Genomic DNA, 57671 nt, shown 5'->3' on the forward strand with positions numbered 1-57671 from the left:
CTGCAGGTCATCGGCTCGTAAGGGGAACCGGTCATGAGCACTGAGATCACCGAGATGTCCGTGCGCGACGCGTACCGGATCGTGCCGGCGGCGCTGTCCGATCGGCGGGGCAGCTTCTTCGAGGCGTGGCGGCTCAGCGACCTCGAAGCCCGCATCGGGCACGCGTTCGGCGTCGCGCAGGTCAACTACTCGACGTCGAAGCGGAACACGTTGCGCGGCATCCACGGTACGACCGTGCCGCCGGGACAGGCGAAGCTCGTCACGTGCGTGCGCGGCGCCGCGTTGGACGTCGTGGTCGACCTGCGGGTCGGTTCGCCGACGTTCGGGCAGTTCGACACGACGCTGCAGGAGGCCGGTTCCGGCATCGGCGTGTACCTCGCGGACGGACTGGGCCACGCCTTCCTCGCGCTGACCGACGACACCTGCATGAACTACCTGTGCTCGCAGGAGTACGTGCCCGGCACGATGATCGACATCCAGGCGCTCGACCCCGACCTCGGCATCCCGTGGCCGCTCGACGGGCCGCCGATCATGTCGGACAAGGACGCCGCGGCGCCCACCCTGGCGCGAGCGGTGGAACTCGGGGTCCTGCCGTCGTTCCAGGCGGTGACGGCGTGAGCGGGCCCGTGCGGTTCGGCGTGCTCGGCTGCGCGGACATCGCGTGGCGGCGCACGATGCCGGCGATCGAGTCCGCGCCCGGTGCGGAGCTGGTCGCGGTGGCGAGCCGGGACGCGGCCAAGGCGAAGGTGTTCGCCACCCGGTTCGGCTGCGCGGCGGTGGCCGGGTACGAGTCGTTGCTGGCACGGGAAGACGTCGACGCGGTCTACGTGCCGCTGCCCGCCGTGCTGCACGCCCCGTGGGTCGAACGGGCGCTGCTCGCGGGCAAGCACGTGCTCGTGGAGAAGCCGCTCAGCACGTCCGCCGCGGCGACCGGGGCGCTGCTGCGGCTGGCGCGCGACCGCGGGCTCCAGCTGATGGAGAACTTCATGTTCCTGCACCACTCGCAGCACCGCCGCGTCGCCGCGCTGCTCGCGTCCGGTGCGATCGGCGAGCTGCGGTCGTTCTCCAGCGACTTCACCATTCCGCCCAAGCCGGCCCACGACATCCGGTATCAGCGCGACGTCGGCGGCGGGGCCCTGCTGGACTTCGGCGTGTATCCGGTTCGTGCCGCTCTTCACTATTTGGGTGATAGCGAGCTCGATGTCGTCGGCGCCCTTTTGCACGAGGAACCGGAACTCGACGTCATGCTCAGCGGCGATGTGCTGCTCACCACTTCCAAAGGCGTCAGCGCTCATCTGCGATTCGGTATGCGGCACTCGTACCGCACCGGTGTCGAATTCGTCGGCAGCACCGGGCGAATGACTCTCGACCGCGCGTTCACACCGCCCGACGAGCATCGGCCGACCGTGCGGATCGAGCGTCAGGACCAGCGGGAAGAGCTGGTGTTCGACGCCGACCGGCAGTTCGTGAACGCGGTGCGCGCTTTCACCGACGCGGTCAACGGTGAGGCCGGGCTCAATGCGTGGAACGACCTCTCATTGCGCCAGGCGCGACTGGTGGACCAGGTCCTCGAGAAGGCCGTGGTCGTTCACCTTTCAAACAACGATGTCCTTGTCGATGACATCAGCCACCACTAGGGTCGTCATGAGGAAAAGCTTGGGGGAGCACCGTGCAATTCTTGCTGTTGGGGGATTTGGAAGTATTCGCGAACGGTGAGGGAACCCTCCTGCTCGCGCCCAAGTTGCGCGCAATACTTACGTTGCTGCTCGTGGCCGGCGGCAGGACCGTGCCCATTCACGCGTTCGTGGACGAACTGTGGGCCAGCCGCCCGCCCGCCACCGTGATGGCGACCATGCAGACGTACATCTACCAGCTGCGGAAGATCTTCAACGCCGACACGGGCCTCACCGGGGCCGCGATCACGACGACGTCGTCGGGCTACGCCCTGGAGATCTCCCCCGACCAGGTGGACGTGCACGTCTTCGAACGCAGGCTGGCGGAGGGCCGGACCGCGCTGGCAGCCGGCGCGTACCGGTCGGCGGCCGAGCACCTGGACGCCGCGCTGGCGGTGTGGCGGTCCTCGCCGCTCGCGAACGTGCCGAAGGGGCCGTACCTGGAGGCGTACGCGACCCGGTTGACGGAAGCCCGGGCACAGGCCGTGGAACTGCGGATCGAGGCGTACCTGCAGATGGGCCGGCACCGCGAGGTGGTGGCGGAGCTGAAGTCGTTGGCCGTCGAGAACCCGTTGCACGAGGGGTTCCAGACGAAGCTGATGACGGCGCTGCACCGGTGCGGGCGCAGGCACGAGGCTCTCGAGGTGTACGCCAGGCTGCGGCGCACGATCTCCACGGAGCTGGGCCTCGAACCGTCCGCCGCGGCACAGGAAGTGCACCGCGCGCTGCTCACCGGCGAGTCGGAGCCCGCACCACCGATGGCCGCCGCACCCGTGGCGTGGCAACCGGCGCAGCTCCCACCGGACACCGCCGACTTCGCGGGCCGGCTCGCCGCCGTCGCCCAGGTCAGGGCCGAGCTCGACGGGCACGGCCCCCGGACGGCGCCGCGGATCGTCGTCCTCACCGGCATGCCGGGCGTCGGCAAGACGGTGCTGGCCGTGCACACCGCGCACCTGCTCCGGCAGCGCTACCCCGACGGCCAGTTCTTCGCGAACCTCGGCAGGACCGCGGACGCCGGCGCCGTGCTGGAGTCGTTCCTGCACGGCATCGGCCTGACCGGCGACCAGGTGCCGGCCGACCTCGACGGCCGCAGCAGGCTGTTCCGCAGCTGGTGCGCGGACCGCGAGGTGCTGGTGGTGCTCGACGACGTGAGTTCCGCCCGCCAGGTCCGGGACCTCCTGCCGGGCGGCAACCGCTGCGGCGTCCTGCTGAGCAGCCGTGCGCCTTTGTACGGGCTGAGCGGCGCACGAACCGTCGAGCTCGGCCCCATGCCGGCGGAGGACGCGTTGGCGTTGCTGGAGACGATGACGGGCAGGCGCCTGGTCGGCGACGACCGCATCACCGCGCACCGCATCGTCGACCTCTGCGACCGCATCCCCGCGGCGGTGCGCGTGATCGGCGACAAGCTCGCCCTGTCCACCAGGCTCTCCCTGGACTCCGTCTTCCTGCAGCTGTCCACGCCGGAAGGCAAGCTCGCTCTGCTGGAGTCGAGCGGTTTCGACCTGCCGGCCACGCTCGGCGAGGCCTACTGGGCGCTCGACAGCTCCGTTCGGCACGCGCTGAACCTGTTGAGCACGAGGGCAAAGCCGTGCTTCAGCCGTGACGACGCCGCCGAACTGCTCTCGCTGTGCCCGGCCTACACCGAGGTGACCCTCAGCTCGTTGCTCGACGCCGGTTTCCTGCTGACCCACGAACGGGGCTTCCGCCTGCCCGGTCTCGTCCGCCTCATCGTGCACAACGAGTCCGGAATGGACGTACCGGCCCAGCGCGGCGCCCCCGAACCCTCAGGAGTGTGAAATGCCCAGCCTGACCGGAAAAACCGCACTGGTGACCGGCGCCTCACGCGGAATCGGCCGCGCGATCGCCCAGCGCCTGGCAGCCGAAGGCGCGCTCGTGGCGGTCCACTACGGCACGAACGACGCCGCAGCGAAGGAAACCACGGACAGCATCGAACGCGCAGGCGGCCGGGCAGTCGCGATCCGAGCCGACTTCGAGACCCCGGACGCCGTGGACGTCCTGTTCCAGGGCCTGGCGACACATCTCCCCGGCCCGCTGGACATCGTGGTGAACAACGCCGCGATTGGTCACTCCGGCTCGCTGGAAAGCGCCACCGAGGCAGACTTCGACCGCGTCTTCGCGGTGAACGTCCGTGCCCCGTTCTTCCTCCTCCAGCGGGCAGTCCCGCACATGCCCGACGGCGGCCGAGTCATCAACATCAGCTCGTCGGTGACCAGGATCGCCGTGTCGCACGAGCTCGTCTACGGCATGACCAAGGGCGCGCTGGACATCATGGGCCGCACCTTGGCCTACACCCTCGGCAGGCGCGGCATCACCGTCAACTCGGTCGCCGCCGGCGTCACGGACACCGACATGATCGCGATGCTGAAGGCGATCCCCGAAGCCGTGGCGGGGATCAACGCCGCGACGGCGCTGGGCAGGATCGGCGAGCCCGCGGACATCGCCGGCATCGTGGCGTTCCTGGCCTCCGACGACGCCCGCTGGGTGACGGGACACCTGGTGGACGCGACCGGCGGCATGAGCCTGGGCCTGCCCATCTAGGCTCGTGCCGCGACAGCTCCGGCGGCAGCGTCAGCATTTATTCCTTCGTCGTAACCAACGACACGGGACGATCTTTCGTGGCGATAGCCGCGGTGACAGCACTGGTCACCGCCACGATCCCCACCGATCCCATTGCGACAATTGCCAAAAGCGTCCAGGGGATGAACACCACGGTGGTGCCGATCGCCTTGTGCACGGCGCCGCCGATACCCACGAGGCCCGCTCCGGCGACCACGCACCCGAGCACGAGACCGATGACCGCCACCCCGATGGCCTCGACCACGGCCACGCGCACCACCTGGGGCTGGGTCATCCCGGTCACCCTGGAGACGGCGAACTCGCGCCGGCGTTCGGACCCGGCGATGACCACCGAGTTCACGACGGCCATCAGCGCGTACAGCCCGGCGAGGCCCATCAGCACGGTCAGGATCTTGACGTTGCCGTCCTGGGCGTTCTCCGCGCGCGCGATCGCCCACTGCGACACCGTCTGGACCTGGCTGAAGCCCGCCTTCTCGATCCGCTCCGCGACGGCGTCCGGATCCTGCCCCTGCGCGACCTGGACGACGGTCTCGGTCGGCGCGCCCGCCCACACCTGCCTGGGCAGGGCCTGCCGCGGCACCAGGAAGCTGTCCCCCATCTCGAGCGTCTCCGGGTAGCCGCCGACCACGGTCAGCTGCAACGGTTGCCCGCCCGCTTCAGCCGGGAGCACCTGGCCGGGCGCGATCCGGTCGGCGTTGCGGGCGGGGCCGGTGAACACTGTGTTGCCGGCGAGCGCCGCCAGGTCGCCCCGAGCCGGTGGCAAGGTGTGCGTGCGCGCGTAGTCGGCCGCGTCCACCGCGACGATCCCCGAGTAGAAGTTCCGCTTGATCACCCGCTTGTTCTGCGTCTTCTCCGTGGTGATCGTGATGTCCACGGCGTTCTGCCGCGAGGCGACGGCCACGCCCTCGATACCGGCCAGCCGTTCCGCCTCCTCGCCCGTCGAGCTCACCACGAGGTGGGCGTTCACGGACCGCTTCGCCTCCTCGCCACCCGCGGCGGAGAGCGAGCCGAAGGTGCCCGCCAGTCCCAGCAGCAGCGCGACCAGCACGATCAACGGGGACGCCGTGGCGGCACTGCGCCGCACCCCGTCCCGCAGGTTGGCCTGCGCCAGGCCGACCAGGGTGCTGCCGGGCACGAGCACCCCGAAGAGCCACGCCGTGAACGGCACCACCAGCGGGCTCAGCATGCTCATGGCGACCGCGCCGAACATGGAGATGCCGAGCGCCGCCATCATCGCGCCGATCAGGTTGGCGCCCTGCGCCCACATCACCATGGAGATGGTGCAGAAAGCGAAGGAGAGACCGAAGAACCACCGCGAGACGGTCATCACCTCGGCGGCCTTGCCCGTCTCCCGCAACGCTTCCAGCGGCAGGATCTTCGCCGCCCGCAGCGAGGCGGTGAACACCCCGGCCAGTGCGACGCAGACGCCGATGATCCCCGAGACCACCACGGCCCACAGCGCCCACGGAGCGGTGAACCCCTCCGGCAACAGGCCGATCTCGACGAGCAGCCGGGTCTGCGCGTACTTCGCGATCAGTCCGAACGGCACCCCCAGCGCGGACCCGACCACGCCGAGCAGCAGGGACTCCGACAGCAGCAGCGCCCGCAGCTGGGTGCGGCTGCCGCCGGTGAGTCGCAGCAGGGCGAGGTCGCGGCGGCGCTGGGCGACGGTGAAGCTGAACGTGGAGCTCACGATGAAGACCGCGAGGAACATGGCGAGGAACGCGGTCATGCCCATGACCGTCGCGGCGGCCACGAACCCCTCGCGGATCTTGTCCTCTGCCTGGCGGGACGTCCCCGGCGGGATCTGCGGTTCGCCGGTGGCCGCCAGCACCAGCATCGAGGCCTGCACCAGAGCGACACCGACACCAACGCTGAGGATGGCTCCGATGAAGAGCTCCCACCGTTCGCGGAACGTGCTGAACGACATCTGGAACATGGCTCAGCTCTCCAGCCGGGCGAGCCGCTCGGCGACGTCGTGGATGGTCGGCATGTCCACCCGGTCCACGATCTGACCGTCGGCCAGGAAGACCACCGTGTCGGCGCTCGCCGCGACCGCCGGGTCGTGGGTCACCATGACGATGCTCTGGCCCACGGTCCGCACCATGTTGCGCAGCAGCTCGAGGACCATCTTCGCGGAGTGGGAGTCCAGCGCGCCGGTCGGTTCGTCGGCGAACAGCACGGCGGGGCGGGAGATCATCGCGCGAGCGATCGCGACACGCTGCTGCTGACCACCGGAGAGCTCACGCGGCTTGTGCGTCGCCCGGTCGGCGAGCCCGACGCTGGCCAGCGTCTGGCGGACGTCGCTCTTGGACACGCGCACGCCGGCGAGCTTCGAGGGGAACGCGACGTTCTGCTCCGCCGTCAGCGAGCTGATCAGGTTGAAGCTCTGGAACACGAACCCGATCGTCCGCCGGCGCAGCTCGGTGAGCTGGCTGTCCTGCGCCCTGGTGATGTCGCGGCCCGCGAGCAGGACGCGTCCGCTGGTGACCTGGTCCAGGCCGGCGGCGCAGTGCAGCAGGGTGGACTTGCCGGAACCGGACGGGCCCATGATGGCGGTCCAGGTCCCTGCCGGGCAGCTCAGGCTGACGTTGTCGAGCGCGGCGACGCCGGTGTTCTTCGCTCCGTAGTACCGCGTCGCCTGCTGCAACTCCACGGCCGAGCAACCGACGTTCGGCACCCCCTGCCGGTGACCGGCGGCGAGGTGCTGATTCCAAGACATGTGCAAACCCCCGTCTGCGGTGAAAAGACAACCGCTTGCACGGAAACTCAACCGCACCGCGCAGGCCGAGTCACTGGCCTTAACATCCGAGTCGGAGGTAGTGAAACCTCTACCTCCCACCGGCCCAACGCCGAAGTCGATGTTGACTACGGTGAGCGTTGTGCCGGGACGCAACGCACGCACGATCTGGGAGTCGATGGGCCTTCGCGGCTTCCTCCTGACCAGCTGGCCGTGGCGCGGCCTGTCGTACGTGCTGAGCACGCCGATCGTGTCGGCGCTGGTCAGCGTTCCGGTCACGGTGCTGTGCCTGCCCTGGCTGTACCTGGTCTTCCGGTTCATCGGGCCGCAGCCGATCGCGCTGGGCGAGGTGGTGCTGGTCGCGCTGGGCGGCCTCGCGCTGGTCGTGGCGGGCAGTCCGCTGGTGGCCCTGCCCGTGGCGCAGGTGGAACGGTTGCGGCTGCGGCTGATCCGGGCGGACCCGGTGTCCTGGCCGCACGCCACCACCAGGGGCCGCGGCTGGATCGGCTGGCTGCACCGCCGGTACACCGAGCCGGGGACCTGGCGGGAGGTCGTCTACCTGCTCGTGGTGTCCCTCGCGGTGCTGCCGTGCGCCGTGGTCTTCCTGACCCTGCTGATGGTCGGCTCGCTGGTCATCAGCCCGCTGGTGGTCGAGCCGGACGCTCCCCTCGCGCTCGGCCTCGGGCGGGTGAGCACGGTGTCCGAGGCGTTGCCGTACGCGTTGCTGGGACTGGGCTTGTTGCCGGTGGCGCTGTACCTGATCTCCGGGCTGGCCGGTCTGCACGGGGCGCTGGCCAGGAGGCTGCTCTCCGGCGCTTCCGACGACGAGCTGCGCAGCGAGCTGGTGGAGATCTCCCAGTCCCGCGAACGCCTCGTCAACGCCTTCGAGGCGGAACGGCGCCGGATCGAGCGGGACCTGCACGACGGCGCACAGCAACGCCTGGTGAGCCTGATCCTCCAGCTGGGCCTGGCGAAGGTGGAGATGCCACCGGACGCCCCCGGCACCGAGTCCGTCGCCAACGCCCACGAACAGGCCAAGCTGCTGCTGACCGAACTGCGCGAGTTCATCCACGGCATCCACCCGCAGGCGTTGTCGGACCTGGGCCTGCCGGCCGCGTTGCAGGAGCTGGCCGACCGCTCGGCGACCCCGGTGAAGGTCGACTGCACCCTCCCCGAACGCCCGCCCAGCGCGGTGGAGAGCGCGGGCTACTTCGTCGTCGCCGAAGCGCTGAGCAACTCGAGCAAACACAGCGGTGCCACCGAGATCCAGGTGTCCGCGAAGATCAAACGCAACGTCCTGACAGTGGAGATCATCGACAACGGCCGCGGCGGCGCCGACTCCGGCCGCGGCACCGGCCTCACCGGCCTGGCCGACCGCGCCGCGGCCATCGGCGGCACCCTGTCCCTGTCCAGCCCGATCGGCGGGCCCACCACCGTGCGAGCGGAGTTCCCATGCAGCCCCAAGTGATCCGCACCGTCCTGGCCGAGGACGGCGCACTGCTGCGGGAAGGACTCTCCGCGCTGCTCGACCGGTTCGGCTTCCAGGTGGTGGCAGCCGTGGGCGACGCGGAAGCCCTCATCGCGGCCGTCGCCGAACACGACCCCGACCTGGTCGTCACCGACATCCGCATGCCACCGGGCTTCTCCGACGAGGGCCTGCGTGCCACGGTCCGCCTGCGCCAGGACCGCCCGGACCTGCGAGTGGTGGCACTGAGCCAGTTCGTGGAAACCGGCTACGCCTCGGCCCTGCTGGACTCGGGCGGCGGAGTGGGCGTCGGCTACCTGCTCAAGGACCGGATCGGCGACGTCCGCGAGTTCATCTCCGTCCTGCACCGCGTGGCGGCCGGCGAAACGGTCGTCGACCCGCAGGTGGTCCGCAAACTGCTGAAGCGCAGCAGCACCCCGCTCGCCACCCTGTCGAACCGGGAGCTGGAGGTCCTCGCCCTGGTAGCGGAGGGCTACTCCAACGCGGCCATCGCCGAGAAGCTCGTCGTCTCCGAGGCCGCGGTGAACAAACACGTCGGCAACATCTTCACCAAGCTCGGCTTCACGCCCGGCGACGACCGCAACCGCCGGGTGCTCGCGACCCTCACCTACCTGCGCGACGGGGCTCAGCTGAACCGCCCGTGACCAAGCCCGCCGTCGTTCATCAGGACTCGTGGAGGTCCGTCTCGCTCAGGACCGGACTGCTGTCGTAGGTGCGTCCCAGGCGGGCCGCCGACCCGAACAGCGTCAGCTTCGGGTTGCGGATGGGTGATTTCGCGATGGTGTGGCGCTTTTTCGCGACAGCGCACTGGCCTTCGCAGGCGTGCTGATGCATCGTCTCGTCCGCGTCAGCACGCAGCGCGCTTGATGAGATCGGCCGTCGCCGCGGGCTGCGACATCATCGCGACGTGGGAGGCGCCGACCTCGACTGTGCGCGCACCGGCCCGCTGCGCGCCGGACGGCTCCCCCAGCGCGCACGTCGACCGGCCGCTGCCCGGCCCACATCAGGCCGGTGGTCGCCCTGGGCACATCGCCGGCGAACACGTCGCGGAACACTTCTCTCTTGATGTAGGCGTCAACGCTCGCACCGTTGGGGCGGCTTCTGCTTGTCGTCGGGCCTGGGATGTGCCTGCGCCGCAGGCATTTCAGTGTGGAACCGAGTACTTGACGAACAGTGAACGAAGCCGGTGAGTCGGCTCTGCAGCAATTCCGTCTCCGTCAAGTGCGTCGTGTCAGGTGAACGCCCGACATGCGAGCGCGACCGGCCGGTTTAACGTCATCTTCGTGAACGGACTGGGGTTTCCAGGACCAGAGGGGGTCCGGTCACTGCCCGTCCGGTTGAAGAGGGGGATACACGCATGTCCAGAATCGGGCGAATTCTCGCCAAGTCCTTTGCCGCCACCGTGGTGGCGGGAACGGCGATGGCCGGCCTGCTCGTCGCGCCCGCCCAGGCGGCGGAGGCGGACGCGTCGAGCGAGGTCGGCATCACATCGTCTGATGACGGCGCCTGCAAGACCAAGAAGACGGTCGGAAACGCGAGGCACAAGGGAGACGTATTCCACTCCTACGCCAAGACCACCGTGTTCAAGCACAACCACGTCGGCATCTACTACACGACGAAGACGATCGTCGAAGCGCCCGGCTCGGGTTCCAAGAGCAGGTCCGTCACGGCGTCCACGCTGAAGAAGTGCGGCCCCATCTACAAGATGTTCGTCGACACCAAGCAGTCCAACCGCGACAAGGCCGCCAACCACGCCTACGACAAGTTCCGCGGCCTGGCGTACGACACGAACTTCTACGACAACAAGGACAACAGCAACGGGAAGCTGAACTGCTCCGAGCTGGTCTGGAAGGCGTACAAGCACGGCGCCAACATCGACTTGGACGGCGACGGCGGGGAAGGCGTTTACCCCGACAACATCAAGGATGACAGCAGCACCGTGGTCTACCAGACCATCTCGTAACGACATTCGCGCAGCGGTGCGGCCTGCCGAGGGGTGCAGGCCGCACCGCCCACCGCTGGAAGGGATTCGGCCCGGTGCGCCAAGCCCGACTCATTGCGCTCGCTGTCTGTGCAACCCTGGCTGTGACGGCCTGCACGTCGTGGAAAGGCGGAGCAGCAGTGCACATCGCCGATCCCGATGTGGTGCAACTCGGCGAAGCCGCCATCGCGTTCTACCTCAGCCCGGACACCTCCGTCGACAAACCGAAGGAAAAGCAGCCCGCCTACCTGGTCCTGGTGCAGGCGGACGGCAGCACCCGGCTGGTCAAGACCAGCGGTATGGCCGAGCCGCACATCGCGTGGTCGGACGCCGGACTGTTCTTCAGCGACGACACCCGCGACTACGTCCTCGGCAAGGACGGTCTGGCCCGCTTCGAGAACAAGAAGGCAGGGCATCAGCAGTCGGCCTTCGCGCTGCCGGACGACAAGGGTTTCGTCGCGGTCTACAACGACGGCTTCTCCAAGTCCGGCTACACCAACCAGGTCGCCGTCACCACCTCGACCGGCTCCCAGCTCTACCAGGTCGAAGGAAACTACTTCATGAACGCGCTGTGCGGCGGTGTCCTCAATGGAATCGCCACCGACAGCGGCGCTCACTTCGCGGACTCCGCCGAGATTCCCGGCATGCGCTCGAAGGTCGAGCCCGGTGCCCAGCCGGAGCTGCTCTCCCAGCTGTACCCGGCAACCGAAGGACGCGAGAAAGTCCTTGCCTGGCGCGGAGTCTTCGACGCGGGAGACCACAACCGGCACGTGCCGTGCCACGACGGTGTCATCGCGTTCCTCTCCGACTACGCCGACGCCGACGGCAAGCCCCACATGACCGTCGTGTCGTGGGACATCAGCAACGGCAAGTACACCGAGCAACCCCTCGCCGACGGCCAGGGACGCCCCATCACCGAGAAGCTGATCGACCCCGAGACGTTCTCCCAGAAGTCCTACGACGCACGGGCACTCCGCGGTGGCCACCTCGAATGGCTCGCCGCCGACGGCCGGATCATGAGCACCGAAGTCGCCTCCGGGATCACCGAGCCGCGGTTCGACACCGGGTTCGTCTCGGGCAGCAACTCGTCCAGCCAGGCGATCTTCACGGACCGGTCGATCCACCTGATCCAGGAGAAGTTCGACGGCATGACTCCCGTCAGGATCAAGAAGTTCGACCGTGCCACCGGCAACCTGGTCACCGAGATCGCCGTGCCCGGCCTGGCGGAGCAGCTCGGCATCGAGCTCAACGTGCGGGGCACGGCCGTTCCTCCCACCGCCTGACCCCGCTACCTCCGCAAGGGCGCGGTCTCGTTCAGCTCGGCCAGCGTGATGACGCCGTCGTCCAGCGCTCGGGTGATGAGCTCGCTCTTGGTGCTCGCGGCACGTCCGACGCTCGCGTACTTCACCCGGACCCTGGCGATGTAGGTGTCGACGGTCTTCGCGGTGATGTGGAGCTTCGCGGCGACGAGTTCCTTGGAGGACGAGGCGAACCACGCCCGCAGCACCTCGGTCTCGCGCGGTGACAGGCGCGGCCGGTCCGGGGTGTCGTCCGCGGCGAGCGCGCCGGACAGCGACGGCGCGGTGTAGCCCCGGCCCTCCGCGGCAGCCCTGACCGCGGGGACGAGGTGCTCGGGCCCTTCGCGCTTGGTCAGGTACGCCAACGCGCCGAGGTCGATGCACTTGATCGCCGTGGCGTTGTCGGCGTGCTGCGAGTACACCACCACACGCCGTCCGCTGTCGACGAGTCTGCGCAGCTCACCGAAGTCCGGTTTGCCCGGCACCAGTTCCAGGTCGAAGATCACCACGTCCGCGTCCGCACCCCGGCCGGTCCACACGCCGGCGAGCCGGTCGCCCGCGTCGAGCAGATCGATCGGCGGATCGGCCTGCTCGCACCAGTACCGCACGCCCGCCGCGATCGCCGCGTGGTCGTCCACGATCACGGCCCTGATCAACTCGGCTGCCACTGGGCCTCCATCCACACCGTTCCGCCACTGTCGAAGACTTCAATCCGCACGTCCGGTGTGGCCGGCAACGGCACCGCGGGTTCGGCGCAGTCCGCGACCACGCTGACCGACACCGCATCGGCGCTGCCGACCACGGTGACCCGCGCCCACGAGCCCGCCGTGGCGAGCGCGGTGAGCGCGGCATTGGTCAGGTCCCGCCGCACGGCCACCGGTGGCGTCGGCCACTGGCCACGCGCGTCCAGCTCGACCTCGACCCCCTTGCGGTCCGCGATCTCCGCGCAGTGGCGCAGCTCGTGCAGCAACGGGTTGCCGACCAAGTCCGTCTCGGCGAACAACCGGCGCATCCGGGCGGCCTCGATGGCGCACCTGCGTTGCACCGCCGGATCCGACGGCTCGAGCACCCCGTCGGCGAGGCCGGTCAGCAGCGGCACGGCCGTGCCGCTCAACTCGGCGAACCGCTGAGTGCGGCGTCGATGCGCGGCCGACGCGGCAGCCTCCGCGGTGCGCGCCAGTTCGAGCTCACGGGCTGCCCTGGCCGCCTCGGCCGCGATCCCGCCCAGCACGGTCGCCACCACCGCCATGAGCAGCGGCAACCCGAACACCGTCACCGAGCCCGTGGTGAACCGCACCAGCGCCGCCCGGTTCACCTCGTGGAACACCAACAGGTTCGCCAGCGCGAGCAGTTCGTGCGTCACCAGGAAAGCCAGGAAAGTCCTGAATGGACGGTCGAGCAGAACCACGGCGCCGGCCCAGTTCGCCGCTCCGAACAACCAGTCCACAGTGGTCGACGTCATGCCGTCCGGCAACGTCAGGTAGGACAGCGCGGACGCCCCGAGCACCACGGCGATGGCGAGCCGGCGCCCGTTGCGCCAAGGTCGCCGCCGCACGACGAGCACCGCCTCGGTGGCCAGCACCGCGGTCAGTGCCGCGAAGGCAGCGAACTGGGCCGCCGGGTGGTCGTGGGATTTCAGGCCCTGCACCAGGTGGATCAGGCCGAGCACGTCCACCGTCAGCACGGCGAGGATCAACGTGGCGATCCGCAGACCGCGCTGCAGCTGCGCCCTCGTCTCGTCGTCACTCATCGGACCGCCACTCGAGCCGCACCACTGTGCCCGCCCCCTCGGCCGAGATGACCGCGGCCTTGCCGCCGACCCGTTCCATCCGGCCGTGCACGGACTCACGCAGCCCGCGCCGAGCGATCGACGCACCCTCGGCGACCGCGAACCCCTTGCCGTCATCGGAGATCTCGACCCGCAACGCGCTCAGGTCGCCCTGCACCCGAACCCGCGCCCGGTCCGTCCCGGCGTGGCGGCGCACGTTGTTGAGCGCTTCTCCGACCGCACCGCTGATAGCGCCCGCCACGTCGAACGGCAACGGCAACGTCCGCGGCGCATCGAACTCGACCATCAGATGGCCGGCATCAAGACCAGCGCGCAACAGGTCGACGAGATCGGCCTGTTCCGGCCTGCCCCCACCGGCGGAGGACCGCAGCCGGGCCAGATCGCGGCGGGCCTGCGGCGCCAGCCAGCTCGCCCCCGCCGGCACCTGCCCGGTGCCGACCATCAGCAACGTGGTGGCCGCCGTGTCGTGCAAGGAGTTCGCGAGCTCACGCTCCTCCGCACGCACGGCCGCCACCACAGCTGCCTCGCGCCGTGCCCGTTCAGCCTCGGCACCCATGCGGTCGGCTCGTTCCGCCGCGCGCACGACGACCGTCCAAGCCGCCCTGGACATGCCGGCCATCACCAACACCCACACCAGCGACGAGGTCGGGTTCTGCCCGGCCGCGGCGAAGATGACGAGCATCGAGCCACCGGTGACCAGCGCCGCGACCATGCCGGCCAGCGGGGCCGTGTACCACTGCCAGGTCACCGAAGCGAACGTGACGAGCAGCCGAAGCCACGCGGTGTTGCCGTCCTCCACCACGCCGGTCCAGAAGGAGCTGAGGCACAAACCCAGCAGCACAGCGACATCCAGCGCGACCGGCACCGTGGTCGTCCGCCGCAACCACCCCTGCGCACACGTCCAGATCACCGCGACGGCAACGGCCAGCGCCGTGGCCCCGAACTTGCCGGCCGAGGCTTGCAGCAGAGCGACCGCCCCGATCGGCGGCAACGTCGCAACGCGAACGGCAACGGCGTAGCGGCGGCCGAACCCGTCCAGCAACCGCACAGCTTCGCCAGCCATCCGCCCCCACCGCTCTCAACACGGCCTGCGCCGCGTCGATGACGTTACCGGTCAAGACGCGGCCGGCGCTGGCAGTTGCGAGCAATCCCTCTCCACCGGGCTACTGCTGGCCGTCGGCGATGACGTCCCAGTGCTCGATGATCTTTCCGTCGACCACGCGGAAGATGTCCGCGACGACGTGGTCGGAGCTGAAGACCCACACCAGGTCACCGTCGGCGAGGGTGTGGCCGAACTGGGTGCGACTGCTGGTGACGGTTCCGCTGGGCGGGGTGACGCCCTGCTGCTGCATGAACTGCTTGAGCGGCTCTGTCCCGTTCGCCGCCACCGGGTTGTGCTGGTAGTACCTCGGATCCCAGCTCGTGTCGATCACGGCAGCGTCGCCGTCGGAGAGCTTCCGATAAGCCTCGACCGCGAACTGGTGGTTCTTCTCCTCCTGCTCCTCGGACAGCGTCGGCGCCCCGTTCGGGTACCGGTACTGGTCGCTGAACAGGGAGTTGCCGCTGGCCGTGGTAGCCGGCACGGTCTGCGCGATGCTCCAGTGCTCGACCAGCTTGCCGTTGCCGACGCGGTAAAGGTCGATCTTGGCCTCGCCGGTCGCCTCATCCGCCGGGGTGGCCGAGGCGTGCCAGTGCACCGCCACCAGGTCACGGTCGGCAGCCGCGCGCTTGACGGTCGCCACCGCGCCAGGGATCTTCGCCTTGAGGTCCTGGAACTGCTTGACCTGACCGTCAGCTCCGCCCGGCACCGACTTGTCGTGCTGCACGTAGTCCGCACCGACGAGTTCCTTCACCACGTCGGTCTTGTTCTGGTTGAACGCCTCCGAGTACAGGCGCAGGACGAGCGTCTTGTTCTGCTCCTCAGCCGCTGACGACGAGCCGGCCGCAGGGGCGGTGCCAGACGCGCCGCTGCACGCGGTCGCGAAGAAAGCCGCGGCAGCAAGCCAGGGCAGCGTCTTCCGGTATCCCACTCGGGTCTCCACTCGTCTCATCACACCGGGGGTACGGCGGCCGTCCGTGCCGCTGTCGCCCGGTACGTTGAGTGATTAACGCCTTAACCACAAGGCGCCGCAGAGCCTGTTGAGATGGACCGGAAGAGCACACCTTCTGGACGCACGCGGACAACGTCCACAACGGACTGAGTCCGCGAAGCCCCCGCCTGAGCGAGGGCTTCGTTCTTGGTCGAACGGGTTCGGCGCCGGCTATCCCTGCACCACCGGGTAGATCTCGTCGGCGACGAGTCCGTGCGCCTCGCGGTGCACTCTGTGCGCCGCCTCCGCGTCCGGGGCCTCCACCAAGCAGAACACCTTGCCCGCCTGGTCGTCGACCCAGTAGTTGAGGTAGCGCACGCCGTGCTGCTCCTGGGTGCGCAGGTCGGCCTCGTGGGCTTCCGCCACGTCCTTCGCGGTGGCGCCGTCGGGCAGCTCGTTGTGAACGTCCATGAACAGCATCAGGTCCTCCTCATCGGACGGTGTGCGGGGAGGCTAGGCCGCGCCGCGTTCCCCGAGCGTTCCCACGCCGGCCGACGTAAGGTCTGCCCATGCCTGCCACCTGCCAGGTGCGCGTGCTCGGCGGGTTCAGCGTCATCGTGGACGGCCGACCCGTCCCCACCCATGCCTGGCGCAGCCGCCGAGCCGCCGACGTGGTGAAGCTCCTCGCGATCGAGACCGGGCACCGGCTGCACCGCGAACAGGTCATGGAACTCCTGTGGCCGGACCTGCCCGCCGAGGCCGCGGGCGCGAACCTGCGCAAAGCCGTGCACTACGCCCGCCGCGCACTCGGCGGCCCCGAGGCGATCGGGGTCGACGGCCACGTGCTGGTGCTGTGGCCGGACGGGTGCCTGGACTGCGACCTCACCCGGTTCGACCAGGCTGCGGACGCCGCACTGACCTCAGGCGATCCGCAGGCGTGCGCCGAGGCGGCCGCGACGTACAGCGGCGACGTGCTGCCGGACGACCGCTACGAGTGGTGGGCGGAAGAACGACGAACCAGGGCGAGGACCCACTACGTAGCGTTGCTGCGCGCCGCCGGTGACTGGACCCGCCTGCTGGAGCTCGATGAGACCGACGAGGAAGCACACCGCGCGATGATGCGGCGCCACCTGGCGGCCGGCCGGCGTCGCGAGGCGCTGCGCCAGTTCGAACAACTCCGCGAGGCGCTGCGCGAACGCATCGGCGTCGGACCGGACGCCAAAACGGTCGCGCTCTACCAAGCGGCCCTGGCGGAGGGCGCGGAGCCGCCGTCGGTGGCGCAAACAGTGGCGGTGACCCTGGCCAACGGGCTGGTCGCCTGGGGCCGGCGCAACGTCGAGGAGGCCGAGCGCCTGGCCAAAAGCGCCCGTGCGCTGGCCCTGGACGCGAACCTCGGCCACGAGCTCGGCGAGGCGTCCACGTTGCTGGCACTCGTTGCCTACGCACGAGGCACGTGGCACGAACAGTTCCGACAGGAGTTCGCCGACTCGGTCCGGCGGTCCGCGCAACTGGAGGGCGCCGTCTTCGACGCCCACCTGTGCTTCCAGGAGTTCTACCTGTACGGACCGGAGGGCCACGAGGGCGCGGAGTCGTTCGCCCGCGACCTGCTCGGCATCGCGATCGAGGCGGACTCGACGGCCGGCCGGGCACTGGCGGGACTGTTGCTGGGCGAGTTCGCGCTGCTGTCAGGCCACCTGGACGAAGCAGCCGCACACCTGAGCCAGTCACTCACAGACGCACAGCAGGCAGGCTGCCTCTCCGCGCAGAGCATCGCGCTCGAACGCGCCGCGGAAGTGCGCATCCGGCAGGGCGACCGAACCGAAGCCGTCGCCCTGCTCGACCGCGCCATGCCACTCGCCCGCGCGTCGGGCATCCGTTCCCACCTGGTCATCCGAATCCACGGCCTGCGCGTGCTGGCCGCCAGCGGCCTGGTCGAAGCACTGGGCGCGGTCCGCGAAGGCGAGCGCCTGCTCGCCGAAGCGACACACGTGTGCGATCCGTGCTCAATGGGTTTCCTGATCGAGGCGGCCCGCGCCTGCGCCCGCGCGAACCACCTGGGCCGGGCCCGACTGCACCTGGCCGAGGCAGAACGGATCAGCGGCCTGTGGCAAGGCGGCCCGTGGTCAGCCGCGCTGTGGGAGATCCGAGCCGAACTGCGGCGCGCAACCGGCCAAACCGCGCAAGCGGCCGCACTGTTCCTCGAAGCGGCCGACCAGTACTCGACCCTGCACCGTCCGATCGAGGAGGACCGCTGCCGAGCCGCCGCCGTCACGTTCGGCTGACCGCAGCGAGTTCAGGCGGATCTCGCCGGCGAGTGAAACGGTGTGGCCGCACCCCCGCGCGGCCACACCTCTTTCAGAGCCGCACGAGGCGGGACACCCGCACGGGCTCGGGTTCCTCGGCGGGCAGTTCCTCCGGCAACCACGCGCGCAACGCCCGCCCGAACTTCAGCAGCGTCCGCCAGCTGTCCCACAACGCCAGCAGCAGGCCGGCCAGCACCACCGACGCCGCGACCGCGAGCACGCCGTCGTCCTTGAGCAGCACCACGACCGCGACGGCCGCCCACAGCTCCACGACCGTGTACACGATCATGAGCAGGACCTGCTCCGTGTGCTTGCGACGGGCCCGCAGCACCTGTACGCGGGAGTCGGGGTCGGGCAGTGACCGGCGCATCGTGACCACTCCTGAACTCGGTGAACTCGTGTCACCGAGCAAACCGCCGACGCGCGGAGAAGTCTGCGTCATATGCCGCACAGGGCGCGCAATTCGTCTTCGTGAAGAATTTTTATGTCGTTCCGCCGGGTGACGATTATTTTCTCGTCACGCAGCACTTTCAACGTTCTGACCAGTGTCTCACGAGAGATTCCCACAATGCCCGCGAGTTCGCGCTGGCTGAGCGGCACGGTCGCGATCATGTCGTCCTCCTCGCGGTGTGCGAGGTTGAGCAGGACCGCGCCCACCCGGTACAGCGCCGGGCCGGTGCGGAGGTCCTGCTGGTCGCTCGTGGCGCGTTGGCGCGAGACCACGACGCACAGCAAAGCCCACGCGATGGATGGGCGCGCGTGGCACAGATCCTTCAGCGCCTGGCCTTTGATCATCAAGCCGTACACGCGGTCCACGGCGATCAGAGCGGCCGCGCGAGCACCGCCGTCGATCGCCGAGAACTCCCCGACGATCTCCCCGGGGCCGCGCACGGCGAGCACGCTCTCCTCACCCGTGATGGCAGTCCTGGTCACCCGGACTCGACCCTGCCGCACCACGAGCACGTTCCGCGACCGGTCACCCTGGTGACATATCACCTTTTTGGGCGCAAAATCCACCTTGGTCGCCACACTTCGCAACGCTGCGCGATCAGATTCATCGAGCATCCCCCAAAAAGAGCGGCCCTTCCCCATGGTTTCCATGATTGCGGCAAGTGCACCCGCCTGCCCTGACCCGATTGATCTAAATTCGAGCGGGAATAGGACACCACTCGATCACGTCCGGAATAATAGACCGCCACCGGTACGGTTGGGAGCCCTCGTGGAACAGACACCACGCGCCGAGCCACGGGCTGTCCTGGCCGTGGACGTGGAGAAGTTCAGCGATCCCAGCCGCACGAACCACCACCGGGAGATCGCGCAGGACGGTCTGTACGAAGCGCTGCACACGGCGTTCCACGAGAGCAACATCGGCGAAGGCAGCTGGTACGAGGAAGACCGCGGCGACGGAGCCCTGTTCCTGTTCACACCGGACGTGCCCAAGCAGGTGCTGTCCGAGTTCCTCCTCCGTCGGATGGGCGCGAACCTGCTGCGCTACAACGCCACGGTCACGCTGGAGGCACGCATCCGCCTGCGGGTCGCACTGCACTTCGGTGAGGTCACGGTCAACGACAAGGGCGTGGTGGGCGACTGCGTGAACCACACGTTCCGGCTGCTCGACGCCCAGCCGCTCAGGACAGCGCTCGCCGGGTCGTCCAGTCTGCTGGCCGTGATCGTCTCCAAGACGTTCTACGAGGACGTGCTGCGACACGATCCGGCCGCCGAGCCGATGGCGTACCGGCAGGTCGAGGTCAAGGTCAAGGAGACGAGCACCGAGGCGTGGATGCGCCTATCGCCCGAGTCGATGCACGCCGAACCTCGCCCTGCGGCACCGGTCGCCCCCGTCGCGGAGCTCCGCGAGCACACCCTCGTGGGCAACGGTGACCAGATCGGCCTGCTCGCCGAGCTGATCACCCGGATGCCGCTGATGGCTGGACTGGACGCCCGCCGGCTGTGCCTGGAGTTCGTGAACACCTCGCTGGCACCGGACCCGCTCGTGGTCACCGAGTTCACCGACGCCCGGCGGCACGTCTTCGCGATCGTCCTCGCCTGCGTGCACCGCCCCCGCGCCCTCCGCTCGTTGCTCCGGGCGCTGCGCCACCTGGAGCCGGAGGCCACCGAGCTGGAGCAGATCGCCGACGTCGTGAGCGGCATGGCTCCGCTGGAGCTGTTCTCCGACGACGACCGCAGGACGATCACGGAGCTGCTGCGCGGCACCGACTTCCCGCAGCTCTCCGAGTGCTACCGCGCGGCCGCGGGTGACCAGGCGGCGCCGTTGCCGTCCGGTCGCCAGGACCCGGTCGACGTGCTCGCCCGGCTGGAACACGTGAACGCCCGGCCCGACGGTCTTCCGCCGGCGTTGGCGTTGCTGGAACACCTCGCGCTGCACGCGGGCGACGTGCTTTCCCAGCGGTTGTGGCAGTTCTCGGAGCGGCAGGCGGCGGAGATGGGGTTGCACGCCGAGCTGGCCGTGTTGCGGGGGACGATCTCCGCGGTCGCCACCGAGGCGGTCGCGCCCACCGAGGCGTCGCTGGTGCTGCGCGTGCAGCCGCACGGTGTGCTGCCCGACCAGTACCTCCTCTCGGAGTGGCGGCAGACGCGGGCGCACTGGTCACCGCAGCGCGGCGGCGACTATTCCGGCAGTCTCGCCGAGCTGCGCGTGCGCGCCGGTGAGCTGGTCGCGGGAGCAGAGGGGTGGGCGGAGAACGCGAGTTCCATCTCCATCGAGTTCATCCTGCCGAAGGACCTGCTCAACCTACCCGTCGATCAGTGGCTCGCCCCGTCCGACGAGGTCGCCATGCCAATCGGCATCGACTACCCGGTCTGGCTGCGGTCACTGGAACGCAGCAGGGACAAGGAGAAACATCGGCGCTGGCGGCGGCGATACGCACAACTGCAGGCCTACCTCCAGGCAGGGGACAGCCCCATCGACGACGCAGTGCACCGCAGCCAGCTCGACGGACCACGACATCGGCATCTGCAGAAACTCGCCGCGAAGCTCGCGCTCGCCGAAAACGTCGTGCTGCTCGTGCTCGCCGATCCCCCTTCCTGTCCCGACAGCCTCGGGCGGCAGGAGGTCGCCATCGCGTTCAAGACCGGTGTCCCGGTGCTGCTCTGGCACCGGGAGGACTGCGCGAGCAAGGCGTTCCAGACCGCCGTCGAAGACCTCCTGGCCGACGGCGGTCTCGGCAAGCTGCTGGAGAACGTGAAGAAGCTGCGCGGCCAGGCGTTGATCTCCGACGACTGCGACACGCACCCCGGCTCCCACCTCAGCATCCTCGTCGACGACCCCAACCGTCAGGTCGAGCCTCTGCCGCAGGAGGTGACGGCGCCGTGAACTCCACTGCGGCCTGGCACGTCTACACCGGTACCGGACAGCCGCGCACCGATGTCGACCTCCGCACCGACCTGCCGGAACCACCGCCGTGGCGGTCGTTCCGCGGCGGTCCCGCACTGTCCACACCGGACGGTGAGGAGCACGACAACAGCAGGCGGATCGGAGCGCCCGGCGCGGACACCGCCTACCCGGCGGACCGGCACGAGATCGACATGGTGAACGCGGCGCTGTTGCTGCGCCGGCCGTTGCTCGTGACGGGTGGTCCCGGCACGGGCAAGACGTCGCTGGCGTTCCGGGTCGCGCGTGAGCTCTCGCTGGGGCCGGTGCTGACGTGGCCGATCACGTCCAGCTCCAAGCTCCGGCAGGACGGGTTGTACGAGTACGACGCCATCGGGCGCGTCAACGCCAACAGCGCCAAGGCGAGCGGTGTCACCGACGAGCCGACCGACATCGGCAACTTCATCCACTTAGGACCGTTGGGCACCGCGCTGCTGCCGTTCGAGCTCCCGCGGGTGCTGGTGATCGACGAGATCGACAAGGCCGACCTGTCGCTGCCCAACGACCTGCTGGCCACGCTGGAGGACGGCGAGTACCGGGTGCGCGAGCTGGCGCGCGTCGCCCGGCGGACACCGAAGGTCGTCGTGCACACGGCGGATCCGGGCGGTAGCGCGGAGATCGCAGAGGGCCGCGTGGTGTGCCGCGCGTTCCCGTTCATCGTCTTCACCAGCAACAGGGAACGCGAGTTCCCGCCGGCTTTCCTGCGCCGCGTCCTCCAGCTGGAGATGCAGCCGCCGACCGAGGAACAGCTCGCGAGCATGGTCGCGGCGCACTTCAGGGACGCCTCCAGCACCTCGGCGGAGCTGATCCGGAAGTTCCTGCGCCGCAGCGAGTCCGAGGGCGGCCTGGCCATCGACCAGCTCCTGAACACCGTTCAACTGGCCACGACGTCGACCGGCCTCACCTCCGACCGCGCGTCGTGGGAACGGCTGCGCGACGCCCTTTGGCACCGGCTCTCCACCACGGGGTTCGAATGAGCGCCGCGGAGCGGGACCTCACCGCGCGGGACATAGCGGAGGCGCTGTGGCTCGCCAGTCACGTGTGGCGCGTGAGCGGAGAGGTCGCGGAACCCGGCGCCACCCCGGCGGCCGCGGCAACCCGGCACCCGGCTGTTCCCGTACCGCTGCCGCCGCCCACCGATCAGCCGAACGTCGAGCGGGAGACGCGGCCCCTCCCGCAGGCACTCGAACTCCCGGAGATCGAACAGTCCGAACAGGACGTTCCGCAGCACACCGGCACGACCCTGGAGACCAGCGGGGTGGTCAGAGCTGCCGAGCATCTGCCGCAGACCCGCGCCATCTCCCGCGCCCTGCGCCCGCTGGCCGCACTGGTGCCGTCGGACCGCGAGGTGGAGTTCGACGAGGAGACCACCGCCGTCCGCGTCGCCGAGACCGGTGTGTGGCTGCCGGCCTTCCAGCCCGCCATGGTTCACCCGTTCGAGGTCGTCCTCGTCGTCGACACGGCGTCATTGGAGATCTGGCACCGCGAGATCGCCGACTTCCGCGCCGTCCTCGAGACGCAGGGCGCCTTCCGCACGGTGCGGTTGTTCTTCGCGGACTTCAGCGTGGAGACCGCGGTCGAGCTCGTGCTGCGCGGCGGCGCCCCCGACGGTCCCGTTCGCAGCCCGGCGGAACTGCTCGACCCGACCGGCCACCGCCTCGTGCTCGTGCTGACCGACGGCGTCGGCCGCGCCTGGCACACCGGCGCCGCCGACAGAGTCGTCGGATACTGGGGCCGCTCGGTGCACGTGAGCTGCCTCCACCTCCTGCCGTACGAGCTCTGGAGCTGGACCGGCATCACGACCACCCGCGTGCAGCTGCACGTGTCGGCCGCCGGCGCGCCCAACAGCCGCATCCGCTACCGGCTCACCGACCCGTCCGACGAACGCCCGCCCGACACCGCGTTGCCGGTGCCGGTCCTCGAGCTGCGGCCCGACTGGCTCGACCTCTGGACGCAGCTGGTGACCTCCGCGGGCCCGGCGGTCCGGCTCACGACGTTCTTCGCCGACCCCGGCGCCAAGGAGAGCAGCGTCGAACTCGACTCCCAGCTCGACCTGAGCCCGGCCGAACGCGTCACCCGCTTCCGCACCTACGCGTCCCCGCCCGCGTTCTCCCTCGCCGGAGTGCTCGCGGCCACCCCGGTCCCGCTGCGGCTCCCGGTCATGACCGCGGTCCGCAAGACCGTGCGGCCGGACACCAAGCTCTCGCACCTCGCCGAGGTGCTGCTCGGTGGCCTGATCGAACGCGAGGAAGGCACCTCCGGTACCTACGAGTTCCGAGAGGGGCTTCGCCAGGAATTGCTCGCCACCTGTTCCAGAGCGGATACCGCACGCGTTCTGCGGACAGTGGCGGACTTCCTCGGGCCCAATGCAGAGGCCACTCGCGGCCTGAAGGAGGCACTCGACGACCCGAGTGCAAACATTTCGGCCGCTACCCCCGAATCGCTACCACATCTGCGGTTGCAGCAGGTCATATTCCGCGCAATGTCCGGGCCCTACGCAAAACGCTCCAAGCTTATCAGTGCATTAATCGAGGACTTCACGGGACCGCCCGCAACAGCAAAGGAAGCGGGCGAGATAATGCCGCGCATGCGCGCGAATGACGCAGAGTCGTCACCCACATTGATTAATGATCCGCCTTCCCCAGGAGGGAATTTTGTGACGCTACGCGATGACGCCTCGTCCACGCTCCTGGGGCGACATGAAGATGTTCCACGAGCTTGGTCGGCTCCCCAGCGGAACTTCAACTTCACCGGCCGGTCCCAGATGCTCACCGACCTCCACGACCGCCTGACGTCCAGCGACACCAACTTGACGGCAGTGCTGCCGGAAGCTCTTTACGGACTCGGCGGAATCGGAAAATCACAGGTCGCGATCGAATACGCATACCTGCACGCCGACGACTACGACATCGTGTGGTGGATTCCTTCGGAGGACCCGACACACATCCGCTCGGTTTACATCGCGTTGGCCGAAAAGCTCGGAATTCCCAACACCGGTGCCGTCAACGCGGTCATCGAGGCGGTGCGTGAGGCATTGCGCCGCGGTCATCCGTACCGGCGGTGGTTGCTTGTGTTCGACAACGCCGAAAACCCAGAAGAAGTTCGTCCTTTCTTCCCCACCGGCGGTTCGGGACACATCTTGGTGACATCGCGCAACTCCCAGTGGTCCAGCGTGGCCCAGACCGTCCAGGTCGACCTGTTCAGCCGCGCGGAGAGCAGGCAGCTGCTGCAGCGCCACAACCAGGGCCTCGGCGACGACGACGCCGAGCAGATAGCGGACGTGCTCGGCGATCTGCCGCTCGCGATCGAGCAGGCGGCGTCCTGGTTGAGGGAAACGGGGATGAACGCGGGCGAGTACCTGACCCTGTTCGCGCAGAAACGTGCGCAACTGCTCGAATCCGGCCTTCCGCTCGATTACCACGTGCCGGTCGCCGCGGCGTGGAACGTCTCGCTCGACCGGCTCGGCCAAGAGAACCCCGCCGCGCTCCAACTGCTTCAGGTGTGCTCGTTCTTCGCACCTGAACCGATCAGCCGCAGCCTTTTCATCGAGTTGCAGGGAATCCCGGTCCCCACTGAACTGGGCGAGGCCTTGCGCGATCCGCTGTTGCTCGCGAAAGCGATGCGGCAGATCAACCGGTACAGCCTCGCGCAGATCGACCAGAACAAGTCCACCATTCTGCTCCACCGGCTGGTGCAGGCCGCGTTGTACGACCGGATGACGCCGCAGGAACGCTCGCAGATGGGCCACGCCGCGCACATGCTGCTCGCGACCGACGATCCCCGAGGCCCCGGCAGCGAGAAGAACTGGCCCAAATACCTCGAACTGCTGCCGCACGTACGTGCCTCCAAGATGCACGAATGCGACGACCCGTGGGTCCGGCGCACCGCGCTGCACAGCGCTGTCTTCCTCTCGGCGTGGGGTGACGACCAGAGCGGCCTGGTCTACTGCCAGGAACTATTCGAGCACTGGAAGCAGCGGTTCGGTGAGGACAAACCGGACACGCTCAACACGGCCAAGCAGATCGGCATCTGTCTGAGGGCGCTCGGCCGTTACAAGGACGCGCTCGCGGTCGACGAGCGGGCCTACGAGGTGGCGCAGGAACACCTCGGCAACGAATCCGAGAACACGCTCATTCTCGCCAACATGGTGGCTCAGGACGTGCGCGCGCAGGGCGAGTTCACCAAGGCGTGGGAACTCAGCGACAACGCCTACCGAATCGCGAAACGCCTTTACGGCGACGAGGACGGCATGACACTCGCCGTCGCCGAGAACCTCGGCATCGCACTCCGCCTCATCGGGAAGTTCTCCGACGCCCGCGACGTCGACAGGTCGACCTGGGAGATCCGCGCGCGGCTGCTCGGCGACGAGCACCGGTTCACGCTCTCCACCCTCAACAGCCTCTGCCTCGACATCCGTGAGTGCGGCGAGTACGTCGAGGCCAGGGACATGCTCGAAACCGCGGTGACCAAACACCGCCGCCTCTTCGGTGACGACCACCCGGACACGCTGCGGGCCATCAAGAACCTCGCCGTGACGCGGCGCAAGGCCGGCGACCACACCGGCGCGCTGCACCTCTCCGAGGAGGTGCTGCAGCGGTACACGAAGCGGTACGGCGAGAACTACCCCGGTTCGCTGGCGGCGTCGATGAACCTGGCCGTCGACCTGCGGCAGACCGGTGCGCTGGCCGAGGCGCGCGACCTCGGCGAGCACGTCGTCCAGGCCTACGCCGACACGCTCGGCGAGGGCCACCCGTACGTGCTGGCGGCGAAGACCAACCTCGCCGTGGCGCTGCGGCTGCTGGGTGACGTCGACCGGGCCTCCGCGCTCAACGAGGAGGCGTTCGGCAGCATGCAGGACGCGCTCGGCTACGACCACCCGTTCACGCTGGTGTGCGCCACCAACAGGGCGAGCGACCACGCGGCGTCCGACGACTTCGAGAAGTCCTACGCCCTCAACCAAAGGGTGCTCGAACGCTCGACCCGCGCGCTGGGCGAGAACCACCCGTCGACGCTGGCGTGCCTGGCGAACATCGTGCTCGACCTCCGCGGCCTCGGCCGCACGGCGGACGCGGAGTCGCTGCAGATCGACGTGATCACGAGGTTCCAGCGCGTGCTCGGCAAGAACCACCCGGCGACCATCGCCGCGGCCAGCAGCACCCGCGCGGACTGCGACCTCGAAGCTCTGCCGACCGGGTGAGCGCTCACTCCCCGACCCACGCCGCGATCGCGCGTGGGTCGGGGACGAGGCCGGTGCGGCGCCGCACCTCCGCGTGCAGGGCCAGGACGACCTCCGGCGTCCGCAGCAGGGCGCCGGCGGCGGGATCGGAGAGCCCGAGGCCGATCCACGCCGGCACGTCGTACGGCCGCTCGGCGATGTCGGCGGCGTACCGCCGTGCGGCGGCCTCGTGCTCCCCTTCCACGTGCAGCAGGTCCGCCGCGGTGGCGGTGGGGACGGTGGCCGCGTGCTCCGCGAATCCCGCCGGTTCCCGCAGCCGGATCCGGCGCAGCTCCGTGCGGGCAGGCGGTGTCGTCGGGCGGGGCGTCAGCATCGAAGGCGGCAACGGGTCCCCTGGCCGGGGTTCGCCGACCAGCCACGCGTCGGCGAGCCGTCCGACCGCCGCGGAGTCCGGGGTGAGGTGCCGGGCTCGCCACGTGGCCCGGTGGTCCTGGGCGGCAAGGCGCGCCTCCCGCCGGGGCAGTGCGCCGACCCGGATCTGGCTCCACTGCGCCAGCCTGGCGGCCATGACGGTGGCGAACCTGCGCCCGAGCTTCGTCAGGTCGCGGCACTCGCGCAGGATGCGGGCCGCGTGCGTGGTCTGGCCACACCAGAATGCGAACTCGAAGTCCGCACGCGCTGACGCGGCGACTGCACGGCGTCCGCGCCAGAAGTCGACAACGCCCAGAAACGCGTACACGCCTTGATAAAGTCCGCTGACCGGCCGTGGGTCGTCCCGCCAAGGCGCGTAATGGCGAGCAGGACCACCGATGGCGCACAACGGTTCCATCGTCGCGAGCGCGGTGAGTTTGGTGTGCTGCACCTCGTGGGCGAGGACCTCCGCGAACGCGGCCGAGTCCGGGGGCTCCGACATCAGCACGGCGCCGTACGCGTCGGCCGACGAACCGCTGAAGAGCTTCGCGTTCACCTCGGGCACCGGCACGATCGTGCTCACCAGAGCGGAGAGTGCGTTCGCGTGCGCCGCGCCCAGCAACGTGCACGCCTCCGCGAGCCCGCCCGCCCAGCGGGCCACGTCGCCCTCGGCCAGCCGCTGCGGCTCAATCTGCTGGGCGCGGAAGTCGCGGTGCGGCTCGACGTCGTCGAGCAACGGCGTGAAGACGCCGGCGCCGATCCGCCGCACCGGCGACCAGTTCTCGTCGTCCGGCACCCGGACCACGTGGTCGCGGCACGAGAACGAGAGCCGGCCGGAGATGTTGTCGGCGCGGGCGACGTCCCACGGCCGCGCGCCCGGCACGGTCGCGAGGCCCAGTGAGGGCACCGAGATCAGCCCCCGGCTCACCGGCACGTCAAGGGAGAACTCGACGCCGCAGCGGTGGGCCGCCGCCACGGCCACGCATCTGAGATAACCGATGCCCACCCACAGCGGTTCGGCGGAGTCCATCGTTCCGCGCATCCTGCGCAGCAGATCGGCGAGCCACACCCCGACCTGGGGCAGCAACAGCACTTCCCGCACCCGTTCCGGCGACTTCTGCTGGGCCGCCACGAGCAGGTCCCACGCCTCGTCGATGCCCAGCAGGAACTGCTGTTCGGAAGCCAGCTCCAGCAGTGCGCGCAATCCCACCAGCCGCGAGCTGAACTGCCCGTCGCTCAACAACGTCAACAGCTCGTCGTCGCCACCGCCACACGCGAGCCGGTCGATCGAGCGCAGGGGCAGCCGGTGCGGGCTCAGCACGTGATCAACGGCAGCGGCGGCCGCTCGTCGTGCCGCTCAGGCAGAGAACTTCCGCTGCAGTCGGAATCCTTGTTGCTCATCCGTGCGTTGCGCTGGCTGGGATCGGAAGCATCGCGCAACATGGTGAACACCGACGCCGCGACCGCCTCATCGCCGGTGTGCCGGAGCTCGTCAAGGGAAATGCCGGTCAGGTCGACGAGTTCACAACTCATCTCTGGAGCATCTTGCATGGGTCCTCCGGACTACCGACGGTGACACCGACGTCACTTGCATCATGCCCAATCGACCTGGGATATGGGAGATCCTTTCGCGTACTTGCGGGCTGCTCCATCCGCTCCAACTTCAGGAAACCACCTGTACCGAGCGTCGAAAATCCCGGCGGAGCACAAAAAGTTGACAGTATCTGGACAAGGATTCCTGGTGGACAAGGAATACCGTCATCGCATTGTGGTGCGGCGCCGGGTTTCGGTTCGGACGGGTCAGCTGGAGCGCGTGACCGAACCCGCGTCCGAAAGCCCCCGCAGCACGAGACTCAACGCGTGCGCCAGGTGCTCCTTGTGCTCGAAACGGGCGCACCATCGCGCGCCTGATGCAAGTGGTTCTGCTGTTGCCGCTCCAGCGCTGCCAGACGACGACGCCACCACTCGGCAGCCGTCACCAGCCGGTCGGCTGACGCTTGCCCACCATCCGGCTCTCCACCTCTACTACCCGAGGATGACTTGCGACCCGTCTGCAGGTTGAGGCGGCGCCGACGGGAATTGGTAAGAGTAGAGCTGTGCATCGCCATCTGCGTGAGGTCGGCTGGTCGTGACCGATCCTTCTACCAAGGTCCTGGTAGGCAGGCGCTGGCTCGTGCTGGCGATCTTGTGCGCCAGTCTGCTGCTGGTCTCCGTGGACGCGACCGTGCTGCACATGGCCCTGCCCGCGTTGTCAGAGGACCTGCGGCCCACCGCCACCAGCCAGCTGTGGATCATCGCGGTCTACTCACTGGTCGCGGCGCCACTGCTGCTCGCCTTCGGCACACTGGGCGATCGCTACGGCCGCCGCCGGATCCTGGTGCTCGGCTACGTGGTGTTCGGTCTGGCCTCACTCGCCTGCGCGTGGGCACCGAACGTTGCGGTGCTGATCGGCGCGCGAGCAGCGCTCGGAGTGGGCGGCGCGATGATCATGCCGGCCACGCTGTCGCTGTTGCGCCAGGCGTTTCCCGACCGTGCCGAACGGCAGACGGCCATCGGCATCTGGAGCGGCGTGGCCGGTTCGGGAGCGGTGCTCGGACCGCTGCTGGGTGGCTTCCTGGTGGAGACGTTCTCCTGGCACGCCGCGTTCCTGATCAACGTGCCGGTGATGGTCGCGGCGATTCCGCTGACCTACTGGCTCGTCCCGGAGTCCGCAGATCCGCCGGACGGGCCGTGGGACGTGCTCAGCGCGGTGCTGGCCGCGCTGGGCGTCGTGGCGGTCGCCTTCGCGATCAAACAGACCCCGCACGGCGGCACGATGTACGTGCTCGGCCCGGTGGCGGGACTGCTCGGATGCCTGCTGCTCGTCGCATTCGTCCGGCGGCAACGACAACTTCCGGTGCCTCTGCTCGACGTGACGCTGTTCCGCAACCGGGCGTTCAGCGTCGCGGTCAGCAGTGTGCTGCTCGTCCTGACCTCGTTGGTCGGCCTGGGCCTGCTGTTCGCCCAGTACCTCCAGCTCGTGCTCGCGCTGCAGCCCATGCAAGCCGCGCTGCGACTGCTGTTCGTCATGGCCGCCGCCGTCATCGGCAGCGTCGTCGCCGGCCCGTTGTTGCAGCGGTTCGGGAATCGCCGGGCAACGGTCGCCGGTTTCGCTGTCAGCGCGGTGACACTGGCATGCGCCGCCGTCGGTCTGACGGTGACCGAGAACCTGTGGCTGCTCGGACCCGTGCTGGCCGCGACCGGGTTCGGTGTCTCGATCTCGCTCACCGCGGCCTCCGACGCCTTGCTCGCCGCCGCGCCGGCCGAGCAGGCAGGTGCCGCGGCCGCTGTCGAAGAGACCGCCTACGAGCTCGGCGCCGGATTGGGCGTCACGATTCTGGGCAGTGTGGCGACCGTGATCTACTCGGTCAGCCTGACCGGCCTGCCCAGCACTGCCACGCAAGCGCGAGACGGTCTCACCGAAGCGACGGCCGTTGCCGCCGCACTACCGCCCGAAGCCGGCACCGAGCTCCTCGACCTGGCCCGTGCCGCGTTCGTGACCGGCATGCGCGCCGCGATGGTGGCCGGTGCCGTTCTGTTCGTCCTGGCCACGATCGCTGCCGCGCGTGCGCTACCGAAAACAAAGGAACCGCAACAGTGACCGAGCTGGACATCCAGACCACCACAACACATTCGGCTGAGCCGGGTGTCCGCGGCGGCTGGCGCACACCCGACCGCCTGTACCGGATGATCAGCAGCCCGGTACTGCGCATGATCCTCGGCTGGGACCTGCCCCGCTACGACCTGCGCGTGATCAGCCGCCGCCCCGGCACGATCTGCCTGGAAGTCGGCAGCGGAGGAGGCTTCTACACCGCCGCGCTCAAAACCCACCTGGGCAACGAAAACACGCTGATCGCCCTCGACCCGTCACCGTCAGCCATGCAATCGCTGGAGCGCCGGCTGGACGGGCTGCCGGGCGCACAGATGTCCTATGTGGCCGGTGACGGCTGCAAACTTCCGCTGGCCAACGACCAAGCCGACACGCTGTTCTACGGCTACAGCCTCGAAGAGATGCCCGACCCGCTGTCAGCCATCCACGAGGCGCACCGGGTCCTTCGACCAGGCGGAGAACTCGTCCTGTTCCTCTGGCGCCCCGTGTTCACCCGGCATCGCCGGCGCCCAGTCATCGCCCTGCTGGACGAACTCTTCGAACGCCGTCACACCGCCGCCGGCCCGCAGAACATCCGCCTGATCTACCGAAAGCTCACCGAGTAACCCCGCGCAGCGCAGACCAGCCGTTGGCGCCACGACTCCTCCACCTGCCGTGTCGCTGTCGCACCGCCACACCCGCCCGGCCGTCAGCCCTTCCTGGTCGGCCGTCAGCCCGAAGGTGCCGAACAGGTCGCGGAAGCAGTCGTGGTCGTGCGGGCGGAACTCGCGTCGGTCGATCCCGGCGCGTTGGGTGACCGCAGCCAGGCGCAGGTCCCCCGGCCCGGCCCGGCCCGGCCGTCGTCGGCCGGTCGGGAAACCGTGATGTACCTGCCGGTGGCTCCTCCTGCGGGCTCGATCGGGTTGGTGCGGCGGCAACCGGGCTCAGTGCTTGAGGACCATGGCCGAGAAGGTCGCCCCCAGCCCCACCGAGGTCATCAGGTAGCGGTCGCCGGGCCGCAGCCGTCCGGCGTCGACCGCGGCGACCTCGGCCAGCTCGGCGGCCTGTGCGCGGGACAACCGGGCCGGGATGCGGTGGCCCTTGTGCATCCCGCCCTCGGTGATCGCCTCCTTGGCGAAGTCGAGGTGGACGGCGCCGTCGCGGCCGACCGTCACCTGGTAGTTGAGGTCGGTCTCGAGCAGCACCAGTGGCCCCGGCACACCGAGCGCGGACCGAATCCGTCCGAGGAAATCTGGTGGAATCTCCGCCACGTGTCACTTCCCGTCTGCGCTCAAGTTGCCGGATGACGTCGATGAACATATTGGCCCAGTGCGATCCGCAGGTAGGGACGGGAAGCGCGCACTTCCGAACCCGGCTGATCGGGTATGGCCGCCGGTCGCGCCGGACCATCGCCCGAATGTGCGCCCCGCACGACCAGGAGTGATCTCACCAGCGCTGCGTAACATGGCCGGGGAAGAATCGAGTCAATTGGTTCGACGCTTGCCCCGGCAACTCGAAGCGGCAACCGGACGCGGGAGCAATTTCTGTGAATGATTCCAAAAAACGTCGTCTTCGGCATGCCCTGGTTCGCGCGAATATTGCCATTCGCACCGAACGCCCGCTCTACCCCGAGTACAGCAATCCGGTCGACGACTCGCTGGTCGATGCTGTCGGCGAGCAGGGCGTGGCCACGCTGAAGTCTTGGCGGCCGATGCGGAAGCTGCGGTGCAGCACCACCTGCGTCTCGACGTGGTCAAAGCCGTCCTGCCCCTCCACCCGGCACCCTCAGCCTGTGGCTGCAGGAGCTCACCGCTTCTCCCACACGGGTTCCGATGGCAGCCCGAGTTGTGCGCAAGCGCGGTCGGTGAGCTCCTGCACCAGCGCCGTCTTCGCTCGCGCATACTCATCCGATGCCGTGCCGCGACGATCGCTCGCTTGAGCTGCGCGTAATCGGCCGCGTCCGCGGGATGGGCACGCAGGTGGTCCCGGAAGATCCGCTGGTTGCGCGTAGGCCAGCTCTCCGGGCTCACCATGTGCAGGACATGGCTTCGGACGCCGCTGTCTGCGCGGACGTACAGCAGCCGTCAGTCATGCCGTTGTCGTGCGGGTGGAAGCCGAGGCCGGCGAGCGCCGCCTGGTGGGGTCGAGCGTGCCTGAGGTCGCAGTCGGGGTCGTAGTCGACTGTGCGGATGCTGCTGGACGCCGACACGGCCGTCATCCTGGGTCAGCGCACGCTGCGATGTCCACGAACTTCCACCGGGCCCACCGGCTCCGTGTCTGGCCTATCACCCATTTGGTGGTCAACGAGACGTGGTACGGCAGCGTTGTCGAAGCGTCGCGTCCCCCGCAGGGTCGGTCCCCGGCGTTCGTGTTCGCGATGTGCGACCTGGAGTGCCCGCTTCGCGATGATCTTTGAGGGTGACATGACGCGGTGGATCACCAAGAACGGCAAGCGCATTCCGCTGAGCGGCGGCGGTAAGGGCGCGGGGACGGTGGTGGCGGCCGGCGTGCTGGCGGTAGGACTTTCGGCCGGTGCCGGCGGCGGTGGTCTGACGCTGGGCGGGTCAGGCGTGGCGTCGGAGGTGGGAGCCGGTTCGCAAGGAGCCGCGCAAGGTGCCGGCTCGGGAGGGTCACCGCAGCTCAAGGTCCGCAAGTCCGACGGGCAGAAGTCGGCACGCAAGGGCGATGCCGACGCAGCCTGGCAGCGCCTCGGCGTGCGACAGCTCAAGCGAACCGCACGACAGCAGGCCGAGTGCGTGGCGTCGTCGTTCGGCCAGATCCGCGACTTCTTCACCCGTACCCGCTGCACCTCGCTGGAGCGGGCTCTGTTCCTGGTCGGAGACGGCGCGGGCAACTCGGCGGTGGTGTCGGTGGTCTGGGTGGGGCTGGCCTCCGCGCGCGACGCCGACAGGTTCGAGTCCGTGATGAAGATCCACGGCAGCGGTGACATCTACCCGCTCGGCTCCTCCTTGCTCGGGATGGCCGACATCCGGTTCACCGGCCTGCGCTACGGCAGCGACCGTGACGGCAAGAACGTCACCATCGCCGAGGCAGAGCTCGCCGGCGGCAGCATCGACCACGACACCCTGGACGCGATCGCCGAGGTCTCCGCCTACCTCCCACGCATCTGACCAGCACCCGCAGATCTGACCGGCGCTCGCGCGATGTGTGGAAGCACGAACGTGGTGATGCACGAAGCGCCGAGGGGCTTCCCGTTCTTTACTTCAGCTCCGGTCCGAGCGGTTCGAGTCGCGCCGGCACGTGCTTGTGCCACGGTGTGCCGGCCCACTCGTCGCGGTCCTCGGCAGCGGTGAGTTCGTTGGGAGCGACGCCCGTTCGCTCCTGCACCGTGAGGCCGAGGCCGTTGGGCAGCGAGATGTGGCCGGCGCGCATCGAGTCCGTGGTGTCCACCGACACCTCCGCACTGCCGCGCCTGGTGGTGAGCCGGACCCGGTCTCCTGTGGTGACGCCCAGCCGCGTCGCGTCGGCGGTGCTGATGCGCAGGCGGCCGTCCGGGTCGCGCCGGCGCCAGCTGGGATCGCGCATGATCGTGTTGGCTGTGAAGGCGCGGCGTTCGCCTGCGGACAGCACGAATGGCCAGTCCGGATCGTGTTGTGGGACAGGGCGTTCGCGCAATGCGGCTACCGCAGCGAGCAGTTCCGGCACCGCGAGGTTGATCCGGTCGCCAGGCAGGCGGTGCCACGACGCGTCGTAGTCGTCGACGGTTATGTGCACACCGTGCGGGCCGTTGATGATCGCGTCGAAGAGCCGCTCCCCCGCCTCCAACCCGGACCCGTAGCCCGCCTTCTTGACACCAGCAGGGTTTTTGCGGGCGCACTCGTGGGCGGCCATCCACAGCACGGCGGCCGCTGCGGCGTCGTGCGGCAGCGTCGGGCCGAGCGTGCGGTACAGCAGCACGGACGCGAGCCGCCGCTTCACCGGATCGGCGAGGACGGCGAGGAACGCCTGCGCGAACTGGACGCGTCCGGCGGCTGCGGCCGCGCGCAGCGGTGCGTAGTCGGCCTCGGTGAGCGCGCCGGACGCCTCGACGAGCCGGGCGTGGATCTCCGGTTCGGGCAGCACGCCTTCCGGTGCGGGTACGACGGGGTGGCGTAGGTGGAAGATGTTGCGCGGGAAGTCGAAGTTGAAGAACGTGGCCTCGAACTTCTCGAACTGCGTCGGGGCGGGCAGCACGTAGTCGGCCAGGCGCGCGGTCTCGGTCATCGCGACGTCGATCACGACCACGAGCTCCAGCGCCCGCAACGCTTCCCGCATCCGGGCCGAGTCGGCCAGGGAGTGCGCGGGGTTCGCGCTCTCGACCAGCATCGCCCGGTAGCGGGCCGGGTGATCGGTGAGGATCTCCTCGGCGATCACGTTGCACGGCACCAGGCCGCTGATGATCCGCGCACCCGCGACCGGGCTGCGCGGGCCCTTCCCGTCGGCGTGCCCGCGGTCACGGCCGATCGGCACCAGGCTGGACGGCACGTACTGGGTGCCCCGCTTGCCGAAGTTGCCGGTGAGCAACCAGACCAGCTTCTCCACGTAGCTCACCAGCGTGGAGTCGCGGTTCATCTGCACCCCGAGGTCCTCGAACACGGCCACGGACTCCGCGGCGGCGATCCGGGCGGCGACCGCCCGCACGAGCGTCTCCTCGACCTCGGCGATGGCGCAGTAGTCGCCGACCGAAACCTGTTGCAGGACAACGGTGACGGCATCGAGGCCGTCCGCGTGCTCGGCGAGCCAGTCCGCGGCGATCAGGTCCTCCTGCACGAGCACGGCGGCCAGCGCGGTCAGCAGGTAGAGGTCCGTGCCAGGCCGGACCTGCAGGTGGAAGTCGGCCAGCTCCGCCGTCTCGGTCCGCACGGGGTCGATCACGATCATCGACCGCGCTGGATCCTTGGCGATGTCCTTGAGCACCGACCGGGCCCGCGGAAAACCGTGCGACTGGTAGGGGTTCTTGCCGACGAACAGCGCGACCTCGCAGTGCTCGAAGTCCGCGCGGACGATGTTGCCGAGCATGCGGGCGTTCACCCAGAACTCGCCGGTCTTCTCCTGCGCGAGCGCCGACGAGCGGTAGCGGGCACCGAACGCCGCCAAGGTGGCGGGCGAGTAGGCGCCGCCGAGGTGGTTGCCCTGGCCGCCGCCACCGTAGTAGAAGATCGTCTCCCCGCCGAAGGTGTCGCGCACCTCGCCCAGCCGCGCCGCGATCTCGCTGATCGCGGTGTCCCAGTCAATCTCCTCGAAACCGCCGTCGGGACGCCGGCGCAGCGGGTGCGTGATCCGCCCGGTGTCGCCGTTCTGGTGCAGGTCAAGGCGCAGCGCCTTGTTGCAGGTGTAGCCCGCCGACGCGGGGTGGAGCTTGTCACCGCGGATCTTGTCGAACGACCGGCCGTCCTCGCCGACGAGGATCTCGATCCCGCAGTTGCACTCGCAGAGGATGCAGGCGCTGGGTTTCCACATGGGCCAGGCTCCTAGTCTCGTCGCTCCAGCAGGGGCGCGATCTCGACGAGCACGTCGTCGAGCGGGCCCAGATCACGATGCGCACGGCACAAGATGATCGCGCCCTCGACAACGGACACGATCAACGTCGCCAGCCGCTGCGCGCGCTGCGCGTTGAAACCGCTGGCGGACAAGGCTTCGGAGAGACTGGCCTGCCACTGAGCGAAGATCGAACGCACCACATCGCCGGCATCGGGGACGATGTCACGGCTGTCCAACGCCATGGCGGCCACCGGGCAGCCCGCCCGGAAATCGGTCTTGGTCAGCGCGCGCTTCCAGAAGGTGACGAGACGTTCCACCATCTGCTGCACGTCACCCTCGGCCGCGGATTCGCTGACCATCGTGGCGATGTAGTCCCCCGCCTGCCGGACCGCGCCCAGGACCATCTCGTTCCGACCACCGGGAAAGTGGTGGTACACGGAACCTCGCGGCGCGCCACTGTGCGCCAGCACCGCATCGACCGTGACACCGGCCGCGCCACGTTCCCGCAGCAACAGCACGGCGCTGTCCAACATCCGCTGCTTGGTGCCCCGCCTGCCCTGATCGCCCATCACACCTCCCTGCCTCAGGAGTATGACAGATACCATAGTCACCTGCCGCCGATCACGGGTCTGCGCCGCGATGTCGTCCATCGGCGTCGAATCGAGTTGCCGCTCGCGACAGACACCGTTGAGCCGTGTGAGCAGACTGCACCTCGCAGGCTCGCCCGCCTCTCCCGATGTCACTTCCACCGCGTCCGCCGCTACTTTCGAGCCACGAGCCGCCGGAACCGCGCCCGCAGCCACCTGGGGCCGCCCAGCGGGAACGCACGATCTGACACGTGAACACCAAAGCCTGCAGGTAGATCAACCGGTCGAGCGCCCACGCTCCGCACGACGTCAGCGAACCGGCTGCTCGGTGACCGGTTGGTCGACGCCTGCGTGATGCTGGATCCACAGCCGTTGCCCGCCGAGATCGGTCTCGAGCACCATCTCGACCTCACCTGCGACCCGATCGGCGGGCTGGTGCAGATCCCGTGCATCGAGATCGATCTGGGCCGGATTGGCCCCTTGGGCAGCCACCCGAGCACTCGCCACACTCGATCCGCACGGGCCGCCACACCCGCCCCGCCACTGAGGCGTTGACACGATCGCGACCGCCTCGTCTTCTGCTCGCAATGGGCGAGATCCTTTCCGGCCGCCGACACCCCGGCCGTGCGGAGCTGTGGCCTGCGCGCGACCGGGAGAGGTGTTCCACGAGGGACGAAGGTCAACCGCGACGCGGTGTCCAGATTCGTGCAGCACCCAGATCACGAACAGCGTGAACTCAGCGGCGTCGTAGGTCACATGGTGGGGCGCGCACAACGTCGAAAGCCTCAGTCGAGTGGTTCGGTATCAGCCAGGTCTACCGCGGCCACCTTCGTCCACGCATCTATCGCCACCCAGTGGCGGAACTCGCCGAACCGGGCACCCACCGCGCGGAGCACCCGTACACGACCTTGCCGAAAGCCTCGGCGGCTCGAACGCATTCCTCGTGTTACGGGGTTGTTGCCCAAATGGTGGACACGACGATGAGAACAGCAGCCGCACTGACCACGAACAGCTCGACGCCGGAGTCCGACTATCGGTCGACCACGAGGGCATCGCAGAGCCAATGCGGTTGGCCGAGTCGTTCTTCGTCACCATCAAGGCCCGAGCTGTTACACCGGCACACCCGGTCCGCGAAAGCCAAGGCGCACGTGATCTTCGAATACATCGGGCACCGGCACAACGTGCGCCGACGCTCGACAGGCCACCTCAGCCCGCCACCTACGCGGCTACCCGCGATTCCACTTGGCCCCCAGGTGTCCTGACCAGTCCTTGCGACTCCGCCCTACCGAACAGGACAAGGCCGGATTGGATGGAATCGATCCTGGTTCTGCACAGCAATCGACAGACGCTCCAGTTGTTTCTGGAACAAATGTTGCACACGAGACTTAGTGGCCCCTCCCGCAGCGAGCAGCCGCTTGTAACGTGGCCGTTATCCCCAAAAGGACAGTCGACGCGAATCGTGAACGCACCCACCAGGTCACGGCCAATTCCTGGCGAACCGCTCAAAGGAGGTACGAGATGTTGGTGAACCGTGGAACCCTCGACGGCGCCGGCGCGGCGGACATCGAGCAGGCCCTCACCGAGACGCTGGCGGACGTCCTGCGCGTCGAACAGGTCACGGCAGACAGCCACTTCTACGACGATCTCGGCGCCGACTCGATGGTGATGGCCCAATTCTGCGCAAGGGTGAGGAAACGACCGAACCTGCCGTCAATATCCATCAGGGATACATATCAGTACCCGACGGTCGGCAGTCTCACAGGCGCACTCGCGCTGCGGAGCCGTACCTGCGTCGAACCGGTGCCGGCGCCGGTTCAGACGGCTCCGCCGGTCGGCACGGCCCAGTACCTCTTCTGCGGAATCCTGCAGGTTCTGATCCTCCTCGGGTACGTGAGCCTCGCCGCGTTCACCCTTGAGCAGGGCATCGCGTGGATTGTCGCCGGGGCGACCCCGCTCGGCGTCTATCTGCGCGTGGTGCTGGCCGGCGGGGCGGGACTGCTCGGCGTGTGCGCTCTCCCGGTACTGGCGAAGTGGTTGCTGATCGGCCGGTGGCGACCCCAGCGGATCCGCATCTGGAGCCTCGCCTACGTCCGCTTCTGGATGGTCAAAACGCTCGTCACGCTGAGCCCGCTGGTCCTGTTCGCCGGTTCGCCGCTCTACGTGTTCTACCTGAGGGCACTCGGGGCGAAGATCGGGCACGGCGTCGTGATCTTCTCCCGGCACGCACCCGTGTGCACCGATCTGCTCACCATCGGCGACGGCACAGTCATCCGCAAGGACGCGTTTCTCACCTGCTACCGAGCCTGCGCCGGCTGGATCCAGACCGGCACGGTCACCCTTGGGCGGGATGTGTTCATCGGCGAGAAGTCGGTGCTCGACATCGAGACCTCGCTCGGGGACGGAGCCCAGCTCGGCCACACCTCCTCGCTGCACGCGGGTCAGACGGTGCCCGGCCGCGAGCGCTGGCACGGGTCCCCGGCCCAGCCTGGCGCGGCGGACTACCGGGGAATCGGGCAGGCCGGCTGCGCCGTCGGCAGAAGGGCCGCCTACACCGTCCTGCAGCTGGCGAGCCTGCTGCTCTTCTACATTCCGCTGGCATACGGCGGCATTGACCTGTTGCTCGGCGAGTTCCCGCAGTTCACCGAGTTCCTCGGCCCGGAGACCACGGCCTTCACGAGTTGGAGCTTCTACGGCACCGCGCTGGTGACCTCACTCGTCCTGTTCTTCGGCTCCGCGCTCGTCGGGTTGATCGTCGTGGTGACCGTCCCGCGTGTGCTCAACCGTTTCGTCAAGCCGGACAACGTCTATCCCCTGTACGGGATCCACTACGCCGCCCATCGGGTGATCACACGCCTGACCAACAGGAAGTTCTTCGTCGCACTCCTCGGTGACAGCTCCTACGTCGTCGGCTACCTGCGCGTCCTGGGGTATCGACTGGCTCCGGTTGTGCAGACCGGCGCGAACTTCGGCAAACAGGTCAAGCACGAGACCCCGTACCTGGTCTCCGTCGGCAGCGGCACGGTGATCGCCGACGGGTTGTCGATCGTCAACGCCGACTTCTCCAGCACCTCCTTCCGAGTGACGCGGACCGCGATCGGGCCACGCAACTTCCTCGGCAACGACATCGTCTACCCCTCGCAGGGCAGGACCGGCGACAACTGCCTGCTCGCGACGAAGGTCCTCGTCCCGATCGACGGGAAGGTCCGGGAGGGCGTCGGGCTGCTGGGCTCGCCCAGCTTCGAGATCCCGCGCACGGTCGAGCGGGACAGCAGGTTCCACCACCTGGCGACAGGCGACGAACAGCCCCGCCGGCTGGCCGCCAAGAACAAGCACAACGCCCGCACCATCGGGTGGTTCCTGCTGTCACGGTGGTGCTACGCCTTCGGGCTCACCATGCTCGGTTTCTGGGTCATGAACCTGCACGACTCGTGGGGGGCGATGGCGATCGCGCTGTTCTCCGTCCTGTCCCTGCTGTTCGGTGTTGTCCACTTCGCGCTCGTCGAACGGGCTGCCACGGCATTCCGGGGCACCCAGCCGACGTCCTGCTCGCTGTACGAGCCCGACTGCTGGCGGCGAGAGCGTTTCCTCAAGCTCACCGGGCACATGCACAGGGTCCTCAACGGCACCCCGCTCAAGGGTGTGGCCTGGCGTCTCCTGGGTGTCCGGCTCGGCCGGCGCCTGTTCGACGACGGCTGCACCTTGGCGGAGAAGGACATGGTGACGATCGGCGACGACTGCACGCTCAGCGCGGGGAGCTCGATCCAGTGCCATTCGCTGGAGGACTTCGCCCTCAAGTCCGACCGGATCACGATCGGATCCGGCTGCACCGTCGGAATCGGGGCCCTCGTCCACTACGGCGTGACGATGGGCGATGGCGCGGTGCTGGCGCCCGACTCCTTCCTGATGAAGGGCGAGGAAATGCCACCGAACTCACGGTGGGGCGGCAACCCGGCCAGGGAGATGCGAGACGACAACGCCGGAGCCGCTGTGGTCACGTCCGCAGCTCGATGAGCGGCACATCGCCGACCAGCAGGACGAACGAGGAGGAGCTCTGTGGAATCACCAGCGCGGGCGAGCCGGGATTTCTGGCGGGAGAGCCTCGTGGGCGGCGGGTTCACCGAGATTCCACGGTGGACTCTCGACCGGGTGGCGGCGGTCGCCGAGCACGAGGAACGTGTCCCCGGCGAACACCTCGCGGCAGTGCGGCGGCTGACGGGCGAGCTGGGGGCGCCGCTCAGCTCGGTACTGCTGGCGGCACACGCCAAGGTGCTGGCCGCACTGACCGGGGAGCGAGAAGTCGTGACCGGCTACGTGGCCGTGGCGGGTGAGCCGCCGTTGCCCTGCAGGTCGACGACCGAACCGGATTCGTGGCGGGCGCTGGTGTCGCACACCCATCGAAGCGTGTCGGAACTGTTGTCGCACAAAGAGTTCCCGATCGACGACCTGAGGCACGAGCTGGGTCTGGCTGAACCGCTGTTCGAGACCGTTGCCGACCTGACGGGTACCGGCGGCGGTCCGGTGCTGGCCGAGAACACCGTGCTGTCGCTGGGAATCTCCTGGCGCGGCGACCAACTCGTGCTGCGGCTGCGGTATCGGACCGACGTGATCGACGCGGGCTACGCCCGCCGAATCGGCGGCTACCACCGCACCGCGCTCGCACTGATCGCGGCCGATCCGGATGCCGAGCACCACAGGCAGAGCCTGCTGTCAGGCGAGGAACTTCGCTTCCAGCTCGACCAGCTCGCCGGTGCCGGCCGGGAGCTGCCGGAACGCCGGATGCACGAACTGTTCGAACAGCGGGTGGAGGCACACCCCGACGCCGTCGCGGCTGTGCACCGCGGCCGGGAATGGACGTACCGGGAGCTCAACGCGCGCGCCAACCGGTTGGGACGCGCCCTCCTGGCGCGCGGCTTGCGCCGTGAAGGCGTTGTCGCGGTCGTGATGGAACGTGACCTGGACTGGATGGCCGCCGTCCTCGCGATCTTCAAGGCCGGTGGCGCGTACCTGCCGTTGGAACCGCACTTCCCGGCCAGCCGCATCGCGACCGCTCTGTCCCGCGCCGAATGCACGCTCGTACTGACCGAACGCGGCAGCGCCACCACACTCGAGCAGGCCCTCGACTCGCTACCCGAAGTCCGGAAGCTCTTCGTGGACACCGCCTACGCCGAAGAGCACGCCGACGGGAATCTCTGCATCGACGTCGCGCCGGGCCAGCTCGCCTACCTCCTCTTCACCTCCGGCTCCACCGGCGAGCCCAAGGGCGTGATGTGCGAGCACGCGGGCATGCTCAACCACATCTACGCCAAGATCACCGACCTGGACGTCCGCGAGGGCGAGGTGATCCCCCAGACCGGACCACAGTGCTTCGACATCTCGATCTGGCAGCTGGTCGCCGCACTCCTGGTCGGCGGACGGACCCTGCTGGTCGAGCAAGAGGTGATCCTGGACGTCGAGCGGCTCGTCGACACCGTCGTCGACAACCGGTGCGGCGTCCTCCAACTCGTGCCGTCCTACCTCGACCTCGTGCTGTCCTTTCTGGAGCGGCACCCTCGCGACCTGCCTCACCTGCACACCGTGTCACCCACCGGCGACTTCCTGAAGAAGGAGCTCGTGCAGCGCTGGTTCGCGGCCCAACCCACGATCAAACTGGTCAACACGTACGGGCTCACCGAAACGTCGGACGACGCCGTGCACGAGATCATGGACCGGGTCCCCGACGGCGACCGGGTCCCGCTCGGGCGCCCGATCACCAACGTGACCGTCTACGTCCTCGACGAGAACCTGTCACCGGTGCCGCTGGGCTCCCCCGGCGTGATCGCCTTTTCCGGGATCTGCGTCGGTCGCGGCTACATCAACGACCCGGAACGCACTCGCCCGGTCTTCATGGCCGATCCGCACCGTCCTGGCCACCGGCTCTGCCGGACCGGGGACTACGGCCGCTGGCGGCCGGACGGCAAGCTGGAGTTCCTCGGCCGCCGGGACGACCAGGTCAAGATCCGGGGCTTCCGGGTCGAGATCGGTGAGATCGAGAACGCCCTGCTGCGGGTGCCCGGTCTCCAGGACGGGGCCGTGGTGGTCACCGGCGACGCCGACCGGGGCAAGCGCCTCGTTGCCTTCTACACGGGTCTACGTCCGCTCGATCCCGCCGTCATGCGGGACCGGCTGGGCCAGTCGCTGCCCGAGTACATGGTCCCATCAGCATTCCACTGGCGGGAAAGGCTGCCGCTGACCGCCAACGGCAAGATCGACAGGAGGACGCTGACAGCGCTCGCCGGCGAACTCGCCGTCATCGAGGACGGCTTCCAGCCACCGAACACGCCGACCGAGCGGCGCCTGGCGGCCGCGTGGGCCACCGTCCTCGGCATCCCTCGGGACCAGATCGACCGGCGGGACCACTTCTTCGACCGAGGAGGCACCTCGCTGTCGGCCGTGAGGCTGGCGCTCACCCTCGACCGCGCGGTGTCCGTCACCGACGTCACCCGTCACCCGGTCCTCGCCGACCTGGCCCGGATGTTCGACCGCGGATCCGGTCGGGACGCCACCGAGTCACCGGCTCTCACTTCCAGCAGCAACTGAAAGGACACCGAGATGCCGTCCTCATTCCCGGCGCCGCCGCCCGGCGTGGAGCTGTGTCCCGGCAAACCACCGATACTCCGCGTCGAGCCCGCTGGTGACGCGCCGAGCTGGGCGGCCGAGCACTCCGAGGCGCTGCGAGCTGTCGTCGCCCAGCACGGTGCGGTCCTGGTCCGCGGCCTCGGACTGCGGCACACGACCGAAGTCCGTGCCGTGTTCCAGCGGCTGACCACCCGGCTGATGGTCGAGAAGGAGGCCTTCGCGTCCCGGCGGATCTACTCCGGCGGTGTGTACTCGGCATCGAAGTGGCCTGCCAACCAACAGATGTGCATGCACCACGAACTGAGTTACCGGCTTGAGTTCCCCGGTCTGATGCTGTTCGCGTGCCTCGACGCGCCCACCAGGGGCGGTGCGACCGTGCTGGCCGACTCGCAGGCCGTTCTCGACGCACTGCCGGCCGAGTTGACCGAGCGGTTCGAGCGGGAAGGCTGGCTGCTCACCCGCAACTACAACGACGAGATCGGGGCGTCCCTGGCCGAATCGTTCGGTACCGAGGACCGCCGTGCCATCGAGAGCTACTGCCGCGCCAACGCGATCGAGTTCGAGTGGGGCCCTGGCCGTGGACTGCGCACCACGCAACGCCGCAGCGCCGTGGTCCGCCACCCGGTCACCGGCCGACGCTGCTGGTTCAACCAGATCGCGTTCCTCAACGAGTGGACGATGGCGCCCGAGGTACGCGAGTACCTGGTGGACGTCTACGGCGCCGACGCGCTGCCGTTCAACACCAGTTTCGGCAACGGCGACCCCATCGGCGAGGACGTCGTGCAGCTGATCAACAGGGTCTACGAGGACAACACCGCACGCGAGCCGTGGCAGGCCGGCGACCTGATGCTCGTCGACAACGTCCGCACCGCGCACGGCAGAGATTCCTTCGAGGGGCCACGTGAAGTGCTCGTCGCGATGGCCGACACCGTGCTCCTGTCCGACTGCTCACCGTCGGTCCAAGTGATCGCCGGGTGAGCACGATCCGTTCCCCGCAACGAGGTCCGCGATGTCTGAACCGATCCCCACGTCATCGACAACCGTGCCACCATTCGCAGTGATCTCCGGTGCGCAGGTGCAACACGCGCTGCAGAAGCGCGAAAACCTGATCGTGGAGGTGGTCGAGGCCACCTACCGCCTGCACAGCGCCGGCGATTCGATGAACCCTCCCTCCTACTTCCTGCGCTTCCCAGATCGTCCGTCGGCCCGGATCATCGCACTGCCCGCCGCGATCGGCGGGCAGGTACGGGTGGCCGGTCTGAAGTGGATCTCCAGCTTCCCGGAGAACGTGGCGGCCGGCATCCCGAGGGCCTCCGCCGTGCTCATCCTCAACGACCCCGACACCGGCTATCCGTTCGCCTGCTTGGAAAGCTCGATCATCAGCGCCACGAGGACGGCCGCACTGGCGGCGTCGACGGCCGACTGGCTGTCCCGCGGGCGGCCGCGCCCCAAGCGCGTCGGATTCTTCGGGGTGGGCCTCATCGCCCGCTACATCCACACGTTCCTGGCGGGCACCGGCTGGTCGTTCGACGAAATCGGGATACACGACCTGAACGCCGACAGCGCCACCGGCTTCCGCGGATACCTGGAGCAGTCGGGCGTCACCGGCCGGATCGCCGTGCACGACGGCGCCGAGCAGCTGATCCGCTCCAGCGACCTCGTGGTCTTCGCGACCGTCGCCGGCCAGCCGCATGTCGGCGACCTGTCGTGGTTCGCACACAATCCGTTGGTGCTGCACGTGTCGCTGCGTGACCTCACGCCGGAGATCGTGATCGCCTCGACCAACATCGTCGACGACATCGAGCACTGCCTGAAGGCCGACACTTCACCGCATCTGGCCGAACAGCTCACCGGCGACCGTGACTTCGTGCACGGCACGCTGGCCGACGTGATGGACGGGCGACTGAGCGTGCCGACGAACCGGCCGGTGGTGTTCTCACCGTTCGGACTCGGAGTTCTCGACCTCGCGGTGGGCAAGTACGTCTACGACGAGGTGGTCCGCTCCGGCGAGCTGCACGTCATCGACGGCTTCTTCCACGAGCTGCGCCGGTACGGGTGAGCAGCCGAGCAACCGCCGCACAACGGAAGGAGTAACGGTGCCTGTCATCTCCGCTCCACAGGACTTCAACGCCGAGGAGCTCTACGTCGACCTCTGGCCGACCTTCGGGCACTCGCTCTACCTCAAGTGCGAGGGTTTCAACTTCGCCGGCTCGATCAAGCTCAAGGCCGCGGCGGAAATGGTGGCGGCGGCCGCACAGGACGGAGTCCTGACGCCGGAATCGATCATGGTCGAGTCGTCGTCCGGGAACCTGGGCGTGGCACTGAGCATGATCGCGGCGAGCAAGGGCTACCGGCTGCTCTGCGTGACCGACACCCGCTGCAACCTGTCGACCAGACGGCAGATGGAGGCGTTCGGCAGCCAGGTGCACGTCATCGTCAAGCCGGATGCCCAAAGTGGATTTCTCGGCGCGCGGATCGCACACGTCCGTGCGCTGTGCGCTTCCGACAACCGGTACGTCTGGCTGAACCAGTACACCAATCCGAGCAACTGGAAGGCGCACTACCACCGGACAGCACCAGCCATCGCGGCCGCGTTCCCGCGCCTGGACGTGCTGTTCGTCGGGGCGGGAACCACCGGGACCCTCATGGGCTGCGCACGCTACTTCTGGGAGCGGTACCGCCGGGTGCGGATCGTCGCGGTGGACAGCGTCGGCTCGGTGACCTTCGGCGGCGCGTCGGCTCCCCGGATGATTCCCGGTCTGGGCACGAGCATCCGCCCACCGCTACTGGACGAGTCCTATGTGGACGACGTGGTGCACGTTGCCGAGGCGGACACCGTCCGCACCTGCCATCGGCTGGCCAGAAACGGATTCCTGTTCGGCGGATCAACCGGCACGGTGGTCAGTGGCGCCACGAGCTGGCTGACCCAGCACGATGAGCGCCAACTCACCGCGGTCGCCATCGCTCCAGACCTCGGCGAACGCTATCTCGACACCATCTACCAGACCAACTGGCTGCAGGGCGTCTACGGCGAAGACGTGCTCAGCTCCGGCGAACTGACCGCGGGTTCCCGGTCAGCCTGAGACATGGGAGACAGAACGTGGGCAGCGTGACAGGGTCGGTCGACCTCGCGGGTTGTGAGCGGCTGCAGTACGACTACGGTCCCGATCGGATGCCGAAGGACCAGCCGGTCCTGTTCACCATGTGGCGTTACCGGGAGTTGCTGCCGATCCCCGACGGCCCGGTGCGGTACCCGGTCCCGATCGGCGGCACGCCGCTACTGCACGCGCCGGCACTGAGGCATGCGCTGGGAGCGCCGTACCTGTGGGTGAAAGACGAGACGCGCAACCCGAGTGCGTCCAACAAGGACCGTGCCACCGCGCTCGTGATCGAAGGCGGGCTGCGGCGCGGACTGAAGACGATCACGACCGCGTCCACCGGCAATGCGGCCGTGTCCACCGCCTTCGGCGCTGCGGCGGCCGGGATGCGGGCCGTCATCTTCGTGTCTACCGACTGCTCGCCGGAGAAGCTCGCGCTCATGACGCAGGCGGGTGCGTGGGTCTTCCAGGTGCGCGAGGGCTACGCGGCCGCCGCCGACCTCTCCCAGGCTGCCGCTCGCACGTTCGGCTGGCTCGACCGCAACACCGGCGTCAATCCGGTCACCGTCGAGGCGAAGAAGACGGTGGCGTTCGAGGTGTGGGAACAACTCGGCCGCCGACTTCCCGACGTGATGATCGTCCCGGTCGGCGACGGTCCTACGCTGGTAGCGCTCGAGAAAGGTTTCGCCGAACTCGTCAGCTGTGGCCTCACCACGCGGCAACCACGCCTGGTCGGCGTGCAGGCCGAGCGCTGCCAGCCGCTGGTCCGAGCCTGGCTCGGCGAGCCCACCCGGCCGACTGAGCTGGATGCCGCCGCCACGGTCGCCGACGGAATCGCGGTGGTACGCCCGGCCATCGGTGACGCCGTGCTGGACGTTGTACGCCGGACCGGCGGAGGAATGGTGTCGGTCACTGATGACGCACTGCTGAGCGCGGTCGCCACCTTGGCAGGGCGCGCCGGCGTGGGCGCCGAGCCCGCCGGTGCGGCGGCCCTCGCCGGGCTGAAAACCGCTGTCGAACGCGGACTCGCGGATCGGCTGGAAACCGTAGCTCTCCTGGTGACCGGTCGGGAGCTGAAAGCAAGCGACGCCACCTACGACCCACTCCGGGCGACCGTCGCCGAGTCACTCGACGACGTCGAGCGCACACTGCGGAGCCGACGGAGGACGACATCAGGTTGCAGCTGCTCGGTTTGATCGTCGATCGCAACGCTTCACCGCCTGTCAGCGCGCACTCCGTCACCGGCGCCCACCTGCACCGCGATTGACCGCCACCGCGAACGAGGTGCGGCCGACGCAGCTGGTGAGGATGCGTTGGGAGGCATCGAGTACCGCGGGCGGAGCGGTACGGTCCTGCGCCTCCACCGTGCCGGCGCTGTGGATCGTGCTCGGGCCGCTGGGCCAGTCGATCACCGCCGCCAACCTCCTCGCCGGCGTGCCCGTGCTGCCGGGCCGTCACCGTGCGGACCGCCCGCCGCGGCCTGCCGTTCGCGTTGACGTGGTGGAGCTTCGTGCTCCCGCTCGGCACATTGGTGACCGGCACGAGCGCGTTAACGGCACGGGTTCCGTCGCCGATGTTCGCCAGTGTCGCCGTCGTGTTGTACGGCGTGCTCGTGCTGGGGTGGGTCACGGTGGCGGTGCGCACGCTGTTTCAGCGGTAGGCGTGCTGTACTGGTCTCGTGGATCCGGTGGACGAGGTGGTGGCCACCCTGCAACACCGCGACTGGGAGCGGCTCAAGGTCCTGCTGCACCCGTACCTGCACTGGACGGAAGACGGGGTGACCACCCGCGGTCGAACGAAGGTGCTCGCGCGTCTGGCAGACGCGCCTTCCTCCGGCCGGCCGGTCTCGTACGAACTGCGTGACGGTCAGATCTACCGGTGGACCGTCGGGAGCTGATTCTCCCGGCTCGGCGAAAGCGGCCCCTGGGTTCAGAGACGCCTTCCGTGCCAAGCTGAAACCGGCCAGGCGATCAGGCAATGAAGCCGGACATGCCGCCAATCTTCACCACGGAACTTCGACGAAATCGTCGAAAGCGAACAGGTGTGGGTTCTGTCCATTTCGGACGTTTCCTGGAGGTTTGTTCGGTGCTCAGCTCTCGTGGGTTCACCCTCAAGGCGACCTTGATCGCGTGGGCGATCGCACTGGTCGCGACCTTGCCCGCCCAGGCCGCGCCGCCGGAGCCAGGGCCGCCTTGTGAGGTGGGCAAGTACTACAAGCTTTGCGTGTGGTCAGGTCCCAATTACACCGGCCAGTTGCGAGTCCTCCCGTACAACGTCGACCGCCTCGACATCGGGCCGCTCTTCGTGGTCCGCAGTTACAAGAACTGGCACGCCAGCGGTCGGATCACCGACGTGTTCGGCTGCGACCACGGGCTCGGTGAGTGGGAGAAGGAGCCCGCGGTGAACAACGGATGGGGGATTCCCGCCAAGGCCATCGCCAGCGGATCTTCGTAGAGACTTGCGGCGGTCGCGGGTACCCGACCCCACGACCGCCGCACCAGGTCTACGTCGCGGGGGCGTAGACGTTCAGCTCGGAGATGCTCCACCAGTTGCCCGTGTTGCCGGTTTGGGTCATGCGGAGGTATCTGGCGGTGATGGCGGGGAGGTGGATGGTGGTGGTCGGGTCGCTGCCCTGTCCAGTGGTGATGGCGTCGCCCCAGGAGGACGGGTTGTCGGAGGCGTGCACGGCGTAGCCCCGCGGGTGGTCTCCGGTGCTGGAGCCGTTCTCCAGAACGATCTTGGTGAGCTTCCGCGGGGCACCGAGGTCGATCTGGAACCACTGGCCGGGCTGTTGGGCAAGGCCGGTGGACCATCGGGTGGAGGAGGTGCCGTCGATCGCCTTCGCGGCGGTGTCCGCGGTGCAGCAGGCATCGGCGGGAGTGGACGACGCGCTGACGCGCCAGCCGGACCGGTCCAATGCGGACTCTCCGCCGCCGGGCGGAGGAGGACCACCGGCCGACCAGGTGAACGTGGCGACCGCGCCCGCGGACAGTGACGTGCTGAAGTGCCGGCCGGTGGAGGTGACGTCGAAGGTCCGGGTGCTGGACCCGCTGTTGTGGACGACGAGAACGGTGGAACCGTCCGGGTTCCGGAAGGCGACGTTCTCGACGTTGCCCTGACCGAAGGTGTTGGAGCCGATGCGCACCGCGCCGGGCTTCACGAACTTGCTGATGTGACCCAGAACGTAGTACTCGGCGTTGTAGGTGACGGTGCCGTCGCCCTTCACCGTCGTCACGCCGGTGCAGGTGGTGCAGTTCATGGTCGGCCCGCCGTTCTGGTCGAGCGCCAGATTCCACAGGACGACGCTCTTCGCCCAGTTCCGGGTGGCGCCGATGATCAGGTTGCGGGTCTGCCAGCTCAACGTGTCGGCGAACGTCCTCGCCTCGTCGCCGGTCTTGATTCCGGAGCACTCGGTGAAGTGGACGTCCTTGCCGGGAAACGCGTTGTGCACGTTCGTCTGTGCACCCGGCTCACCCGCGTAACAGTGGAAGGCCGAGCCCGCTGTGTACCGGGCGGCGGTCGAGTTGCGGAGCACGTCGAGCGGATAGCCCGGCCGGTCCCAGTTGTGGTCGAAGGCGAGAATGCGGGTGTCCAGCCCGGCCCTCTCGATCGCCGGACCGAGCGCGCCGCCGATGAAGTCCGCCTGATCCTGCGCGGACATCAGCATGCCCGGGTAGTTCCCAGGCGAGAACTCCGGCTCGTTCTGGGGTGTCACCAGGGAGACCGGCACACCGGCGTCCCGGTAGGCCTCCAGGAACTTGACGAAGTAGTTCGCATAGACCTGGTAGTGCTCGCGTTTCAGACTACCGCCGATCAACTCGCCGCTGGTCTTCATCCACGCCGGCGCGCTCCACGGCGACGCCATGAACGTGGTCTGCGGATTGATCTCCCTGGCGCGCCGGAGCAGAGGCAGCACGTGGGGCTCGTCGTGGGCGATGGAGAACCGGGTCAGGTTCGGGTCCGTCTGTCCTTTCGGGACGTCGTCGTACGTGTAGGCCGACCGGGAGAAGTCCGACGCGCCAATGGGTTGGCGCACCGTGCTCAGTCCGATGCCCTGCTTCGGGTCGAACAGTTTGGTCATGATGGAGTCGCGTTGCGGCGAGTTCCAGATCAGCCAGGCGGAGGAGTCGGTGAAGGACGCGCCGAACCCCGTGATCGTCTGGTAGGTCTGACCAGGGTCGATGGTGATCGTGTCCGCGGCGCCGGTCGGCCCGGAACGGAAGGCCGTGGCCGGCTGCGGGTTGAGCAACTGGGAGCGATCGGCCGTGGTGATCCACGAGCCGACCCCTCCGGCATCGGCGGCGTGCTGTTCAGCAGGCACGGCAGAGCCTGGCACGGTCATGCCGAGCAGCACGAGGCCGACAGCGGCCGTGACGTGGGCGACCCGTGGTCGCCGGGAATCCAGACGGGTGTGCACGACTTCCTCCTCAGGATCCTCCGCGGGTTCGAGAACTCGGCACGGCTGGGCACCGAGGGGCCGACAGAGGCAGGCGCGGCTTGTGGCTGCACGCCAACCGTTGAGGAAATCTGTCGTCGGGCGTCATCGTCCGAGGCCAAACACTTATTTCAAGTGTTAATTTAACGTGCTGGCAAAGTGGAGGTCAACGACGTGGCGACTCGGCGCCAGTCGTTTGATCGGCAATACTGTGGTCCAGCGAGAAAAAAAAGGGGGTGGGCGTGGTACCGCACCAGCGGAGCACCGTGCGTGACCTGCGTCGTGGCAACAGTGCCGTGGTCCTGTGGCAGCTCTACTTCGACGGTCCCGCCAGCCGTCAGGAGCTGAGCAGGCTCACGGGCCTCAGCGCGGGTACGGTCGGCAACGTGGTGAGCGACCTGATCGCGTCAGGTGTCGTGATCACAGCGGGTTCGATGGACTCCGACGGTGGGCGCCCCCACGTGTTGCTCCGCGTCAACGCCGGGTACCGCTCGGTGATCGGGGTCGACGTGGGAGAGACCTGCGTCCGGGTCGAGCTCTTCGACCTCGCGATGACCTTGCTCGCCAAGGTGTCCTACGAGCTGGCAGACGGGCACGACGTCGAGTTCGTCGTGGACCGGATTCTGGCCGGGATCAAGGCCGTGTGCGCCGAGGCCGGTGTCTCCGAACGCGACGTCCTCGGCGTCGGCATCGGCGTCTCGGGCGTGGTGGAGCACGGCGCGGAGGTGGTGGTCCACGGCCAGACGTTCGGCTGGGACGCGGTCCCGTTGGAACGACTGCTCCGCGCGGGCACGGACCTTCCCCTGCACATCGACAACGGTGCCAAGAACATGGGGCAGGCCGAGATGTGGTTCGGCGCCGGTCGCGGCTGCCGGCACGCGGTGGTCGTGTTGATCGGCTCCGGTGTGGGAGCCAGCATCATCACCCACGGCTCCACCTACCGCGGCGTGACCAGCAGCGCCGGTGAGTGGGGGCACACCACGGTCCACGTCGGTGGCAGGCGGTGCCGATGCGGGGCCCGTGGTTGCCTCGAGGCGTATGTCGGCGCGGAGGCCGTGCTGGAGCGGTACCAGGAGGCGAGGCGTGGTCGTCGCCGGCGCGGAGTGAGCGAAGAGGCCGCCCTCGCCGAGCTGCTCGACACCGCCGAGCGCGGTGGGGTCGCGGCCGAGGTGCTGGGCGAGACCGCCACCTATCTCGGCGCGGGCATCGCCAACCTGATCAATCTGTTCAACCCGGAACGCATCATCGTGGGCGGCTGGGCGGGACTCCTGCTCGGATCGCGGTTGCTCCCGAAGATCACCGCGGCCGCCGCAGAGCACGCGCTCGACCATCCGTTCGCCCAGACGTCGATCGAGCTGGGCCGGCTGGGGCCGGACGCGGTGGCGATGGGTGCCGCCACGCTCCCGGTCGAACATTTCCTCACGACTGGTGGCGCCTCGGCGCCGAGTGACCGCGACCGGATCCCCCACCGTGCCGGCAAGCGTCACGACTCCGCGTAGTAGTCCCGTTTCCGGCCTTCCCGGTCGAAGGCGGCGAGGATCTTCAGTCCGGTTTGCTCGATCAACCAGTAGCTGATCCACGCCACCAGCAGGCTCACGGCCGTCAGCACGACGCCCGCGACCGGGAACGTGTGCGGATGGCCAGGTGCGGGCAGCAGGCCGGCGCTGTCGAGGAGCCGCAGCATCGGTTCCTGCCACAGGTACAGGCTGTAGCTGATCACCCCGGTCCAGACCAACGGCCGCCACCGGAGCACCGCGGGGACCGAGCCGGCGTCGTTGATCGCCGAGGCGGCGATCAACAGCATGGCGCCGAGTGCGAGCAGCGGATGCCACCACGTGCTGATCGGCGTGCCGAGCGGCTGCGTGAGCGCGACGGCCACGATCATGCCCGCGCCGAGCAGGCCAACGCCGTAACGCGCAGGCTTGGTGCGCAGTTCCCTGCCGTCCGCGATCAGGACGGCGAACGCGAGACCGATGGCGAACACGTCGAGTTTGGCGAGCGGGTTGAACCAGTAGGACCACTGTTCGTAGTGGGCGTCCGCCACGTACACGGCCCAGCAGCGGTAGGCGTTGCTGATCACGACCAGCAACGCGATCCCGCCGTGCAGGACGGTCAGGCGGGCCCGCCGGGACTCCAGCCGGGGCACGTGGCGTTGTGCGATCGTGCCGATCACCACCAGCAGCAGGTAGAAGTGCATCTCCACGGCGAGCGACCACGCGGGGCCGTTGCTGAAGAAGATCTTCTCGTCGCTGTAGACGTGGGTGAACGTCAAGTGCAGCAACAGATCCCGCCAGTCACCCGGCACTGTCGGGTTGGTGAAGCCCCACACCAGGAGCACGGTGATGTAGTAGAGCGGCAGCAGCCTCGCCGCTCGTCGCAGCAGCACGACACGGGCGCGGCGGGGTGGGCCGGAGTCGAGCGCGGCCCTGGCGTAGGGCAGGCCCAGCAGAAACGCGGAGAGGACGAAGAACAGGTCCACACCAAAGGGAAACGCCATCAGGATCTGATGCCAGACGCCGTCCAGCGGCCAGGCGGCATCAGGGCCGTAGCGGCTGTACTGGTAGGCGTGGAAGATCAACACCGGCAGAGCGGCCAATGCCCTGATCGCATCGACTGAGAACCGGCCGTGTGCGATACCGGTTGCCGTGACAGCGGTGTCGGTGCCCGCAGGGTTCGGAGGCCGGATCACGCGCGCTCCCCGGCGATCGCGGCGGGCACGGCAGCGGTCCGCGGTGTGACCACCCAGCGGCGTTCGCCGGAGAGCTCCTTGACCTGCGCAACCCGCGCGATGAGGTTCTTGAACGGCGTGTAGAAGAACAGCGACACCACGAGATAGGACCAGAACCATCGGTGGTTCCTGCGGATCTCGGGCGCGGCGAGCCGGTAGGCGAACAGCACCTGAGCCGGCCCGACCGACAGGGTGAACAGCGACGCCAGCACGAAGATCGAGATGTCCCACTCGATGACCTGCGCGCCGTCGTGCCAGGCGATGAAGGCCAGCAACGGGAAGATCTGCAACGAGATCCAGGGATAGATCTCCCGCCAGCCGAGCAGGTACAGCAGGCCGATCTTGTTCTTCGTGGTCAGCGTGCTGGAACGCAGCACGGCAGGCAGGTGCCGCAAGGAGACCTGGAACCAGCCCTGGGCCCATCGCATCCGCTGGTTCCACAGTGCGCCGAGCGTGGTGGGCGCGAGTTCCCGGCTGAGCAACGCCGGGTCGGTGACCACCTTCTTGCCGCCCAGCAGCGCCCTGATCGAGGAGTCGATGTCCTCGGTCAGCATCTCGCCGCGCATCCGGGTCTCGCGCAGCGCGCTCGTCCGCCAGAACCCGTTGGAGCCACCGAACAGACCGAAGCCGTGCAACTGCGTGCGACCGGGATGACTCACCGCGTAGATCGACTCGAACTCGACGGCGACCATGCGCGCCACCGGTGACTCGTGGCCGTTGCGGATCACGCAGTGCCCCTGCACGACGTCCGCGCCGTGGGACAGCCACCGCCACGCCCGGCGGAACGCGTTCGCGTCGGGGTGGTGGTCGGCGTCGAAGACCCCGACGAACTCACCGGTGATCGCCGAGAGCGCGGCGTTGACGTTCTGGGCCTTGGAGTGGCTGTAGGGCACGTTCAGCACGACGAGCCGCGGGTCGGCGGCGGCCAGCCTGCGGAGTTCGTCTTCGACCGGCAGCCTTCTCGGCGTGTTGTACGCGAGCACCACCTGCAACGGCGCCGGGTAGTCCACCGCGAGCACCCGCTGGATCGTCTCGATGATGGTGTCCGCCTCGTTGGGCAGGTAGGCCGCGATGATCGCGGAGGCGGGCGGGTACGGCGTCGCGGGCTCCTTCGGCGGGCGCTGCGGATCGAGCGCGCAGTAGGTCTCCCACCTGATCACCAGCGCGGTCAGCACCAGCGCGAGGCAGACCGCGACGTACACGGGCGCGACCAGGTCGACTCCGGCTTTGCCGAACTCGGCGAGCACCAGGAACGGCAACAGCAATCCGATCGCCAGTGTGGCCAGTATCTGCAGCGGTGCGCGCAGGATGCCGGGCAGTAGTTTCCTGCGCGGCACGTGCGTGGTAGACGCCCAGTTTCGCGGTGTCAAATCGAGGTGTTGCGCGGCGACGCCCGCAGCGTGTTCCGCGCGTTCGACCAGCGCGTCGAGGTCATCGGTGCCGGTCGTTTCGGTGCCGGTCGTTTTCGGGTCGGTCTTTTCCTCGGCGCTTGCCCAGCCGATCGCGGGTGTGACGGACAGCTGCTCGGTGCCCACGGTCAACCGGGCGGCGGAGATCTGCCGCCCGATCCGGTCCAACCGGGACTTCACCCGCCGAGTGGCCGTGTCCGGCAGCAACAACATGAGACTTCCGTTGCCCGAATACCCGATTCGCTCGCGAGGTGCCAATTGCGGTGTGATCCGGTGTGCCAGCTGGGTGAGCACGGTGTCCACGCCGTCGCTGCCGAACCGGGCCTCCACCTGGGCGAGCTCCATCAGGCGGACCACCGCGACCACGGTCCGGCTGGCGCGACGGCTGCGCACGCCCAGCACGTGCCACGCGATGTCACGCCATCTTTCAGCCTCGTAGACGAGTGGCCGCGACAAGACCGCGCCAGCGCCTGGCCGACGACTGACCTGATTGACCGACACAATATTCCCTTCGGGACGAAATCCGAGGAGGCGGCTGCAGGCGAATTCACTGCACGCCGACCGAAAAGTATCGGCACTTTTGAGGTTCAGTCACTAGTCCGTGGGTTTGATACTGGCGGTACGGCTAGCGAAGTGGTTTTGCCCATTGCGCAACAGACTGTTACGCCGCAGTAAATTCATTCAATGAATCAAGTGGGAAATTATGACCCGGATCACGGTTTACTTCTCCGATTGTCGGACCGCTCGTGAATTGGCCCCGTGACGCTGGTTCAACGCGGGTAGGACGCTGTTGCGGCGCTGTTCGCCGGGAGGAGGGTGCGCGGACATGTCAGCCGACTCGAGCTCTTGATCATCGGAGGTTAGTGCTCGACTTATTATAAGTCTTGAACTATGGTCCGAGGTGGCGAAGTCGACCGCGTGGTGGACTGAGATGAGGTGGGACGGTGCGGCGGCATCAGCACCCGGATTCGCCGTTCGTGTCGCGGACAGCCGGCACCCTGGCCCCGACGGTCGAGCTGCGTCGGCTGAACGGTCTCGTGGTGCCCTACGCGTACGGCGGCCCGATGCCGGGCATTGAGCGGCAGCCCTCGAGACACCTCGTCGACCTCGCCGGTGAATGGCGAGCCGAACGGGCGACCGTGGACCACCAGCTCTCCCTGACCGACCGGCGGGTGGCGCTACCGGTCATCGAGGAGGAAGGACGAGGGCGGCACCGGGTCGACCACGACGACAGCGGATGGCGCACGCACCGCGTTCCGTTGCCGGAGAACGTGACCGAGCTGTACGAGGACGGAGTCTGGTACCGGCGCGTGGTCCCGATGGCGGTACCGGGTCGCGACGAACGGGTCCGGCTGACCTTCCTCGCGGTCAACTACATCGCCGACGTGTGGTTCAACGGCAGGTGGATCGGCTGTCATGAGGGCGGCTACAGCCCGTTCAGCCTGGACGTCACCCACGCGGTAGTGGAGGGCGACAACCTGATCGCGGTTCGGGTGGACAACCCGCCCTGGGACAGCCGGACCGACATCGTGCCCGCGGTGATCTCCGACTGGTGGAACTACACGGGGGTCATCCAGGACGTGTACCTGGAGCGGGTGCCCGCCGTCTCGGTGGCGAGGGTCGACGTCGTCCCCACCACCGTGATCGGTGATCCGCCCGAGCGTGCGGACTTCGTGGCGACCGTCGTGATCGACCGACCGGACGAGGCGGCTGGCCCCGGCCTCGTGGTCCGGGCGAGGCTTGCCGAGGCCGTGGTTCCGCGCCACCTGCTCGGCACCTCGGCGCCGACCGACCTGGAGGGAGCTCCCGCGTCGTGGCGGGGCGAGGGGCCGCACGAGGTCGTCATCGACTCTCGGACCGGCGACGGAACGGTCCGGTTCGTCGGTGTGGTGGACCAGCCGCGGTTGTGGACCCCGCAGACCGCGAACCTCTACGTGCTCACGGTCGAACTGATCGACCACGGGCAGGTCGTCGACAGCTTCGCCACGCAGATCGGTCTGCGCACCGTCGCTGTCGCCGCCGATTCACCGGCCGTGCTGCTCAACGGGCGCAAGGCGGCGTTCCACGGCGTCGCACGACACGAGGACTGGGTGGACACCGGACGTACCGTCGCCTCGCCGCAGCGGGTGATCGACGACCTGGTCGACATCCGCGAAACGGGCGCGACCCTGCTGCGCACCGCTCACTATCCGAACCACCCGCTGACCTACCTCGTCGCCGATCGGGTCGGACTGGCCGTCGTCGAGGAGATCCCGACCTGGTGGTTCGACACCTACCACTTCGCCGACCAGCTGCACCGCGGGATAGCGGAACAGATGTGGCGGGAGATGGTGTTCCGCGACTACAACCGGCCCAGCGTGTTGTTCTGGAGCGCCACCAACGAGGCGATCAGCGTCGAGCACCGCGCCGAGTTTCTGCGTCGCGTAGTCCACGATCTCCGGTGCTACGACGACGGCCGTCTGGTGACCCAGGCCGCGGCGGCTGATCGGCCAGGCCCGCACGACCCCACGCAGAGCCTGACCGACGTGGCGGGATGGACCACGTACTTCGGTGTCTTCGGATCCACCGCCGCCGGGGCGGAGGCCGATCTCACCGAGCGGTTCCTCGACCAGGCGCATGCCGCCTGGCCGGACAAGCCGTTGCTCGTCGCCGAGTTCGGCATGTGGGCACAGGAGGACGACGCGCTGGTGGGTCGGCAACGTCAGGTCTTCGACCACACCTGGCCGGTCTACGAGCGCCGGCTCGCCACCCGGCCGGACGGCTGGCTCGTCGGCAGCATCTGGTGGGCGGCGTACGACTGGCGCACACCGATCG

The 57671-nt window shown here is 68.5% G+C and carries 46 protein-coding genes and 3 pseudogenes (2 of these 49 cut by a window edge); 29 read left to right on the forward strand and 20 right to left on the reverse strand.

Annotated elements, in window-relative coordinates:
* The 5 genes in view from DI276_RS35835 to DI276_RS35855 are tightly spaced (at most 32 nt apart) and all read left to right on the forward strand, a layout consistent with a single transcriptional unit that may run on beyond the window.
* Nucleotides 1-21, forward strand: partial view of an NDP-hexose 2,3-dehydratase family protein gene (locus tag DI276_RS35835; protein WP_112271906.1) — the end only. 1317 nt of this gene lie to the left of the window's left edge; only the last 21 of its 1338 coding nucleotides appear in the window; the start codon falls outside the window, past its left edge; the stop codon is at nucleotides 19-21.
* 12 nt (nucleotides 22-33) lie between these two features.
* Nucleotides 34-618, forward strand: coding sequence for a dTDP-4-dehydrorhamnose 3,5-epimerase family protein (locus DI276_RS35840; RefSeq protein ID WP_198681116.1), 585 nt, complete (start codon nucleotides 34-36; stop codon nucleotides 616-618).
* The gene (locus DI276_RS35845; RefSeq protein WP_112271908.1) at nucleotides 615-1637 is read left to right on the forward strand and encodes a Gfo/Idh/MocA family protein; all 1023 of its coding nucleotides are present in this window, start codon (nucleotides 615-617) and stop codon (nucleotides 1635-1637) included. The genes DI276_RS35840 and DI276_RS35845 overlap by 4 nt, the downstream gene beginning before the upstream one ends.
* Before the next feature lie 32 nt (nucleotides 1638-1669).
* Nucleotides 1670-3469, forward strand: a complete 1800-nt coding sequence (locus DI276_RS35850; protein ID WP_112271910.1) for an AfsR/SARP family transcriptional regulator — start codon at nucleotides 1670-1672, stop codon at nucleotides 3467-3469.
* 1 nt (nucleotide 3470) lies between these two features.
* Nucleotides 3471-4232, forward strand: a complete 762-nt coding sequence (locus DI276_RS35855) for an SDR family oxidoreductase (protein ID WP_112271912.1) — start codon at nucleotides 3471-3473, stop codon at nucleotides 4230-4232.
* A gap of 37 nt (nucleotides 4233-4269) precedes the next feature.
* Here the strand turns inward: DI276_RS35855 and DI276_RS35860 are convergent, their stop codons facing one another.
* Complete coding sequence (locus DI276_RS35860) at nucleotides 4270-6210, reverse strand: FtsX-like permease family protein (RefSeq protein WP_112271915.1); 1941 nt, start codon at nucleotides 6208-6210, stop codon at nucleotides 4270-4272.
* A 3-nt stretch (nucleotides 6211-6213) separates the two neighbouring features.
* Complete coding sequence (locus DI276_RS35865) at nucleotides 6214-6993, reverse strand: ABC transporter ATP-binding protein (RefSeq protein ID WP_112271917.1); 780 nt, start codon at nucleotides 6991-6993, stop codon at nucleotides 6214-6216.
* Between the two features lie 160 nt (nucleotides 6994-7153).
* Between DI276_RS35865 and DI276_RS35870 the strand changes: the two genes are divergently transcribed.
* Both DI276_RS35870 and DI276_RS35875 read left to right on the forward strand, forming a co-directional pair.
* A complete protein-coding gene (locus DI276_RS35870) occupies nucleotides 7154-8479 on the forward strand; it encodes a sensor histidine kinase (protein WP_198681118.1) in 1326 nt (441 codons plus the stop codon).
* Nucleotides 8464-9141, forward strand: coding sequence for a response regulator transcription factor (locus DI276_RS35875; protein ID WP_112271921.1), 678 nt, complete (start codon nucleotides 8464-8466; stop codon nucleotides 9139-9141). The genes DI276_RS35870 and DI276_RS35875 overlap by 16 nt, the downstream gene beginning before the upstream one ends.
* Before the next feature lie 19 nt (nucleotides 9142-9160).
* Here the strand turns inward: DI276_RS35875 and DI276_RS50385 are convergent, their stop codons facing one another.
* Nucleotides 9161-9331, reverse strand: a complete 171-nt coding sequence (locus DI276_RS50385; RefSeq protein WP_157985141.1) for a hypothetical protein — start codon at nucleotides 9329-9331, stop codon at nucleotides 9161-9163.
* A 523-nt stretch (nucleotides 9332-9854) separates the two neighbouring features.
* Here DI276_RS50385 and DI276_RS35885 point away from each other — a divergent pair.
* Nucleotides 9855-10460, forward strand: coding sequence for a hypothetical protein (locus DI276_RS35885; RefSeq protein WP_112271923.1), 606 nt, complete (start codon nucleotides 9855-9857; stop codon nucleotides 10458-10460).
* A 158-nt stretch (nucleotides 10461-10618) separates the two neighbouring features.
* Nucleotides 10619-11761, forward strand: a complete 1143-nt coding sequence (locus tag DI276_RS35890) for a hypothetical protein (RefSeq protein ID WP_112271925.1) — start codon at nucleotides 10619-10621, stop codon at nucleotides 11759-11761.
* Nucleotides 11762-11766: 5 nt separating this feature from the next.
* Here DI276_RS35890 and DI276_RS35895 read toward each other — a convergent pair whose 3' ends face one another.
* From DI276_RS35895 to DI276_RS35915, 5 genes are all read right to left on the reverse strand, one after another.
* Nucleotides 11767-12444 (reverse strand): response regulator, encoded by a 678-nt coding sequence (locus tag DI276_RS35895; RefSeq protein WP_112271927.1) that lies wholly within the window; start codon nucleotides 12442-12444, stop codon nucleotides 11767-11769.
* Nucleotides 12429-13526 (reverse strand): hypothetical protein, encoded by a 1098-nt coding sequence (locus tag DI276_RS35900; RefSeq protein WP_112271929.1) that lies wholly within the window; start codon nucleotides 13524-13526, stop codon nucleotides 12429-12431. The genes DI276_RS35895 and DI276_RS35900 overlap by 16 nt, the downstream gene beginning before the upstream one ends.
* The gene (locus tag DI276_RS35905) at nucleotides 13519-14628 is read right to left on the reverse strand and encodes a sensor histidine kinase (protein WP_112271931.1); all 1110 of its coding nucleotides are present in this window, start codon (nucleotides 14626-14628) and stop codon (nucleotides 13519-13521) included. Before DI276_RS35905 ends, DI276_RS35900 begins: the two co-directional genes overlap by 8 nt.
* Before the next feature lie 100 nt (nucleotides 14629-14728).
* Complete coding sequence (locus tag DI276_RS35910; RefSeq protein WP_112271933.1) at nucleotides 14729-15616, reverse strand: nuclear transport factor 2 family protein; 888 nt, start codon at nucleotides 15614-15616, stop codon at nucleotides 14729-14731.
* A 210-nt stretch (nucleotides 15617-15826) separates the two neighbouring features.
* Nucleotides 15827-16075: a DUF4242 domain-containing protein gene (locus tag DI276_RS35915; protein WP_198681119.1), complete on the reverse strand. Its 249-nt coding sequence runs from the start codon at nucleotides 16073-16075 to the stop codon at nucleotides 15827-15829.
* A gap of 89 nt (nucleotides 16076-16164) precedes the next feature.
* On the opposite strand from DI276_RS35915, the gene DI276_RS35920 reads away from it, so the two are divergent.
* On the forward strand, nucleotides 16165-17877 hold the full coding sequence (locus DI276_RS35920) for a BTAD domain-containing putative transcriptional regulator (protein ID WP_112271937.1): 1713 nt from the start codon (nucleotides 16165-16167) through the stop codon (nucleotides 17875-17877).
* A 73-nt stretch (nucleotides 17878-17950) separates the two neighbouring features.
* On the opposite strand, the gene DI276_RS35925 is transcribed toward DI276_RS35920, so the two are convergent.
* Together DI276_RS35925 and DI276_RS35930 are read right to left on the reverse strand one after the other, a co-directional pair.
* Nucleotides 17951-18268, reverse strand: coding sequence for a hypothetical protein (locus DI276_RS35925; protein WP_157985142.1), 318 nt, complete (start codon nucleotides 18266-18268; stop codon nucleotides 17951-17953).
* Between the two features lie 68 nt (nucleotides 18269-18336).
* Nucleotides 18337-18990, reverse strand: a complete 654-nt coding sequence (locus tag DI276_RS35930; RefSeq protein WP_198681120.1) for a Crp/Fnr family transcriptional regulator — start codon at nucleotides 18988-18990, stop codon at nucleotides 18337-18339.
* 127 nt (nucleotides 18991-19117) lie between these two features.
* On the opposite strand from DI276_RS35930, the gene DI276_RS35935 reads away from it, so the two are divergent.
* From DI276_RS35935 to fxsT, 3 genes are read left to right on the forward strand one after another with little or no spacing between them, the layout of a single operon-like run.
* Nucleotides 19118-21232 carry a VMAP-C domain-containing protein gene (locus DI276_RS35935; RefSeq protein ID WP_157985143.1) on the forward strand — a complete coding sequence of 705 codons (2115 nt, stop codon included), beginning with the start codon at nucleotides 19118-19120 and terminating at the stop codon, nucleotides 21230-21232.
* Nucleotides 21229-22266, forward strand: coding sequence for an AAA family ATPase (locus DI276_RS35940; RefSeq protein ID WP_112271945.1), 1038 nt, complete (start codon nucleotides 21229-21231; stop codon nucleotides 22264-22266). The genes DI276_RS35935 and DI276_RS35940 overlap by 4 nt, the downstream gene beginning before the upstream one ends.
* Nucleotides 22263-26486: an FxSxx-COOH system tetratricopeptide repeat protein gene (fxsT, locus tag DI276_RS35945; RefSeq protein ID WP_112271947.1), complete on the forward strand. Its 4224-nt coding sequence runs from the start codon at nucleotides 22263-22265 to the stop codon at nucleotides 26484-26486. Before DI276_RS35940 ends, fxsT begins: the two co-directional genes overlap by 4 nt.
* Before the next feature lie 4 nt (nucleotides 26487-26490).
* Here the strand turns inward: fxsT and DI276_RS35950 are convergent, their stop codons facing one another.
* Nucleotides 26491-28197, reverse strand: coding sequence for an HEXXH motif domain-containing protein (locus DI276_RS35950; protein WP_112271950.1), 1707 nt, complete (start codon nucleotides 28195-28197; stop codon nucleotides 26491-26493).
* Nucleotides 28191-28409: a hypothetical protein gene (locus DI276_RS35955; RefSeq protein WP_112271952.1), complete on the reverse strand. Its 219-nt coding sequence runs from the start codon at nucleotides 28407-28409 to the stop codon at nucleotides 28191-28193. The genes DI276_RS35950 and DI276_RS35955 overlap by 7 nt, the downstream gene beginning before the upstream one ends.
* A gap of 595 nt (nucleotides 28410-29004) precedes the next feature.
* Here DI276_RS35955 and DI276_RS35960 point away from each other — a divergent pair.
* Nucleotides 29005-30516 carry an MFS transporter gene (locus tag DI276_RS35960; protein ID WP_232837148.1) on the forward strand — a complete coding sequence of 504 codons (1512 nt, stop codon included), beginning with the start codon at nucleotides 29005-29007 and terminating at the stop codon, nucleotides 30514-30516.
* Nucleotides 30513-31130 (forward strand): class I SAM-dependent methyltransferase, encoded by a 618-nt coding sequence (locus DI276_RS35965; RefSeq protein ID WP_112271954.1) that lies wholly within the window; start codon nucleotides 30513-30515, stop codon nucleotides 31128-31130. The genes DI276_RS35960 and DI276_RS35965 overlap by 4 nt, the downstream gene beginning before the upstream one ends.
* Nucleotides 31131-31448: 318 nt before the next feature.
* Here the strand turns inward: DI276_RS35965 and DI276_RS51520 are convergent, their stop codons facing one another.
* Nucleotides 31449-31775, reverse strand: coding sequence for a hypothetical protein (locus DI276_RS51520; RefSeq protein WP_198681121.1), 327 nt, complete (start codon nucleotides 31773-31775; stop codon nucleotides 31449-31451).
* 389 nt (nucleotides 31776-32164) lie between these two features.
* Between DI276_RS51520 and DI276_RS52610 the strand changes: the two are divergent.
* A pseudogene (locus DI276_RS52610) lies at nucleotides 32165-32295 on the forward strand (IS5/IS1182 family transposase); the annotation flags it as partial.
* 167 nt (nucleotides 32296-32462) lie between these two features.
* Here DI276_RS52610 and DI276_RS53495 read toward each other — a convergent pair.
* Nucleotides 32463-32537, reverse strand: a pseudogene (locus DI276_RS53495) (hypothetical protein); the annotation flags it as partial.
* On the reverse strand, nucleotides 32531-32713 hold the full coding sequence (locus DI276_RS51530; protein ID WP_198681123.1) for a hypothetical protein: 183 nt from the start codon (nucleotides 32711-32713) through the stop codon (nucleotides 32531-32533). The gene DI276_RS51530 and the pseudogene DI276_RS53495, both read right to left, overlap by 7 nt.
* 214 nt (nucleotides 32714-32927) lie before the next feature.
* On the opposite strand from DI276_RS51530, the gene DI276_RS35980 reads away from it, so the two are divergent.
* Nucleotides 32928-33635, forward strand: a complete 708-nt coding sequence (locus DI276_RS35980) for a hypothetical protein (RefSeq protein ID WP_112271956.1) — start codon at nucleotides 32928-32930, stop codon at nucleotides 33633-33635.
* Nucleotides 33636-33723: 88 nt separating this feature from the next.
* On the opposite strand, the gene DI276_RS35985 is transcribed toward DI276_RS35980, so the two are convergent.
* Nucleotides 33724-35964, reverse strand: a complete 2241-nt coding sequence (locus DI276_RS35985) for a molybdopterin-dependent oxidoreductase (protein ID WP_112271958.1) — start codon at nucleotides 35962-35964, stop codon at nucleotides 33724-33726.
* An 11-nt stretch (nucleotides 35965-35975) separates the two neighbouring features.
* Nucleotides 35976-36635, reverse strand: a complete 660-nt coding sequence (locus DI276_RS35990; RefSeq protein WP_232837149.1) for a TetR/AcrR family transcriptional regulator — start codon at nucleotides 36633-36635, stop codon at nucleotides 35976-35978.
* 315 nt (nucleotides 36636-36950) lie between these two features.
* Between DI276_RS35990 and DI276_RS35995 the strand changes: the two are divergent.
* From DI276_RS35995 to DI276_RS36040, 10 genes and pseudogenes are all read left to right on the forward strand, one after another.
* Nucleotides 36951-37028 (forward strand): annotated as a pseudogene (locus DI276_RS35995) (L-serine ammonia-lyase, iron-sulfur-dependent, subunit alpha); the annotation flags it as partial.
* A 1062-nt stretch (nucleotides 37029-38090) separates the two neighbouring features.
* Nucleotides 38091-40583: a Pls/PosA family non-ribosomal peptide synthetase gene (locus DI276_RS36000; protein ID WP_112271960.1), complete on the forward strand. Its 2493-nt coding sequence runs from the start codon at nucleotides 38091-38093 to the stop codon at nucleotides 40581-40583.
* Nucleotides 40584-40625: 42 nt separating this feature from the next.
* Nucleotides 40626-43148 carry a non-ribosomal peptide synthetase gene (locus DI276_RS36005; protein ID WP_112271962.1) on the forward strand — a complete coding sequence of 841 codons (2523 nt, stop codon included), beginning with the start codon at nucleotides 40626-40628 and terminating at the stop codon, nucleotides 43146-43148.
* 12 nt (nucleotides 43149-43160) lie between these two features.
* Nucleotides 43161-44165 (forward strand): TauD/TfdA family dioxygenase, encoded by a 1005-nt coding sequence (locus DI276_RS36010; RefSeq protein WP_112271964.1) that lies wholly within the window; start codon nucleotides 43161-43163, stop codon nucleotides 44163-44165.
* Nucleotides 44166-44196: 31 nt separating this feature from the next.
* Nucleotides 44197-45246, forward strand: a complete 1050-nt coding sequence (sbnB, locus tag DI276_RS36015) for a 2,3-diaminopropionate biosynthesis protein SbnB (protein ID WP_112271966.1) — start codon at nucleotides 44197-44199, stop codon at nucleotides 45244-45246.
* A gap of 37 nt (nucleotides 45247-45283) precedes the next feature.
* Complete coding sequence (gene sbnA / locus DI276_RS36020) at nucleotides 45284-46270, forward strand: 2,3-diaminopropionate biosynthesis protein SbnA (protein WP_112271968.1); 987 nt, start codon at nucleotides 45284-45286, stop codon at nucleotides 46268-46270.
* Between the two features lie 17 nt (nucleotides 46271-46287).
* On the forward strand, nucleotides 46288-47481 hold the full coding sequence (locus DI276_RS36025) for a pyridoxal-phosphate dependent enzyme (protein ID WP_232837150.1): 1194 nt from the start codon (nucleotides 46288-46290) through the stop codon (nucleotides 47479-47481).
* A 263-nt stretch (nucleotides 47482-47744) separates the two neighbouring features.
* Nucleotides 47745-47945, forward strand: a complete 201-nt coding sequence (locus DI276_RS52615; RefSeq protein WP_232837151.1) for an SLAC1 family transporter — start codon at nucleotides 47745-47747, stop codon at nucleotides 47943-47945.
* A gap of 18 nt (nucleotides 47946-47963) precedes the next feature.
* The gene (locus DI276_RS36035; RefSeq protein WP_112271970.1) at nucleotides 47964-48182 is read left to right on the forward strand and encodes a nuclear transport factor 2 family protein; all 219 of its coding nucleotides are present in this window, start codon (nucleotides 47964-47966) and stop codon (nucleotides 48180-48182) included.
* Nucleotides 48183-48370: 188 nt separating this feature from the next.
* Nucleotides 48371-48739, forward strand: a complete 369-nt coding sequence (locus DI276_RS36040; protein WP_112271972.1) for a hypothetical protein — start codon at nucleotides 48371-48373, stop codon at nucleotides 48737-48739.
* 49 nt (nucleotides 48740-48788) lie between these two features.
* On the opposite strand, the gene DI276_RS36045 is transcribed toward DI276_RS36040, so the two are convergent.
* Nucleotides 48789-50702, reverse strand: a complete 1914-nt coding sequence (locus DI276_RS36045; protein ID WP_112271974.1) for a discoidin domain-containing protein — start codon at nucleotides 50700-50702, stop codon at nucleotides 48789-48791.
* 254 nt (nucleotides 50703-50956) lie between these two features.
* Here DI276_RS36045 and DI276_RS36050 point away from each other — a divergent pair, with 254 nt between their 5' ends.
* A complete protein-coding gene (locus DI276_RS36050) occupies nucleotides 50957-52219 on the forward strand; it encodes an ROK family protein (RefSeq protein WP_198681125.1) in 1263 nt (420 codons plus the stop codon).
* Here the strand turns inward: DI276_RS36050 and DI276_RS36055 are convergent.
* Both DI276_RS36055 and DI276_RS36060 read right to left on the reverse strand, forming a co-directional pair.
* Nucleotides 52204-53409, reverse strand: coding sequence for an acyltransferase family protein (locus tag DI276_RS36055; RefSeq protein WP_198681153.1), 1206 nt, complete (start codon nucleotides 53407-53409; stop codon nucleotides 52204-52206). The two genes, DI276_RS36050 and DI276_RS36055, sit on opposite strands and share 16 nt — an antisense overlap.
* Nucleotides 53406-55313, reverse strand: a complete 1908-nt coding sequence (locus DI276_RS36060; protein ID WP_112271978.1) for a glycosyltransferase family 2 protein — start codon at nucleotides 55311-55313, stop codon at nucleotides 53406-53408. The genes DI276_RS36055 and DI276_RS36060 overlap by 4 nt, the downstream gene beginning before the upstream one ends.
* A gap of 488 nt (nucleotides 55314-55801) precedes the next feature.
* On the opposite strand from DI276_RS36060, the gene DI276_RS36065 reads away from it, so the two are divergent.
* Nucleotides 55802-57671: the 5' portion of a glycoside hydrolase family 2 protein gene (locus DI276_RS36065; protein WP_112271980.1), read on the forward strand. Its footprint extends 614 nt past the window's final position; only the first 1870 of its 2484 coding nucleotides appear in the window; its start codon is at nucleotides 55802-55804; its stop codon lies off the right edge, out of view.

Origin of the sequence: Lentzea terrae, from assembly GCF_003265345.1 — a bacterium.
Taxonomy (GTDB): Bacteria; Actinomycetota; Actinomycetes; order Mycobacteriales; family Pseudonocardiaceae; genus Lentzea; species Lentzea terrae.

What these genes read in the sequence shown, in the direction of transcription:
- DI276_RS35840 (WP_198681116.1), top strand. Translation starts at nt 34, where the DNA reads ATGAGCACTGAGATCACCGAGATGTCCGTGCGCGACGCGTACCGGATC.
- DI276_RS35855 (WP_112271912.1), top strand. Translation starts at nt 3,471, where the DNA reads ATGCCCAGCCTGACCGGAAAAACCGCACTGGTGACCGGCGCCTCACGC.
- DI276_RS35860 (WP_112271915.1), bottom strand. Translation starts at nt 6,210, where the DNA reads ATGTTCCAGATGTCGTTCAGCACGTTCCGCGAACGGTGGGAGCTCTTC.
- DI276_RS35865 (WP_112271917.1), bottom strand. Translation starts at nt 6,993, where the DNA reads ATGTCTTGGAATCAGCACCTCGCCGCCGGTCACCGGCAGGGGGTGCCG.
- DI276_RS35875 (WP_112271921.1), top strand. Translation starts at nt 8,464, where the DNA reads ATGCAGCCCCAAGTGATCCGCACCGTCCTGGCCGAGGACGGCGCACTG.
- DI276_RS50385 (WP_157985141.1), bottom strand. Translation starts at nt 9,331, where the DNA reads ATGCATCAGCACGCCTGCGAAGGCCAGTGCGCTGTCGCGAAAAAGCGC.
- DI276_RS35885 (WP_112271923.1), top strand. Translation starts at nt 9,855, where the DNA reads ATGTCCAGAATCGGGCGAATTCTCGCCAAGTCCTTTGCCGCCACCGTG.
- DI276_RS35900 (WP_112271929.1), bottom strand. Translation starts at nt 13,526, where the DNA reads ATGAGTGACGACGAGACGAGGGCGCAGCTGCAGCGCGGTCTGCGGATC.
- DI276_RS35905 (WP_112271931.1), bottom strand. Translation starts at nt 14,628, where the DNA reads ATGGCTGGCGAAGCTGTGCGGTTGCTGGACGGGTTCGGCCGCCGCTAC.
- DI276_RS35910 (WP_112271933.1), bottom strand. Translation starts at nt 15,616, where the DNA reads ATGAGACGAGTGGAGACCCGAGTGGGATACCGGAAGACGCTGCCCTGG.
- DI276_RS35915 (WP_198681119.1), bottom strand. Translation starts at nt 16,075, where the DNA reads ATGCTGTTCATGGACGTTCACAACGAGCTGCCCGACGGCGCCACCGCG.
- DI276_RS35920 (WP_112271937.1), top strand. Translation starts at nt 16,165, where the DNA reads ATGCCTGCCACCTGCCAGGTGCGCGTGCTCGGCGGGTTCAGCGTCATC.
- DI276_RS35925 (WP_157985142.1), bottom strand. Translation starts at nt 18,268, where the DNA reads ATGCGCCGGTCACTGCCCGACCCCGACTCCCGCGTACAGGTGCTGCGG.
- DI276_RS35930 (WP_198681120.1), bottom strand. Translation starts at nt 18,990, where the DNA reads ATGGGGAAGGGCCGCTCTTTTTGGGGGATGCTCGATGAATCTGATCGC.
- fxsT (WP_112271947.1), top strand. Translation starts at nt 22,263, where the DNA reads ATGAGCGCCGCGGAGCGGGACCTCACCGCGCGGGACATAGCGGAGGCG.
- DI276_RS35955 (WP_112271952.1), bottom strand. Translation starts at nt 28,409, where the DNA reads ATGAGTTGTGAACTCGTCGACCTGACCGGCATTTCCCTTGACGAGCTC.
- DI276_RS35980 (WP_112271956.1), top strand. Translation starts at nt 32,928, where the DNA reads ATGACGCGGTGGATCACCAAGAACGGCAAGCGCATTCCGCTGAGCGGC.
- DI276_RS35985 (WP_112271958.1), bottom strand. Translation starts at nt 35,964, where the DNA reads ATGTGGAAACCCAGCGCCTGCATCCTCTGCGAGTGCAACTGCGGGATC.
- DI276_RS35990 (WP_232837149.1), bottom strand. Translation starts at nt 36,635, where the DNA reads ATGGACGACATCGCGGCGCAGACCCGTGATCGGCGGCAGGTGACTATG.
- DI276_RS36000 (WP_112271960.1), top strand. Translation starts at nt 38,091, where the DNA reads ATGTTGGTGAACCGTGGAACCCTCGACGGCGCCGGCGCGGCGGACATC.
- DI276_RS36010 (WP_112271964.1), top strand. Translation starts at nt 43,161, where the DNA reads ATGCCGTCCTCATTCCCGGCGCCGCCGCCCGGCGTGGAGCTGTGTCCC.
- sbnB (WP_112271966.1), top strand. Translation starts at nt 44,197, where the DNA reads ATGTCTGAACCGATCCCCACGTCATCGACAACCGTGCCACCATTCGCA.